The 56566-nt window shown below is 46.2% G+C and carries 58 protein-coding genes, 1 tRNA gene, 1 other RNA gene and 1 pseudogene (1 of these 61 running past the window's edge); 46 read left to right on the plus strand and 15 right to left on the minus strand.

Features of this window, described 5'->3' with window-relative positions:
- Window positions 1–1016 (plus strand): annotated as a pseudogene (locus DESLBE_RS26860) (hypothetical protein); the annotation flags it as partial.
- Window positions 1013–1279, plus strand: coding sequence for an EscU/YscU/HrcU family type III secretion system export apparatus switch protein (locus DESLBE_RS01525; RefSeq protein WP_005811967.1), 267 nt, complete (start codon window positions 1013–1015; stop codon window positions 1277–1279). The pseudogene DESLBE_RS26860 and the gene DESLBE_RS01525, both read left to right, overlap by 4 nt.
- A 122-nt stretch (window positions 1280–1401) precedes the next feature.
- On the opposite strand, the gene DESLBE_RS01530 is transcribed toward DESLBE_RS01525, so the two are convergent.
- Window positions 1402–1716 carry a hypothetical protein gene (locus DESLBE_RS01530; RefSeq protein ID WP_005811969.1) on the minus strand — a complete coding sequence of 105 codons (315 nt, stop codon included), beginning with the start codon at window positions 1714–1716 and terminating at the stop codon, window positions 1402–1404.
- A 228-nt stretch (window positions 1717–1944) separates the two neighbouring features.
- On the opposite strand from DESLBE_RS01530, the gene DESLBE_RS01535 reads away from it, so the two are divergent.
- On the plus strand, window positions 1945–2208 hold the full coding sequence (locus DESLBE_RS01535) for an antibiotic biosynthesis monooxygenase (protein ID WP_144674915.1): 264 nt from the start codon (window positions 1945–1947) through the stop codon (window positions 2206–2208).
- 150 nt (window positions 2209–2358) lie between these two features.
- Complete coding sequence (locus tag DESLBE_RS01540; RefSeq protein ID WP_144674916.1) at window positions 2359–3057, plus strand: hypothetical protein; 699 nt, start codon at window positions 2359–2361, stop codon at window positions 3055–3057.
- Window positions 3058–3119: 62 nt separating this feature from the next.
- Here DESLBE_RS01540 and DESLBE_RS01545 read toward each other — a convergent pair whose 3' ends face one another.
- Window positions 3120–3854, minus strand: a complete 735-nt coding sequence (locus tag DESLBE_RS01545) for a hypothetical protein (RefSeq protein WP_144674917.1) — start codon at window positions 3852–3854, stop codon at window positions 3120–3122.
- 137 nt (window positions 3855–3991) lie between these two features.
- Here DESLBE_RS01545 and DESLBE_RS01550 point away from each other — a divergent pair, with 137 nt between their 5' ends.
- The 6 genes from DESLBE_RS01550 (at window position 3992) to DESLBE_RS01570 (ending at window position 9885) form a co-directional block, all read left to right on the plus strand.
- Window positions 3992–6781 carry a helicase C-terminal domain-containing protein gene (locus DESLBE_RS01550; protein ID WP_144674918.1) on the plus strand — a complete coding sequence of 930 codons (2790 nt, stop codon included), beginning with the start codon at window positions 3992–3994 and terminating at the stop codon, window positions 6779–6781.
- A 150-nt stretch (window positions 6782–6931) separates the two neighbouring features.
- On the plus strand, window positions 6932–7459 hold the full coding sequence (gene pssA / locus DESLBE_RS01555; RefSeq protein ID WP_011459914.1) for a CDP-diacylglycerol--serine O-phosphatidyltransferase: 528 nt from the start codon (window positions 6932–6934) through the stop codon (window positions 7457–7459).
- 150 nt (window positions 7460–7609) lie between these two features.
- Window positions 7610–7960: a recombinase gene (locus DESLBE_RS01560; protein WP_144674919.1), complete on the plus strand. Its 351-nt coding sequence runs from the start codon at window positions 7610–7612 to the stop codon at window positions 7958–7960.
- A gap of 205 nt (window positions 7961–8165) precedes the next feature.
- Window positions 8166–8624: a hypothetical protein gene (locus tag DESLBE_RS01565; RefSeq protein WP_005811984.1), complete on the plus strand. Its 459-nt coding sequence runs from the start codon at window positions 8166–8168 to the stop codon at window positions 8622–8624.
- Between the two features lie 209 nt (window positions 8625–8833).
- Entirely contained in the window at window positions 8834–8980 is a 147-nt protein-coding gene (locus DESLBE_RS26440; protein WP_005811986.1) for a hypothetical protein, read from the plus strand.
- Between the two features lie 20 nt (window positions 8981–9000).
- On the plus strand, window positions 9001–9885 hold the full coding sequence (locus DESLBE_RS01570) for a DUF1858 domain-containing protein (RefSeq protein ID WP_011459913.1): 885 nt from the start codon (window positions 9001–9003) through the stop codon (window positions 9883–9885).
- 86 nt (window positions 9886–9971) lie between these two features.
- Here DESLBE_RS01570 and DESLBE_RS01575 read toward each other — a convergent pair whose 3' ends face one another.
- Window positions 9972–10157, minus strand: coding sequence for a ferredoxin (locus tag DESLBE_RS01575; protein ID WP_144674920.1), 186 nt, complete (start codon window positions 10155–10157; stop codon window positions 9972–9974).
- 90 nt (window positions 10158–10247) lie between these two features.
- Between DESLBE_RS01575 and DESLBE_RS01580 the strand changes: the two genes are divergently transcribed.
- The 11 genes from DESLBE_RS01580 (at window position 10248) to DESLBE_RS01630 (ending at window position 20974) form a co-directional block, all read left to right on the plus strand.
- Window positions 10248–10748, plus strand: coding sequence for a GNAT family N-acetyltransferase (locus tag DESLBE_RS01580; RefSeq protein ID WP_144674921.1), 501 nt, complete (start codon window positions 10248–10250; stop codon window positions 10746–10748).
- Between the two features lie 318 nt (window positions 10749–11066).
- Window positions 11067–11861, plus strand: coding sequence for a sporulation transcription factor Spo0A (spo0A, locus tag DESLBE_RS01585; RefSeq protein ID WP_015944338.1), 795 nt, complete (start codon window positions 11067–11069; stop codon window positions 11859–11861).
- A 430-nt stretch (window positions 11862–12291) separates the two neighbouring features.
- On the plus strand, window positions 12292–13209 hold the full coding sequence (locus tag DESLBE_RS01590) for an ABC transporter permease (protein ID WP_005811999.1): 918 nt from the start codon (window positions 12292–12294) through the stop codon (window positions 13207–13209).
- 12 nt (window positions 13210–13221) lie between these two features.
- On the plus strand, window positions 13222–14265 hold the full coding sequence (locus DESLBE_RS01595; RefSeq protein ID WP_144674922.1) for an ABC transporter permease: 1044 nt from the start codon (window positions 13222–13224) through the stop codon (window positions 14263–14265).
- A gap of 15 nt (window positions 14266–14280) precedes the next feature.
- A complete protein-coding gene (locus tag DESLBE_RS01600) occupies window positions 14281–15288 on the plus strand; it encodes an ABC transporter ATP-binding protein (RefSeq protein ID WP_144674923.1) in 1008 nt (335 codons plus the stop codon).
- Window positions 15281–16264: an ABC transporter ATP-binding protein gene (locus DESLBE_RS01605; RefSeq protein WP_144674924.1), complete on the plus strand. Its 984-nt coding sequence runs from the start codon at window positions 15281–15283 to the stop codon at window positions 16262–16264. The genes DESLBE_RS01600 and DESLBE_RS01605 overlap by 8 nt, the downstream gene beginning before the upstream one ends.
- A gap of 80 nt (window positions 16265–16344) precedes the next feature.
- Window positions 16345–17982 carry a peptide ABC transporter substrate-binding protein gene (locus DESLBE_RS01610; RefSeq protein ID WP_144674925.1) on the plus strand — a complete coding sequence of 546 codons (1638 nt, stop codon included), beginning with the start codon at window positions 16345–16347 and terminating at the stop codon, window positions 17980–17982.
- A 99-nt stretch (window positions 17983–18081) separates the two neighbouring features.
- Complete coding sequence (locus tag DESLBE_RS01615; RefSeq protein WP_144674926.1) at window positions 18082–18759, plus strand: thymidylate kinase; 678 nt, start codon at window positions 18082–18084, stop codon at window positions 18757–18759.
- A 78-nt stretch (window positions 18760–18837) separates the two neighbouring features.
- Window positions 18838–18913 (plus strand) — tRNA-Arg (locus tag DESLBE_RS01620).
- Window positions 18914–19079: 166 nt separating this feature from the next.
- Complete coding sequence (locus DESLBE_RS01625; protein ID WP_144674927.1) at window positions 19080–19967, plus strand: YitT family protein; 888 nt, start codon at window positions 19080–19082, stop codon at window positions 19965–19967.
- A complete protein-coding gene (locus DESLBE_RS01630; protein WP_144674928.1) occupies window positions 19952–20974 on the plus strand; it encodes a hypothetical protein in 1023 nt (340 codons plus the stop codon). Before DESLBE_RS01625 ends, DESLBE_RS01630 begins: the two co-directional genes overlap by 16 nt.
- A gap of 25 nt (window positions 20975–20999) precedes the next feature.
- On the opposite strand, the gene DESLBE_RS01635 is transcribed toward DESLBE_RS01630, so the two are convergent.
- Both DESLBE_RS01635 and DESLBE_RS01640 read right to left on the minus strand, forming a co-directional pair.
- Entirely contained in the window at window positions 21000–21791 is a 792-nt protein-coding gene (locus DESLBE_RS01635; protein WP_005812013.1) for a polysaccharide deacetylase family protein, read from the minus strand.
- Between the two features lie 142 nt (window positions 21792–21933).
- Complete coding sequence (locus DESLBE_RS01640; protein ID WP_015944334.1) at window positions 21934–22185, minus strand: hypothetical protein; 252 nt, start codon at window positions 22183–22185, stop codon at window positions 21934–21936.
- Window positions 22186–22317: 132 nt separating this feature from the next.
- On the opposite strand from DESLBE_RS01640, the gene DESLBE_RS01645 reads away from it, so the two are divergent.
- From DESLBE_RS01645 to DESLBE_RS01685, 8 genes are all read left to right on the plus strand, one after another.
- Window positions 22318–23589, plus strand: a complete 1272-nt coding sequence (locus DESLBE_RS01645) for a DUF2225 domain-containing protein (RefSeq protein ID WP_172625347.1) — start codon at window positions 22318–22320, stop codon at window positions 23587–23589.
- A gap of 85 nt (window positions 23590–23674) precedes the next feature.
- Window positions 23675–24202: a hypothetical protein gene (locus tag DESLBE_RS01650; RefSeq protein WP_144674930.1), complete on the plus strand. Its 528-nt coding sequence runs from the start codon at window positions 23675–23677 to the stop codon at window positions 24200–24202.
- 4 nt (window positions 24203–24206) lie between these two features.
- Complete coding sequence (cobO, locus tag DESLBE_RS01655) at window positions 24207–24740, plus strand: cob(I)yrinic acid a,c-diamide adenosyltransferase (protein WP_005812021.1); 534 nt, start codon at window positions 24207–24209, stop codon at window positions 24738–24740.
- 147 nt (window positions 24741–24887) lie between these two features.
- Window positions 24888–25100 carry a hypothetical protein gene (locus DESLBE_RS01660; RefSeq protein WP_015944332.1) on the plus strand — a complete coding sequence of 71 codons (213 nt, stop codon included), beginning with the start codon at window positions 24888–24890 and terminating at the stop codon, window positions 25098–25100.
- A 207-nt stretch (window positions 25101–25307) separates the two neighbouring features.
- Window positions 25308–27209 (plus strand): PrkA family serine protein kinase, encoded by a 1902-nt coding sequence (locus DESLBE_RS01665; protein ID WP_005812023.1) that lies wholly within the window; start codon window positions 25308–25310, stop codon window positions 27207–27209.
- 12 nt (window positions 27210–27221) lie between these two features.
- Window positions 27222–28352: a sporulation protein YhbH gene (gene yhbH / locus DESLBE_RS01670; protein WP_005812024.1), complete on the plus strand. Its 1131-nt coding sequence runs from the start codon at window positions 27222–27224 to the stop codon at window positions 28350–28352.
- 46 nt (window positions 28353–28398) lie between these two features.
- Complete coding sequence (locus DESLBE_RS01675; RefSeq protein WP_026183812.1) at window positions 28399–29781, plus strand: SpoVR family protein; 1383 nt, start codon at window positions 28399–28401, stop codon at window positions 29779–29781.
- Between the two features lie 659 nt (window positions 29782–30440).
- On the plus strand, window positions 30441–31058 hold the full coding sequence (locus tag DESLBE_RS01685) for a DedA family protein (protein ID WP_015944329.1): 618 nt from the start codon (window positions 30441–30443) through the stop codon (window positions 31056–31058).
- Between the two features lie 7 nt (window positions 31059–31065).
- On the opposite strand, the gene DESLBE_RS01690 is transcribed toward DESLBE_RS01685, so the two are convergent.
- From DESLBE_RS01690 to DESLBE_RS01705, 4 genes are read right to left on the minus strand one after another with little or no spacing between them, the layout of a single operon-like run.
- The gene (locus DESLBE_RS01690) at window positions 31066–31503 is read right to left on the minus strand and encodes a Fur family transcriptional regulator (protein ID WP_005812030.1); all 438 of its coding nucleotides are present in this window, start codon (window positions 31501–31503) and stop codon (window positions 31066–31068) included.
- Window positions 31504–31509: 6 nt separating this feature from the next.
- Window positions 31510–32367 (minus strand): metal ABC transporter permease, encoded by an 858-nt coding sequence (locus DESLBE_RS01695; RefSeq protein WP_018211538.1) that lies wholly within the window; start codon window positions 32365–32367, stop codon window positions 31510–31512.
- Window positions 32351–33106 carry an ABC transporter ATP-binding protein gene (locus DESLBE_RS01700; RefSeq protein ID WP_005812032.1) on the minus strand — a complete coding sequence of 252 codons (756 nt, stop codon included), beginning with the start codon at window positions 33104–33106 and terminating at the stop codon, window positions 32351–32353. The genes DESLBE_RS01695 and DESLBE_RS01700 overlap by 17 nt, the downstream gene beginning before the upstream one ends.
- 60 nt (window positions 33107–33166) lie before the next feature.
- Window positions 33167–34153, minus strand: a complete 987-nt coding sequence (locus DESLBE_RS01705; RefSeq protein WP_005812034.1) for a metal ABC transporter substrate-binding protein — start codon at window positions 34151–34153, stop codon at window positions 33167–33169.
- Window positions 34154–34307: 154 nt separating this feature from the next.
- Between DESLBE_RS01705 and DESLBE_RS01710 the strand changes: the two genes are divergently transcribed.
- From DESLBE_RS01710 to DESLBE_RS01730, 5 genes are all read left to right on the plus strand, one after another.
- Entirely contained in the window at window positions 34308–34817 is a 510-nt protein-coding gene (locus DESLBE_RS01710; RefSeq protein WP_026198805.1) for a peptidylprolyl isomerase, read from the plus strand.
- Window positions 34818–34932: 115 nt separating this feature from the next.
- A complete protein-coding gene (locus DESLBE_RS01715) occupies window positions 34933–35922 on the plus strand; it encodes a DnaA/Hda family protein (protein ID WP_144674931.1) in 990 nt (329 codons plus the stop codon).
- 12 nt (window positions 35923–35934) lie between these two features.
- A complete protein-coding gene (pfkA, locus tag DESLBE_RS01720) occupies window positions 35935–36906 on the plus strand; it encodes a 6-phosphofructokinase (protein ID WP_015944325.1) in 972 nt (323 codons plus the stop codon).
- Window positions 36907–36978: 72 nt separating this feature from the next.
- Window positions 36979–39093: a cell division FtsA domain-containing protein gene (locus tag DESLBE_RS01725; RefSeq protein WP_144674932.1), complete on the plus strand. Its 2115-nt coding sequence runs from the start codon at window positions 36979–36981 to the stop codon at window positions 39091–39093.
- Window positions 39094–39315: 222 nt separating this feature from the next.
- Complete coding sequence (locus DESLBE_RS01730) at window positions 39316–39516, plus strand: hypothetical protein (protein ID WP_015944323.1); 201 nt, start codon at window positions 39316–39318, stop codon at window positions 39514–39516.
- 94 nt (window positions 39517–39610) lie between these two features.
- Here DESLBE_RS01730 and DESLBE_RS01735 read toward each other — a convergent pair whose 3' ends face one another.
- Complete coding sequence (locus DESLBE_RS01735; protein WP_015944322.1) at window positions 39611–40069, minus strand: formylmethanofuran dehydrogenase subunit E family protein; 459 nt, start codon at window positions 40067–40069, stop codon at window positions 39611–39613.
- A 114-nt stretch (window positions 40070–40183) separates the two neighbouring features.
- On the minus strand, window positions 40184–40552 hold the full coding sequence (locus tag DESLBE_RS01740) for a TIGR04086 family membrane protein (RefSeq protein WP_005812046.1): 369 nt from the start codon (window positions 40550–40552) through the stop codon (window positions 40184–40186).
- A gap of 227 nt (window positions 40553–40779) precedes the next feature.
- Between DESLBE_RS01740 and DESLBE_RS01745 the strand changes: the two genes are divergently transcribed.
- The 4 genes from DESLBE_RS01745 to DESLBE_RS01765 all read left to right on the plus strand — a co-directional run bounded on the left by DESLBE_RS01745 (window position 40780) and on the right by DESLBE_RS01765 (window position 43782).
- Entirely contained in the window at window positions 40780–41973 is a 1194-nt protein-coding gene (locus tag DESLBE_RS01745; protein ID WP_011459365.1) for an IS256-like element ISDha1 family transposase, read from the plus strand.
- A gap of 338 nt (window positions 41974–42311) precedes the next feature.
- Window positions 42312–42794: an IclR family transcriptional regulator gene (locus DESLBE_RS01755; protein WP_144674933.1), complete on the plus strand. Its 483-nt coding sequence runs from the start codon at window positions 42312–42314 to the stop codon at window positions 42792–42794.
- Window positions 42795–42845: 51 nt separating this feature from the next.
- Window positions 42846–43024: non-coding RNA, 6S RNA (gene ssrS, locus DESLBE_RS01760), on the plus strand.
- Between the two features lie 104 nt (window positions 43025–43128).
- Window positions 43129–43782 carry a histidine phosphatase family protein gene (locus DESLBE_RS01765; RefSeq protein ID WP_005812049.1) on the plus strand — a complete coding sequence of 218 codons (654 nt, stop codon included), beginning with the start codon at window positions 43129–43131 and terminating at the stop codon, window positions 43780–43782.
- 127 nt (window positions 43783–43909) lie between these two features.
- Here the strand turns inward: DESLBE_RS01765 and DESLBE_RS01770 are convergent, their stop codons facing one another.
- Complete coding sequence (locus DESLBE_RS01770) at window positions 43910–44464, minus strand: hypothetical protein (protein ID WP_144674934.1); 555 nt, start codon at window positions 44462–44464, stop codon at window positions 43910–43912.
- Between the two features lie 208 nt (window positions 44465–44672).
- The gene (locus tag DESLBE_RS01775) at window positions 44673–45722 is read right to left on the minus strand and encodes a phospholipase D-like domain-containing protein (protein WP_243131212.1); all 1050 of its coding nucleotides are present in this window, start codon (window positions 45720–45722) and stop codon (window positions 44673–44675) included.
- Between the two features lie 157 nt (window positions 45723–45879).
- Between DESLBE_RS01775 and DESLBE_RS01780 the strand changes: the two genes are divergently transcribed.
- Together DESLBE_RS01780 and DESLBE_RS01785 are read left to right on the plus strand one after the other, a co-directional pair.
- Window positions 45880–48207 carry a M28 family peptidase gene (locus DESLBE_RS01780; RefSeq protein WP_144674936.1) on the plus strand — a complete coding sequence of 776 codons (2328 nt, stop codon included), beginning with the start codon at window positions 45880–45882 and terminating at the stop codon, window positions 48205–48207.
- Window positions 48208–48269: 62 nt separating this feature from the next.
- The gene (locus tag DESLBE_RS01785; RefSeq protein WP_005812057.1) at window positions 48270–48512 is read left to right on the plus strand and encodes a YkuS family protein; all 243 of its coding nucleotides are present in this window, start codon (window positions 48270–48272) and stop codon (window positions 48510–48512) included.
- Between the two features lie 151 nt (window positions 48513–48663).
- Here DESLBE_RS01785 and DESLBE_RS01790 read toward each other — a convergent pair whose 3' ends face one another.
- A complete protein-coding gene (locus tag DESLBE_RS01790; protein ID WP_144674937.1) occupies window positions 48664–50487 on the minus strand; it encodes an FAD-dependent oxidoreductase in 1824 nt (607 codons plus the stop codon).
- A gap of 393 nt (window positions 50488–50880) precedes the next feature.
- Here DESLBE_RS01790 and DESLBE_RS01795 point away from each other — a divergent pair, with 393 nt between their 5' ends.
- The 6 genes from DESLBE_RS01795 (at window position 50881) to surE (ending at window position 56492) form a co-directional block, all read left to right on the plus strand.
- Window positions 50881–52818: a sigma-54 dependent transcriptional regulator gene (locus DESLBE_RS01795; protein WP_144674938.1), complete on the plus strand. Its 1938-nt coding sequence runs from the start codon at window positions 50881–50883 to the stop codon at window positions 52816–52818.
- 154 nt (window positions 52819–52972) lie between these two features.
- The gene (locus tag DESLBE_RS01800) at window positions 52973–53437 is read left to right on the plus strand and encodes a Fur family transcriptional regulator (protein WP_005812063.1); all 465 of its coding nucleotides are present in this window, start codon (window positions 52973–52975) and stop codon (window positions 53435–53437) included.
- Window positions 53438–53603: 166 nt separating this feature from the next.
- On the plus strand, window positions 53604–54755 hold the full coding sequence (locus DESLBE_RS01805) for a tetratricopeptide repeat protein (RefSeq protein ID WP_035248919.1): 1152 nt from the start codon (window positions 53604–53606) through the stop codon (window positions 54753–54755).
- Window positions 54756–54948: 193 nt separating this feature from the next.
- Entirely contained in the window at window positions 54949–55506 is a 558-nt protein-coding gene (gene folE / locus DESLBE_RS01810) for a GTP cyclohydrolase I FolE (RefSeq protein WP_014794265.1), read from the plus strand.
- Between the two features lie 44 nt (window positions 55507–55550).
- Window positions 55551–55724 (plus strand): YpmA family protein, encoded by a 174-nt coding sequence (locus tag DESLBE_RS01815; RefSeq protein WP_011459899.1) that lies wholly within the window; start codon window positions 55551–55553, stop codon window positions 55722–55724.
- 12 nt (window positions 55725–55736) lie between these two features.
- Complete coding sequence (surE, locus tag DESLBE_RS01820; protein ID WP_018211559.1) at window positions 55737–56492, plus strand: 5'/3'-nucleotidase SurE; 756 nt, start codon at window positions 55737–55739, stop codon at window positions 56490–56492.
- 47 nt (window positions 56493–56539) lie between these two features.
- Here surE and DESLBE_RS01825 read toward each other — a convergent pair whose 3' ends face one another.
- Window positions 56540–56566, minus strand: partial view of an alpha/beta-type small acid-soluble spore protein gene (locus tag DESLBE_RS01825; protein WP_005812072.1) — the end only. The gene runs 198 nt beyond the window's last position; 27 of the gene's 225 nt are visible here — the last part of the coding sequence; the start codon falls outside the window, past its right edge; it ends in the stop codon at window positions 56540–56542.

Genomic DNA, 56566 nt, shown 5'->3' on the forward strand with positions numbered 1-56566 from the left:
CGGCACCCGGTGATGGAAAGAGTACACCGGCACCCGGCGATGGGAAGGGTGCGCCGGTACCCAGTGATGGCAAGGGTACACCAGTACCCAGTGATGGGAAGGGTACGCCGGTACCCAGTGATGGAAAAGGCACACCTATACTCAGCGATGGGAAGGGCGCGCCGGTAGCCAACGATGGGAAGGGCGCACCAGTGCTTAGTGATGGAAAGAGTTCCCCCGTACTCAATGAGGCAAAGGTCGTACAGTTAAGCGAAGGTAAAAACCTGAATGCCCCAGGTGGTGTTCAAAATGATTCTGATGCTGAGAGAATAGGCCTTACAAGCAAAGAACTCATTGCTTCCTTTGTAAACAACACTGTCCCACAATGGTCCAGTTTAAGCAAAGATGGTTTTATGCAGCTCTTTCTCCTCTTTCGGGGGCTGGGTTTAGACTATGAGCGCAGGCTTAAGAATTTAGATAGCTCTAAGGATCCTGAAAAGAGCAATTTACAGGCGGAGCTTAAGAGGAGTCTTAAAGGAATTCTTCTCTCCTTACTTACAAGAGGTGGTGGCAATGGTGATGAGAAATCTCTTGCCACTAATCTTCTTGATCGCTTAACCGGACAGCAGATCCTCTTGCAGGGTGGGAATTCCGAAGCTCCCTTTTATCTTATGGAAATCCCTCTTCAATCTGAAGGAGAACTCTATAATCAGACCTTAGCCATTAAGGCCTCTCGGAAAGGTAACAAACTTGACTTGGATCATTGCCGCCTGGCCCTTCGTGCCGAGACCCCCACTTTAGGTGAACTGGGCTTGGAAGGATGGATCTATGAAGCTCAACTAACCCTTAAGGTGTTTAGCGATAATCCGGAGCGTTTGCAGTCTTTGGTCGAAGAAAATTTTGCCCACACCCGTGAAATTTTTAATCAGATGGGAATGAGCCTGCATCCTATCACGGTGGGACCGCTTGAGACAGCCGATGAATTCCATCGTTTTCTTAAAGGGGAACTGCGTGAGGGGGTGGATTATCAAGTATGAGAGAGAAAGCCGCTGCTCTGGCCTATGATCAAAGCGGTGCACCTAAAGTGGTTGCTAAAGGCACTGGAGAAGTTGCTCGCAAAATTATTGAACAAGCCATTGAATATGGAATCCCCATCCAAAAGGATGAGGTTCTTGTGGAAACCCTCATGAGAGTAGAATATGGGGAAGAAATTCCTCCACAACTCTACCAAGTTGTGGCTGAGCTTTTAGCGTTTGTTTACCGTCTGGATAAACTTGCCAACGATCGTACAAAAAGTTGAGGAAGATGCGTATAAGGGCATACAATCAGTTCGTAATTCTGATTGTATGCCCTTATATTCATGAGTTAAAAATTAGCATAATCTTTTGGAAAAGACAAAAAACGATATAATGCAACAATTGATTAGGCATCGACCTGCTGTTTTTTAAGGTTTAATTGCCGCTTGGCCAAGACGGCAGCCACTTGCTCCGTATCTCCAAGTTGGACTCCGTTAAGACGCCACTCCCGGAATATCTGCCAAAATTGCTGTTCGGAAATACGGCGGGTATAGCGCTCAGATTCATCATCATATGGCCAAAAAACATCAACCCAAAGGGTTCCCCGATTGGTAAGTACGAGTACAAAATGATTCAATTCGGGGATGGGGGACTCAGTATTGCGCATGAGGATATGGGATCGACCGTTCGGGAAGTCTGTTTTTAAATAAACTAACTTCATCAGGATCCTCCTTGTCACACATTGATGCGATTCACAATTCAAGTATAGCACTTTAAGAAGCAAAAAACGATGACTGTAAGAATTTTCTTCATCATGATCGAAAAGCCTTGCAGTATAGTCTATGTAAGACACGGAAAAAAAGTGAAGCGTTCATAATTATTGCATGATTGATGAAGGGTTGGGATAAAATAAAAAACAAATAAATGGTTGTTCAGGGGAGGTACCAGCATGCTTACTATCGTTCATACTTTTGATGCACCCGATCGTGACCGGTTATTATCGGATATTCGCAGCGGTCTGGACACGTTAGAGCAGGTGGGCGGATTTAAATACGCCAGCATCAACGAACAAACCAATTCCAATGAGATTATGGTGATGACCAAATGGGATGATCTCAACGCATACGAAAATTGGGCGTCCGGAGTTGGCGAAAACAAAGCCTTTAAGCAGGCTACCCCGCAGATGTTTGATGTCATTGATGAGAGATATTAAAAGAATGATGTAAGCAAAAGGTTGAAGGCAGAAAAGGAGATAGAGCAGGATCTCCTTTTCTTATACCTATCAGGGACGATAGAGTCTTATCCTCACAGGGCTAGAAAGCACAAAAATTTTGTAGTGAATTATTAAAAAATTTAAAATATTGTGAGGATTTTTCTTTACGATTTGTGTATAATAGGGATAGACTCAAGAGAGAAACTATGGAGGTGTTTAGATTTGAGGGTAGCTTTAGTGGTCAATCCTGTAAAAGAATGCCAAAGCTGTACACAGCGTGATGAGCGGGAAGTATCTGCCCATATTCTTGCCTACCAAATCGCTCACCAGCTTCTGTCAAGTGTACCGGGACAAATTCAAGTGGATGGAAGTCGGCTGATTGTTAATCTCCAGGCACACGACCCCCTCCATTTTGATTTGCGCTCGGGATCTTTATATACAAAAAACTTGAATATACCCCTTGAACAACGGTACCGCAAGGAAAAAGGCCTTGAGGAATTAGCAAGACAAATAAAGGAAGAGATTCAAATCACTCCCTTTGATACGGAACATCACGTTGACCCTTTGATGACGTTAATTGTCAAGCTCATTGAAATTTACCATGCTCGATGCGGGCTTCATATTTCGTCAGTGCAATGTCAGGAAAATAAAACGATCTGGGAAGTCAGATTACATGAAGATGGCCCTAGCGGCTGGATACAAAGTGACGGGGTGCTGCGGAATCGTTTCGGTGAAGAAATGAACCTGTCAGAGTGGATGCATTTGCGACCAGAAAAATTAGCCATGTATGTCTTTGGTTTCAATCGATTCTGCCGCCATTTTCCCAGTCCGGTTAAAGCCAACCCTTGATAAGTGATTTAAATGATCTATAAAGACAACAAGAAGCCGCTGTTAAGCGAGCTTCTTGTTTTTCAGTGGGCCAAATGAGTTTTAACCTGGGCGTTGCCAGGTATTTGTTCGGTTTTCTGCTGCATCCTTAAATATTCTTCAAAAGCGGATTGGAGATTCGGATTAGCAATTCCTTGCAGGATGATGCTTTGGTTCAATAGGACCCGACTGGGATGATTACCTATGACCTCAATCTGAATAGACGATATATGTAGAGTCTTGAGCTCATTATCAATGAGAAGCTCAAAGGGCTTTACCTCAGGAAAGGTTGCTTCCAAAAGGACGGTCCCGGTAGGTTCGCCGGGCAGGCTGCCTGGAGTTTCATCTGCAGCTCCGCCATCGCTGACATTTGGGGTAGCTTGGCCATCCTCTTTGCTCGCGGGCGGGTCCTTTGCCGGTTCTAAGGCATCGGCAGTAATAGTGGCTCTTTCTTCAGATAGAACAAGAGCGTCTTCCGACTGTTGAGGTGGGGCTGATGCGAGGTCACCTTGGGCCAAGGCTTCACCGGGCTCTGCTTCAGGAATGGAATGGAGATCGCTTAAAACAAAGGAGGCTTCGAGGAGAAGTTTTTGCATGACAGCGATATTCGAATTCCAGGTTAATTCTATGGGTGTTCTTTGTATAGTATCCTCTGCAGAAACGGAGACGATGCTGTAAGTGCCCTCTTTAGTTAAAAAAGGTCTATCGGCGCAGCCGCTCAAAATAAAGAGCAGCAGAATAAGGCACATCAGTGAAGATATCCTGCGCAACTTAATCAAGTTTATTTCCTCCTGAACACTGCATTAATGTCAATTACTATTAATTCGCTTTAAAAAAGCTAAACCCTTTTTTTGAAGTCCTGCATTGATTCCCTGGGCAAATATGTGTAAAATGACTTTCAGAAAGGGGCTCACTAATGATTAAAGGAAAAATAGTAGTTATTGATATTGAAACCACCGGATTTGATATCTATAACGATGAAATCATAGAATTTGCTGCCCTGTGCATTGAAGAGGGGGAGGAAGCGGAGGCTTTCAGCGTTTTAATCTCACCCCGGAGGCAAGTTCCGGAGCGGATTTTACGACTGACGGGTATCTCTCCGGAGGAACTAAAGCAAGCCGGTTCCCTTCAGGCTTATCGTGATAAAATTCTGGATCTCTTCCAGGATGCCATTATCGTGGGGCATAATGTGGAGTTTGATTTAGGGTTTCTCGAGCAGGCCTTAACTATTCATTTTGAAAACACTCTCTGGGATACATTGGAGATTGCCCGCATCCTTTACCCGAATATGCCCAAATATAAACTGGGCGACTTAACCAAGAGTCTCGGTTTGACGCCCCTGGAAAAGGCCCACCGGGCATTATTTGACGCCCGGGCCGCTTGGGAGCTGCTGCAAGCCTGCTGGGAAAAAGGGTTGACTTTGGATTTGGGTTTCTATCAAAGAGCCCTTGCCCTTGCCGGTAATGCACGGGTGGCCGGCTTTTTGCGGGAATTAGAGAAAACTGTCAAGCGAAAATTTCCTGAACGCCTGATTCGAACCGACTTAGTGCTTTATGAGCAGGATTCAGGCCTTTTTGAAGATTTAGAGGAGGAAGAAGCTTTCTCAGAAGACGTGGGATGGATCGAATCCTGCTTTTCTTCAGGGGGCATTCTGGAAAATAAGCTTAAAAGCTATGAAAGCCGTCTTGGCCAGCTGCAGATGGCCAAAGCCGTGGGTGAGTCCTTGACAGGCTCGACCCATATCGTCATCGAAGCTGGAACGGGTACAGGGAAATCCTATGCCTATTTAATTCCCGGTCTGTGGTGGTCTAAAAAAACAGGCAAAAAAGTTGTGGTAGCTACGCATACCATTCCTTTACAGGAGCAGATTTTCAAAAAAGATCTTCCTCTGCTTGCTCAGGTCCTGCCCTTTTCTTTCCGTGGAGCCTTATTAAAAGGAAAATCAAATTATATATGCTTGAAAAGATGGTCTTTTACCCTGGGCGTCACTGCGGAATTAGCTCCAGGTGAACGGCTGGCGCTGCTCAGCGTTATGGTGTGGCTTAGGGAAACAACCACCGGGGATTGGCAGGAGGTCTCCCAAATTCCCAGCCTGAACAAGCTATGGGGGAGCCTGAATTGCGAGGAAGAGAGCTGCATCCCTGGAAAATGCTCTCACGCCAATCGCTGTTATATGCTGCAGTCCCGTAAACGCGCCGAAGAGGCCGACTTGATCATCGTTAATCACTCTCTCCTCTTTTCGGATATCAAAACAGAGAAGAATATCCTGCCCGAATACCATGAATTGATCATAGACGAGGCCCACCATCTCCATCAAGCGGCTTTGGAGCAATTAGGCAATGAGATCAGCCTGGAACAGATTTCCCGGGTCCTGAATTTGCTCAGCCGTTCTATGGCAGGCAGTTTCTACGGGAATGTCAAAGCAAGGGCTCAAGTCTGGGAACGCCTTCTTTCCGTGGCTCTTTGGGAGCGTTTTCGCGGCTATCTTGAGAAACTACCGGAAGCCTGTGATGAACTCTATCAACAGTCTGAAGAGCTTTTTGCCACCTTTGCCCAAATAGTGGGAAATGAACTTTCCTATCGCTTAACGGTTCACTGTCACCAGGAAAGCTGGTGGCCAACTGTCGCCGTGCAAATCGAAAATTTATTAGGGCGGCTTAAGATCATAACGGATTTATTGAAAGCCATGCTTAATCTTCTGGATGCTCAGGATGATGAGGACTCGGCAGCTCTTGCCCATGAGATTTCAGGGCGAATAAGAAATCTTGAAGAGATGCGAGAGTGTTTCGTTCTTGCTCAGCAAGTGGATCAGCCCACCCGGGTCAGCTGGCTGGAACAAAGCAATCGAATTCTGCTGAAAACCTCGCCGGTGGATGTGAGCAACCTTCTTAAGGAGAAACTGTTTGCACCCCTGGACTGCGCTGTTTTGACCTCTGCGACCATCAGCATTGCCAATTCCTTTCACCACTTTTTGCGGGAAATTGGCTTAGATGAAAGTACGCCGTCTTTATTGGTGGATTCTCCTTTCGATTATGATCGTCAGATGCAGCTGCTGGTCGTAAAGGACTTAGTGGATGTGGAGCAAAGTGATTTGTTCAATACAGAGGAAGTGGCGCTTTTTATATCTGAGGTAACTGAGCGTATGCAGGGGAGAACCCTGGTGCTTTTTACCTCCCATCGCTTTTTGCGGGAGATTCACTTGCCTTTGAGCCGCTACCTGGGAGGCTCAGGAATTGAACTGCTGGCTCAAGGTATAGACGGAGGACGTCAGGCCATTCTCGAAGCATTTCTCAACAACTCCAGGAGTGTTTTGTTGGGGGCCAGTAGTTTCTGGGAAGGTATTGATATCCCTGGAGATGCCTTGTCCTGTGTTATTCTCGTAAAATTACCTTTTGGCCCGCCTAATCGCCCGCTTATTGCAGCACGGTCGGAGTATCTTGAAGCACAAGGGAGAAATCCTTTCTACGAGTTTCTTCTTCCCGAGGCTGTACTTCGGTTTAAACAAGGCTTTGGCCGCTTAATCCGCTCTAAGTCGGATCGAGGGCTGGTGATTCTATGCGATGGCCGGGTCATTCATAAGCGCTATGGGAGACATTTCTTGAGTTCCCTGCCGGTCAAAACTCATATTCGAACCAGCAGGTCGCAAATTCTCGACAAAATTGATCTGTGGTTTGACGAGGAATATCAAAAGGAACTGCTTTTATAATTTGTGAAAAGATGATACACTTAAGCATAATTGCAGTCAAGCTTCCTGGGCCTTACCAAGGTGCATGGATGAGATGTAAGATGTTCTCCCATCAGCTGGAGATAAGATGAAGCAAAGTCAGGTTAGTAAATGTTGGGAGAGTGACGTTGTGTGAGTGGCAAACCCATTAAGATGGATATGATTCCCAGTTTCTTTACCTTAGGGAATTTATTTTTTGGATTTCTGTCCTTGCTCTGGACGATGAATGGCGGATATAAAATGGCTGCCGGGTTTATTCTTTTATCTGTGCTTATGGATAGTATGGATGGCAAGGTAGCCCGTAAACTCTCCGTGAGTTCAGATTTCGGCAAAGAGCTGGATTCTTTATGCGATGTGGTCTCCTTTGGCGTGGCGCCGGCGATTTTAACCTATCAGCTCGTGCTGGCCACCCATATGGGAGTTTGGGGCATGCTTCTTGCTGCCGCTTTTGCTTTATGCGGAGCAGTCCGCTTGGCACGGTTTAATGTTCTCAATATCAGCACCCATTTTTTGGGCGTGCCGATTACCTTTGCCGGCGGGCTGATGGCCTTAATGGTCCTTTTTTACAGAAATCTGCCTTGGTTGGTTTTTCCTGTGGCTCTGGCAGTGTTGGCCGTTCTCATGGTCTCCACGTTCAAAGTTCCTAAGCTGGGGAAATAACAGGTTTTAATGTCCGTACAGCCAATGACAAAGTGTTTGATCTTATGCGGGTACAGAGTATTGCTCTGTATCCTTTTTTTCACCTTTTTCACCCATTCAAGGATTTTTGCATATAGTATGGCACGGAAACACTTGTATGGAGGGAAGAGCATGGATAATCAACAAGTGAATTGGGCCAATGTGGGATTAAGAATGGTGCAGGGATTAACAACCGTTATTGATGCTATTCGGCAGCTCGACGCCCAAGAGGCTTCTTTAGTTATGAAACTGCTGGGAAAAACCTGTATGAGGACTATGAAAGAAGGGGTCGGTCATCAATTTGGGATCGCATTAGTAGAGACCAGTGCCCAATTAGCTATGAGTGAGAAACTCGTTGTTGAGGATGTCTTAAAAATCATCAGCTCTATTATAGGACGGCTTTATTTCACAGCCAGCAGCGAAGAGGAAAAATTACTGGTTGCTCAATTGGAAGACGCAGTGAGAAATTACCAAATTATTTGAGTCCCATCAGGTGGCCTATTGCATAAAGTAATAAAGAAGGAAAGAGGTGATCTGAATGAAGGTTTACTATGTCCGTCTGCCTGAGTTCGTACTCAGCTTCCTCCGCAAGGTATTTAATTAGTCAAATAAAAATTACTTAAGACATGACATGAAAGAGAGTTCCCTCCTATAGAATAGAGTAGGAAGACAAGCAAGGAGGGAAAACATGGCTAGAAGTCGTTATGTCTGGATCATGGGAATTACACTCGTTTGTTTACTGGGGATTGTTGCCTGGAAATCTCCTCAATCTGTTATGGTGTCTCTGACCCAACCCCACTATGCGGATTCGCCTCAGGCAGCTGTACAGCGTTTTTGGGGTTATCTGGACACGAGACAACTGGAGCTGGCAGAACAGCTGCTCATGGCTAAGGAACTCAATCCACTGGGGCAGCAGGAATTTGAATTATGGAAGGCTCAGGTTAAAAATAACCCCCTAATCAGCCTGAAGAAGATGGAATTAGCAGATTCTCCCCAGCCCAACAGCGTTTTGGTCAATGTAGAATGGACCTCGCCGGCCAAGGAAAAAATCGTGCAGACTTATGTAATGGAAACCCAAGCCACCTCTGAAGGTTGGAAAATCATTCAAATTCAAAAGCTGGATGTTCAGTCCCTAGCTCTTCAATAACTTACGCGCCTTGGAGCGCGTTTTTTTATTGTCAGAAAGCATAAATTTGCGTTAGATACTTTCTAAGTATATTTCCCTTCAGAATGGTTTAAACTGAGATGTAAATCCTGAGCGTGTTCCAAAAAACACACTTAGGAGTGCTGTAGGTCACATCAGCAGGAATAAATTTTTGTTAGACTTAAGCCATCATTATAAAGGGGGATATGAACATGGCCGATACGAAAAAAGAAAACATTGAGCGGGAATGCTCACATTGCGGAACAACCAGTGAGCTTACACCTGTTATAACTTATGTACATCAAGGGGATGAAAAGCACGTTTGTGTGCATTGTCTGCCTATGTTAATTCATGGCTAAAGGATATCGAGGTGTTTAAAATGAAATTTACATTAGAAATGAAACTCAAGGACATCATGGCCGCCAACCCTAAAACGGTTGAAGCAATGCAGGAATTAGGGTTGCATTGTCTGGGGTGTCCTTTTTCGGTAAATGAAACCCTGCTTAATGCTGCTCAAATGCACAAGCTCGACCCTGAAAAGCTTCTGGAGGCTGTTAATTCAGTGGAGCAAGGGGAGATGTCTGAAGCTGCCAAAGCTAAAGCTCAACCCAAGGGTGCCATTCTGCAAATGGATAAAAAGACCTTCGCTATTGCCCCCCATATTCCGGCAGGGGTAGCTACCCCCGAAATATTGCGGAAAATTGCTGATGTAGCGGAAAAATACAATGCCGCCGCAATTAAGGTGACTTCCGCCCAACGGATTGCTATCGTTGGCTTGAAGCCGGAAGTTATCCCGGCTGCCTGGGATGATTTGGGGATGGATCCCGGACATGCTATAGGACTATGTGTCCGCAGTGTAAAAGTATGCCCTGGTATGACTTTCTGCAAGCGTGGTCTCCAGGAAACCCTGGGTATCGGAATGGAAGTGGATAAGCGCTACCATGGTATGTCCCTGCCTGCAAAGTTTAAAATCGGGATTGCCGGCTGCCCCAATAAATGTACGGATTCCATGAATGTGGATCTGGGAATCATGGGAACCAGCAAAGGATACCATGTCTATGTGGGCGGAAATGGCGGCGTCAAACCCCGCCGGGGAGATTTGCTTCTGGAGAATCTCCAATCCGATCAGCTCATTCCCGTCATTGATGCAGTGATGGAGTATTTTAAAGAGAATGCCAAGCCTCAGGAGCGCCTGGGCCGGCTTATTGATCGCGTAGGCCTGGAAGGGTTGCAAGAAGCTGCTCAAGACGTTGTGAATGCCTAAAACAGACCACAGATAAATAAATATGAGCAAAATACCAGGGGGGCGTATCGAAGTGATACGCCCCCCTGTGATAGTATAGAGTAGTATTAGTCAAGGTGGATGGCATCTGTGGGGCAACCATCCGCAGCTTCCTGGGCAGATTCCTCCAGTTCACTGGGAACGGGGTTTACATACGCTTCAGCAAGCCCCTCGTCATTCATGCGAAATATTTCGGGGCAAATGGATACACAAGCACCACAACCAATACAGTTTTCATCTACTGATGCAGTCATTATTAAATAGACCTCCTTTGCTAAACTCAACACTCAATGTTCCCTTATTTTGGAGATGTTATACATATTACGGAAGGATGAGAAAGAAAAATGGCATCACAATTTATCCTGCGCCAAGCCCAAGTTAAGGATTTGGAACGAATCAATGAAATATATAATTGGGCTGTCCTCAATACGGTAGCAACCTTTGATCTGGAAGAGCGCTCCTTGGCGGCGGCAGAGGTCTGGTTTGATAATCATCAAGACCCTTATTATCCTGTCTATGTGGTGGAAACCCGGGGGCAGGTTACAGGGTGGGGGAGTCTGTCGCCTTTTCATCCACGGGCGGCCTATAAACAAAGCGGAGAGTTTTCCATCTACATCGCTCCTGAGTGGACCGGTCAATCCATGGGAGATGCACTGCTGAAAGTTCTTTGTCAGGAGGCGAAAAAATTAGGCTACCATACTCTATTAGGCCGTATTACTTCGACCAATGAAAAGAGTATTTCCTTAGCTAAAAAGCATGGTTTTTGGGAAGCCGGGAAGTATCATGAAGTGGGGACGAAGTTTGGGCAATGTTTGGATGTCATGATCATGCAGATCATTTTTTAATAAGTATCTTTTTGGCAATCTCAACGCAGGGGATTTTATATGAATTTTCTAGCATATTCGTGAATAATCATGGGGGACTGACCCTTCTGGGGAAAAATGGAATAAAATAACGAGATTTAATTTACATTAATATCCAGAAAACCCCCTATTATAAGGACTTTAAGAATAATCGGTTAATTATGCGGTTTACTTATTTTTTACGATTTCGACATCCCAGCTAACGTATAATAAGGTCACCGGCAGAAGACAAGAGAGAATTGACATTATAGCAAGATAATAGGGACCGGAAAATTACCATAAGGCAGGATGATAAAGAAAATGGGAAGAAAAATCAAAATTGTCGTCGCTGACGATAACCGTAATTTGTGCCAAATGTTACAGGATTTTCTCCAAAGTCAGGATGACCTCGAGGTGATAGGGATAGCGTACAATGGAGTCGAGGCTTGGGATCTGATTCAATCTCAGGAACCGGATCTTGTCATCATCGATTTGGTTATGCCGAGTCTGGACGGGTTAGGTGTTTTGGAAAGAATAAACGGACGGACGACGGCTTCACGGCCCAAGGTTATCATGCTTACCGCCTTTGGTCAGGAATCCTTAACCCATCAGGCCATGATACTTGGCGTAGATTATTTTATTTTGAAGCCTTTTGATCTGGAGATTCTGGGCAAGAGGATCCGTAGTCTGACCCAAAGCGCACCCTCCTCATCGACTCCGATGACTTCAGCAGTGAATGCTGTGACCAACGCAGGCACAAGTGTTAATTTAGGGGCAGAAGTGACGAATATGATGCATCAAATCGGAATTCCAGCTCATGTCAAGGGATACCAGTACATAAGAGATGCGATTCTCATGGTCGTCGAAGATGTGTCTTTATTGGGGGCGGTAACCAAGGAGCTCTATCCGGCCATTGCCAAGAAATATGATACTGCACCCAGCCGTGTGGAGCGGGGGATTCGGCATGCCATCGAATTAGCATGGGAACGGGGACATACAGAGACGCTAAAACGCATTTTCGGATATTCCATGAATATTGAACGACAAAAACCAACCAATTCAGAATTTGTTGCCCTCCTTGCCGACAAATTGAGGGTTATGAGTAAAGTGAGTTAAATTCAGCAAAGCTTTTCTATCCGAAGCACTCCTATTCAATCATTGATAGGGGTGCTTTTTTTCCAACCCTCTCAAGGCTTACATGGCTTTCGACAAAGCTCTTCTTGCCATAATGGTGGTGCCAATAATTGGATGATCTGCAAGAACTCATCGCTTTTTGGTGAAGAATGCCCATCGCTAAGAGAGCTCTCAGACTTGTTCCGGTCGTAGATAGTGTCGTTCTTCAATGTTTTTTAAAAACTGTCCTTGCTTTAGTATAAGCCTGAGCGAAGGTTTTTTGCTTTCCTATGCTAATTGACAAAGTCCACTGCGATTGTTAAAATTGAAACGCGTCTGTGTTGAAATTATATGAAAATTGGGGTTTAGATGTTGTGAGCAAAAACTGGTGACCGGGTTCAGATTTATGAAAAGAGCGAGGGAGTATTAGTGAATGATTAAATACGTTATTAAGCGAATTATTCTGGCAGTGATGACGATCTTTGTGGTTGCAACCATAACTTTTTTTCTAATGAACATGGTGCCCGGTGGTCCATTTGTTGCAGAAAAGTCCATTAGTGCGCAAGCTCAGGCCGCACTTCATGAGAAATTCGGGTTGGACAAGCCGCTGATTGTACAATACAAAAATTATATGCTGAGTGCTGCTCAGGGCGACTTTGGCCTGAGTTTAAAACAACGCGGCCGCACTGTCAGCGATATTATTGTCAGCAAGTTTCCGGTATCAGCCAAGCTGGGCGGTATCGCAGTGCTTGTAGCTCTATCGATTGGAATTCCTCTGGGAAGCATTGCTGCTCTCAACCGCGGTAAATGGCTCGACGACCTGATCATCGTCATCGCTACCTGCGGCATTGCCTTTCCCAGTTTTGTTATCTGTACCGTAGGTATGTATGTGTTCGGTGTCTACTTAGGGGTATTGCCGACCATGGGTCTCACAACACCGGCTCATTATATCCTTCCCGTATTTGCCCTTTCCTTCTATCCGACAGCCTATATTACACGACTGATGCGCTCGTCCATGCTTGATGTGATTGGTCAGGATTACATGCGGACAGCTCGTGCCAAAGGTCTTTCTCAGATGAAGAGCCTTTTCAAGCATGCTTTGCGCAACGCCATCCTGCCTGTCATCACTTATGTAGGCCCTATGCTGGCCTTTACTCTGACCGGCAGTTTCATCGTGGAGAAGATTTTCGTCATTCCCGGTTTAGGCGGTCAATTCGTCAGCTCCATCGTCAACCGTGATTACACCGTAATTATGGGCACCACAATTTTCTTGGCGACGCTTGTTATTACCATTAATGCACTGATCGATATTCTTTATAAATTTATTGATCCGCGTATCCAACTCAAGTAGGGAGGGCAGAAAATGACAGGAAAAAATCCGCTTAGCTTACAATTAAAGGTTGAAGATTTTCTGCCTGCAACCGATGCAGAAAAGCAAAGTCTCACCCAAATGCGCCCCGGTGTCAGCTTTTGGAAGGATGCCATGCGGCGGCTCAGAAAAAATAAGGTGGCTATGATCAGCCTTACAGTCATTCTGGTCGTTATGTTTTTTTCTTTTATCGTGCCCAGCTTCTATCCTTATAAATATGAGCAGCAGATTAAGGGCTCTGAATATCTCAAACCCATGACCTACTCCACTCAGGAACAACTGCGCATTGATGCCGGAGAAAAAGTGTTCCCCCATATTCTGGGAACGGATAATTTGGGCCGCGATTATGCTGTCCGCGTGATGGTGGGCAGCCGCATCTCCTTAATGGTTGGATTGATCGCGTCCGCTATTATTTTGGTCATTGGTTCGACTTACGGTGCTGTGTCCGGCTTCTTTGGGGGCTGGGTAGATCTTATGATGATGCGTATCGTCGATATTATCTATACCGTGCCGGATATTCTTCTGATTGTTCTGATCTCTTTTGCTATCCGGGATCCCTTGGGCATCCTGGCGACGAAGCCCGGTTTTGGATGGATTCAGACGGTGGGGCCCAATCTGATCAGTATTTTTCTGGTGTTTGCCCTGCTGTATTGGGTGGGTATGGCGCGGATTGTCCGCAGCCAGGTCCTGGCTCTTAAGCAAAATGAATATGTAACCGCGGCCAGAGCTTTGGGTGCCGGTACAGGCCGCATCATCCGCAAACATCTTCTCACCAACTGTATCGGGACTTTGATTGTTACCACCACGCTGCAGATTCCATCCTCTATTTTTACGGAGAGTTTTCTGAGCTTCCTCGGCTTGGGGGTTGCTGTTCCTTTGCCTTCTTTAGGTTCTCTGGCCAGTGATGCCCTCAACGGCCTGAACAGTTATCCTTATCTGTTGATGGCGCCGGCTTTGCTGATCAGCCTGATCATTCTTAGTTTTAACCTATTAGGCGATGGCTTGCGTGACGCATTCGACCCTAAGATGAAGAGTTAAGGAAGGAGAAACATAATGAATGAGTATTTAGTTGATATACGCAACGAGAGGCTCTCCTTCTTTACCCCTGCAGGTGAGGTAAAAGCACTCAATGATGTGTCCCTGCATGTTCGTGAGGGCGAAGTATTGGGGGTTGTAGGGGAGAGCGGTTCCGGAAAATCGGTTACCTCATACAGTCTCATGGGCCTGACGGCTCATCCTGGCCGCCTGATCGGCGGTGATCTTTATTTCAACGGACATCATATTAATAAAATGACGGAACGGGAACTCCGTGAGATCAGGGGAAATGAGGTATCGATCATTTTCCAGGATCCGATGACCAGTCTCAATCCGGTCTATACCATCGGCAACCAGATCCGGGAGGTCATTCTTCTCCATACCAAGAAGACCAAGAAAGAGGCCAACGAGCGTGCCCGGGAGCTATTGCAGTTAGTAGGCATTAACGAACCGGAAAAACGCTTAAAGCAATATCCTCATGAATTATCCGGCGGCATGCGTCAGCGGGTGATGATTGCCATCGCTTTGGCCTGTGAGCCCAAGCTGTTGATCGCTGATGAACCGACCACCGCTTTGGATGTGACGATTCAAGCCCAGATCATCGAACTGATGATCAATCTGAAGGAAAAAATGGGAATGTCCATTATTCTGATTACCCACGACCTGGGTGTTGTGGCCGGTATGTGTGACCGTATTGCCGTTATGTATGCCGGTAAGGTGATTGAATCCGGCACTGCGGATGAAATTTTCTATCAGCCATCTCATGAATATACCAAAGGCTTGCTGCAGAGCGTGCCGAATATCAATGATCGGGAACACAAGCAATTGGTGCCGATTGAAGGTTTACCGGTGGACATGCTCAATCCGCCGGCGGGTTGCCCGTTTGCTCCCCGCTGTCGTTCATGTATGAAAATTTGCCTGAGCACTATGCCGGTCTATACCAAGCTTAGCGAAGAACATTACAGTGCGTGTTGGCTTCTGGACAAAGCAAAATTCAAGGGACAGTCGGAGGTTCAACATGATTGATAATAATAATAAATTGCTGGAAATACAGCACTTAAAGCAATATTTTCCGGTGAAAAGTGAAAAACTGCTTGAGAAAAAAGTTGTCAAAGCTGTGGACGATGTGTCCTTCTCTATCAATAAAGGTGAAACCCTGGGTCTTGTCGGAGAGTCAGGCTGCGGCAAGACGACCACAGGACGGACTTTGCTGCGGCTGCATGAACCCACCGGGGGTAAAATCTTCTACGCAGGAAAAGATATTACTCGTGTGAATATGCTGCCTTACCGGCGGAAGATGCAGATTGTGTTTCAGGATCCCTATGCCAGTCTTAACCCGCGCATGACTGTAGGGGACATTGTAGGGGAGGCCATCGATATTCATCGTTTGGCAGCCAATGCTCAGGAACGCCGGGACCGTATCGTGGAGCTTTTAAGCCTGGTGGGCCTGAATACAGAACATGCCAACCGCTATCCCCATGAATTTTCCGGCGGACAACGCCAAAGGGTGGGCATCGCCCGTGCTCTGGCTGTAAATCCTGAGTTTATCGTCTGTGACGAACCTATTTCGGCGCTGGACGTATCCATTCAGGCTCAGGTAGTCAATATGTTTGAAGAACTTCAGCAGCGTATGGGATTGACTTATCTGTTTATTTCTCATAATTTGAGCGTTGTCAAGCATATATCTAACCGTATCGGCGTGATGTATCTGGGAAAGCTGGTGGAGCTGGCCGACAGTTATGAACTGACCTTTCACAGCGTCCATCCTTATACCCGCAGTTTGATATCGGCGATTCCGATTGCCGACCCCAAGGTTTCCCGCAGCACTCAACGCATCGTGCTGGAGGGCGATGTTCCCAGCCCCGTCAATCCCCCCTCCGGCTGCCGTTTCCGTACCCGGTGCGTTTACGCCGACCAGCGGTGTGCCGCCGAGGAACCGGAATGGCGCGAGGTCTCGGCCGGTCACTTTGCCGCCTGCCATCATCTGGACCGGGTGCAATGATTCCGTCCTTTAAATTATTTACCGTGCCCATGTCACGGTGAATGATAAATATCCAAAAGAAAAAGGAGGAAAAGAATGTCATGAAAAGAAAAAGTACCCTAATACTGGTCGTCACCATGATTCTGGCTCTGACGATTACCGCTTGCGGTAACCCGTCCGCCCCTGCCCAAGCTGACGGCGACAAAAAACCAAAACAGCTTGTGGCCCAGATTGGCCCTAACCCCGAGACCCTCGATCCCGCACTGAACAGTGCCGTGGATGGTGGCAACATGCTTCTGTTTGCCTTTGATTGCCTGCTCAATGTGGACAAAGACAACAAGATCATTCCTGGCGCCGCTGAGAAGTGGGAGACCAGTGAAGATGGTCTGACCTGGACCTTCTATCTCCGTGAAGGACTGAAGTGGTCTGATGGATCACCTCTGACTGCCAAGGACTTTGTCTACAGCTGGAAACGGGTAGCCGATCCTGCTACTGCTGCTCCTTACGGTGAAACCGTACTGGGCATGGTCAAAGGATTTGACGAAGCTGCCGCCGGCAATCCCGATGCCCTGGCTGTTTCCGCACCTGATGACACCACTTTTGTAGTTGAGCTGGCCAACCCCTGTGCCTACTTCGATAAGCTGGCCGCTTTCGCAACTTTGAGCCCTGTACAACAGGCTACCATTGAAGCCAACGGCGATGCCTGGGCAACCAAGCCCGAAGCCTATATCGGCAACGGCCCCTTCCAAATCTCTGAATGGGTACCCAGCTCCTATATCCTCTTCACCAAAAATCCTAATTACCGCGATCCGGACTCCATCAAGCTGGATTCCATCAAACTCCTCCTGATCGAGGATTCTAATGCTTCTTACGCCGCTTACAAGACCGGCGAAGCCATGATGATCAAGGATGTGCCCACTGCGGAGATTCCTTCTCTTCAAGGTAAGGATGACTTCTATATTGAGCCCCTTCTCGGCACCTATTATCTTGATTTAAACAATACCTTGCCCCAGTTTTCTGACCCCCGCGTTCGTATGGCTTTAAGCCTGGCCATCGACCGCAAATATGTGGCTGATACCCTGATGCAAGGAACCTATACCCCTGCCTCCAATTTCATCGGCACAGGCGTAGCCGACTGGGATGGCAGCAGCTTCATGGACAATGCCAACGGCGGCAAACCTTATATTAATATCGATGATCATGAAGGCAACCTGGCCAAAGCTAAGGAGCTCCTGGCTGAGGCAGGTTATCCCGAAGGTAAAGGATTCCCGGCTATCACCTATTCCACCAACGATTCCGCTTATCACAAAGTGGTTGCGCAATACCTCCAGCAGGCCTGGAAGGAATTGGGCCTTACAGTGAATGTAGAAATCGTTGAGTGGGCCAGCTTCACTCCTCAGCGTCGTGCCGGTGATTATCAAACCAGCCGTGACGGATGGCTGTTTGACTACAATGATGCTTCCAATATGCTGGATCTGATGTACAGCACCAATGGCAACAACAATGCTAAATATAAGAGCGCTGAATATGATGCGCTGATGGCTAGAGCTGCTGCAGAAGTAGATCCCGAAAAACGTTCCGGTTACTTGCATCAGGCGGAAGATCACATGATGGCTGATGCTGCTGTCGTACCGGTGGCTTATTACAACGAGTTCTATCTGCAAAGCCCCAAAATTACAGGTTCCTGGCACTCTCCCTATGGCTACTGGTACTTCCAGTACGCTGACATTGTCGAGTAAAGAACTCTGGTTTTAATCATATTCCAAAATGCAGGGGCCGCCGATTTCCGGCGGCCCTTCGGCTAAGGTGTCAAATGACTGGGAGGATGGAGTAAGAGTATGGGTAAACTCATTATTATTGAAGGTGGAGATGGGAGCGGCAAGGCGACCCAGACCCGGAAGCTATGGCGGCGCCTCGCAGATGAAGGGTTGCAAGTAAAAAAAGTAGAGTTCCCCAATTATTCCAGTCCCTCCTCATCTCTGGTCACCATGTATTTGGGAGGAGAATTCGGCACGGACCCTAATGGGGTAAATCCTTATGCAGCATCTACATTCTATGCTGTGGATCGCTATGCCTCTTACAAAACCCTCTGGGGGGATTTTTACAGCCGGGGGGGGATCATTCTCTCCGATCGATATACCACCTCTAATATGATCCACCAAGCTGTTAAAATCAAAGACCCCGCCGGCTGGGCAAGCTATCTTGATTGGCTGAAAGATTTCGAATATCGCTTAATGGGTCTGCCTGAACCGGACCTGGTTATTTATCTCAATATGCCCCCTGACCTGAGTATCCGGTTTATTGCCGGCCGTGCAGACAAATCCTCGGTTACCAGTCAGGACATTCATGAGAAAAATAAGGGTTATCTTAAGGAGTCTTATGACAATGCCCAAAAAGTCCGGGTGCGGGAAAACTGGCTGACCATAGATTGTGTATCTGAAGGCAGGCTGAAGTCTATTGAGGAAATACACGAGGAAATCTATGCAGTCACCCAAAAGGCCATAGTGTTAAAGTAATTTGTTTTTTTAGACTTTCAAGTTATGTCTTGACAAAGCCAGGTACTTTTAGTAAAGTGATATAGCGGTTGTTTTCGAGCGCTCGTAGCTCAGGGGATAGAGTGACGGTTTCCGAGGCCGGAGGTCGCAGGTTCAAATCCTGCCGGGCGCACCATATGTTACAATGACGTCGCAAGGGATTGCGGCGTTTTTTCATTGCATAACCCAGGAGTATAATCAAAGGGGATTCTTCTCACTATAAGATGAGCATCGCAGCGATTGCCATCAATGTTTTGAATACATAAGATATATTGCTTTAACAATCAAGGAAGAAAAGCGTCATGAGGGGTGGGATTTTTTTGAGCTGGAGAGAAGATTATCTTCGGGTGACGTGGGTTCACTTGAAAAGAATTGTGGCCATCATCATGGGAGCGGTGATCGTAGCCGCCAGTATCAACTCCATGATCATCCCCAATAAGATAGCGGACGGAGGAGTCACGGGGATCGCGATTATTGTTTATTATTTGTTCAATTTACCTGTCAGTAAGGTCGTGATTCTCTTAAATATCCCCTTGTTTCTCGTCGGGTGGAAAATGGTTGGACGAGTTTTTTTGGTGTATAGCATCATCGGCGTTGCAGCCTTTTCCTTAGCTTTAGAAGTAACTATGGCAATTCCTAATCCTACCGCTGATCCTTTGTTGGCTTGTATCTTTGCCGGTGTTGTCAGTGGCATTGGCATGGGCATTATTTTCCGCAGCCGCGGCTCCTTGGGCGGAACAGATATTTTGGCTGTGTTTTTCAGCCGCACCACCTCCTTTAGTGTCGGACAGGTTCTGATGGGCATTGACGCTTTGATCTTTATAGCGGCCGCTGTCTTTCTGGGCCCGGAGCGGGCCATGTATGCGATGATTTATATGTTTATAGCCACCAAAGTTATCGACATGGTCCAGGAGGGTCTGAACCCCTCTAAAAGCGTTCTGGTTGTCACTGGAGACCCCCATGGCATCGCTCAGGATATTATGGAGAAGCTGGATCGGGGAGTTACGCTTTTTCAGGCCAAAGGGGCTTACTCCAAAGAAGATAAAGAAGTGGTCTATTGTGTCATCAGCCGGACGGAAATGTCTCAGATCAAAGAAATTATCCGCACTCGCGATCCTAAGGCATTTTTGTCGATTTCCGATGTTCCGGAAGTGGTAGGGGAGGGCTTTTCTACATGGAAAGGACATTAAAGAGGAAGAAAATACCTCAGCGCAACAAGAGAAAGAAGCGGGTTCTGCAAATCCTGCTATCTGGAATACTGATCTTGCTCCTCCTTTTGGCCGGTTTGCCCTATTTCCAACATGTCGGCGCCTACCGGGGTGCGGTAGACCGCTATGATTTTGCCGCTCTCACTCAGGAGCTGGCTTGGATAGAAAAAAATGCAGCTTGGTTAAAAAAGCTCCCCTTCATTGCCGAAGGGGAACTATGGCTAAAGCTCAATCAGGGTGAGTATGAGGCAATAGAGCCGGAATTAGTGCGCCATGAAGATGATGGTCATCGCTTCTGGCTGTTTCAGCTTTATTTATTAAAAGATAGGCCCGACGAGGCTGAGAAGGTCATTGCCGTCCTTCACAATCCTGCTCTTCAGAAGCTGGCCCAGGGAATGCTCTGGGGGAATGGCGAAGAACATGAGAAGGCGGTCAATACGTTATTAAGCATCAGTGAGGGGGACCTGAACTCAGAGGACCGGGTATTGAAAAACATTGCCTTGTCCAGAAGTTATCTGGCCTTGGGAAAACTGGAACAGGCTCAGAAATCATGGCAAATGGCGGCAGAGATATCCTCAACACATCCTTTGGTTTCGGAGACAGAGTATGACTTAGCTCTTTTCACAGGTCAATGGGGGAAAGCCAAGGAATTAAGCAGCCAGAGTTCGCCAGTCCAGGCCACCTCATATGGAGAGCAGGTATTAGTGAAAAAAGCCCTGCTGGCCCTTGTGATCGGGGATCGAGAGGGTTATGAGAATACCCTGAAAGCGTTGGAGACCAAAGAAAACGGGGAAGCTTGCATCCAGTATTTAACGGGGGTTAAAGCCTATGAACGGGGTGAATTTGCTCAGGCGGCAGAGCATTTAGATGGGGCAATTCAAATGGGATTACCGGGTTTCATAAAAAAGGATGCCGCTCAGGCCCTGGCACAGGCCAAGGAGCGTATTGAAGCTGAAGGGGCGTTGCAAGCCATAACGGGCAAGCTCTAACCCGTCAGAGGCTATTCAGAGTGGTTTAAGAGGACCCTGTTTGCTCCAGTGGCGGGAGATTGCTTTCCGGCGGCCAGGTTTTGGTAGCGCTTTTCAGCAATTGGCTGACAGGGACCAGTTGATAGTTTTTGGCTCTCAGCTGATCGATCACCACCGGCAGGGCTTTAATCGTGTCCGGAGCGGAGTCTGAGGCATGGAAGAGGATGATATCCCCCGGCCCTGCACCATGCCCGTTAGGAAGACCATTCAGCACATTATGGATAACCGCTTCCGGTCCGGGACGTTTCCAATCCAGGGAATCCACACTCCATTGAATGACTTGATAGCCGAGCCGTTGTGAGACACTGATCAGTTTATTATCATAAGCCCCGTTAGGTGGTCTCAGCAAGGAGATTTTCTGACCGGTAATCTGTTGAAGAACTTCGTGGGCACTCATAATTTCACGCTCAATCTCTCCCGGGCTTAACGTGTTTAAATCAATATGCCGATTGCCATGGGAAGCAATTTCGTGACCGTCCGCCACCATGCGTTTTACCAGATCTTCATGTTTGGCAGCCCAGGGGCTGGATAAAAAGAAGGTGGCCTTGACGCCTTTTTCCTGCAAAATATCCAGAATCGGTTCCGGGGTTTTTTCTCCCCAGCTGATATCAAAAGTCAGGCCAATTTCACTGGTAGTAACTTCCGCTGAGTAAATGGGCTTGAGCTTGCTGGAAAAGACTGCTATAACATTTTCACGATAAGCAAGGACTACGAATAAGAGGATAGCCCAGAGCATAGCATTGCGCAAAGCCGGTCGTTTAAAGACAATAAATTTCATGAATTATCCCTCCCTCTTCAAAAGATATTCAAAGTCCGAACGGAACATGTGAAGAGAGGCTGTACTAATTCATCGAGATTATTCAGTGATAAAGAAAAAAGCACCAGCCGGTGCTTTTAATAGTTTAATGTATGAACATTTCTTAACGGCTGAATCGTGTCCCCAGGATAAATCTCAGGAGATCATAGCCAAACAGGAGCTTAAGAAAAAGATGAAGGACCAGGATACTGGTGACAAAATAAACGGCAATACGAATGACCACAAAAGCGATGGAGAAAAACCAACCAAAAACATGACTCAGGAGTATCGCCGAAAAATAAAGGGCAAGGATCAAAAGAATAATTTTCAGGACAATAACCCAATTGGAAGACGGAGCAGGACGATAAGCGTTCATAACAACACCTCCTACGTAATTTAGATTAACATATTTCGACCTTACTGTCTAGATTGTTAAACAATTCGCCTATAGGCTTGTTTTCGCGCCAAAAAGCACCTTTCTGCATATGATGACTATGATACGGAGGGGATGCTGATGAACGATAACAGCTTGGAATTTTGGCGAACCCTAATGGAAAAAGGCACGGCCTATTTGGGCCAAACAGATTATGTGAAAGCGGAAGATTATTTCAAGAGAGCAGTGCGGATCGCCCACCATCTCGATGTACCCTTAGTAAAGGCTTTTTCCTTACGTTTACTGGCGACGGTTCAAGTGAAGCAAGGCAAGACAGAAATCGCGGAGAAAGGATTCCGGGAAGCTCTGCAAATCTGTGAAAAGGTCAATAACTATAAAGGAATGTCCGAAGCTTTAGCCGGTTTAGCCAGTGTGGCCGTGGAAAAAAACAATTTTGAAAACGCCCTGCATTTCTATCGCCGGGCTATTGAAGTATATCCTCTTGAGTCGCCGCCCCTTCGTTTGGCCATGTTGTACAGTGATTTGGGTCAGGCTTATTCGGCCCTGGAACGTTGGCAGGAAGCTCAGGATACTTACAGGAAAGCCATGAGTTTGTGTCACAAGTTTAATTATCCCAAAGGGGAAGGGGAGTTAAGCATCCTCATTGGTGAAGTTCATTATCGATTGGAGGATAAAGACCAGGCCATACTATGTATACAACATTCCTGTAAAGTCTTCGCCGGAAGCAAAGAAGAAGTATCGCTGATCAACAGCCTGCAATACTACGCTTTTATGATGTTTGAACTGCAGAGACTTGAAGAAGCATTAACAGCACTGCAAAGGGCGGTTGTGCTGCAGATGAGAAATAATTTATGGGAAGACGTCAGTGAGTCGGTCTATTTTATGGCAAAAGTTCTGCAAGGCTTAGGAGACCTGGATGAGGCTCAATACTACCTTGAGCTATCCATAAAATGCTGCCCCGATCATGAGCTCAGCCTGGCCCTGCGTTTACAAAGCATAGGGAGGCTTATGGTCAGAAAGGAAGAGTACGGCCAGGCTAAAAAGTACTTTTTGGAATCTGCCGCCATTTTTGAGGTTCTGGGAGACGATCTCCGCTTAGGTGAGTGTTATGAATATTTGGCCTTTCTTCTTGACGCCTTGGGAGAAGAGGAAGAAAGTGAATACTACCGGAAAGAGTCCAAACGGATGATTGCCGGTTATCATGCCCATTCCTTGAATGCAGTGCAGCGGTTAGCCGAATATTATGAGCGCCGCAAGCAATATCTGGATGCCTTGCAATGTTATTGGCAATCCATAGAGATTGCCCGGGACATCGGGTATGAGACCATGGATTTGGAACGGGCGGTACAAAGAGTTTCCCGCAAGGTTCGTCAGAAGAAACATTGATAAATTGTGCCGGAATACTAGGAAAGATTCCATTTTTCGGTTAGAATATGGATATAGCCAAGAGAAGGATATGTGAGGGATTGCTGTGAAATTAGAAGACATGCTCCTTTTGGAAAGCTTGGAAGATATCCATCAGGTGATCGAACAGTCGCTGAAGAAGATTTCTAAAGTCCGCTCCGTTCATGTCCATCATTTCGAAGAATGGGCAGAGGAAGTCAGGAACCATCGGAGAATATTCGAAGAAATTTCTATTCCGGCCCGGTTGATCATTGAACATCTCATCCATTGCCGCCATAAATCAGGGCAAGTATCATTGGAAACGGGCCAAATGTCCCTGGCTTTTTCAAGCATTGGCAGTATTAAAGTTGAACAGTTCGGAATCATTAAAATAAAATGCGGGGAACTGGAGACCTCGTGGCGGGACAGCAACACCAGCTATTATTTTTATCCAGACAAAGTGGAACTGCGGGCTGCCGATGAGAAATCAGCGATGAAGATACTTTTTACCTATGCTTTCACTCAGCAGATCGTCGAGAAGTTTCCGGAACTTATTCACTGCCCCAATGTGGCGTATATTCACCCCCAATTGGAACAATGGTCAAGGCAGGTGTAAACTTATGGCTAATCTGGAAAAGGGTTTAATTCAGATTTATACCGGTAATAATAAAGGCAAGACAACAGCTGCCTTAGGCTTGACTCTGAGAGCGGTGGGGCATGGCTATCATGTTTTTATCCTTCAGTTTATGAAGGGCCGTCAGGATTATGGGGAATTGCAGGGATTGAAACGTCTGGAGCCGGAATGCCGACTTGAGCAATACGGCTCACCGGGATGGGTCTTTAAAGGACAAGCCGAGGAAAATGATCGCCGCGAGGCCCGGGCAGGTTTGGAGCGAGCCCGGGAGATCATGCTGTCCGGGGAATGGGATATCGTCATCCTTGATGAAATCATCAATGCCATCTGGTTTGAACTGATTCCCGAAGAGGAGGTCATAGAACTACTGGCTCAGAAACCTGAGCAGGTAGAGATTATCATGACAGGCCGCAATGCATCACCTCAACTGATAGAGAAAGCTCATCTTGTCACAGAGATGGTGGACATTAAGCATCCTTATGAGCTGGGGATCCAAGCCCGCAAAGGGATAGAGTATTAAAGGACAGTTTTTATTTTATTTTATTCTATTTGATTAATTATCGGAAATTTGAGAAAATTACCTATAATTATGACTAGATTTAAAATAAAAACTATGGTAGAATAAGAGCAAGAAATTACTTTCACATAAAACGGAGGTGTAAGTCATATGTATGCAGCAAAATATGAATCCATTAAGACGGGCATCCCGGATCGCTTACCAAAGTTTAAACGTGGCGACCGCGTGTTAACCTATAATTCAAAAATGGGAACCGTGGTACGCTTGGAAAAAGATGAACTCGGTGAGTATTTCGTGGTTCAATTAGACGTCTTTTCTGGAGAATATGCTTATGACGCCAAAGATTTGACAAGATTGCAGTAGTAATATAAATTCCTTGCATAAGTTTGTAATAAGTTTGTGATTAACGCTTGTGGAGCTGAAAAGCCGCAGGCGTTTTTATTTTGCCCTTTGAACCTTTGCTAAGGTTTCGCCAGGGGAGGAGAAAACTAATGTCTCTTCTTTTTAATTAAGGCATATATTTAGATTAAGCCTTGTAAGGTATGATGTATAGCGAAAAGGAGGACTACGATGGAAGTAATACAATGGCTTAAAAATTATCGGGATAGAGAAGCCGCCTTGGCATGGAACGGAACCTTTACGGAATATCTGTTAAAGATCGTTGAGAACCCCAAGCTTGCCATGCACGCCCATGCACGGATCTATGAGATGATTCGTAAAGCAGGGATTAAAGAAGAAAATGATCATAAGAATTATGCATTCTTTAATAAAGAACTCTTTGGCATGGAGAAAACCTTGGAGCGTCTGGTAGAAGAGTATTTTCATTCGGCAGCGAAACGACTGGATGTCAGAAAACGGATTCTTCTGCTCATGGGTCCTGTCAGTGGGGGCAAGTCCACCATTGTAACCTTGCTGAAAAAGGGCCTGGAGGACTATACCAGGACGGAGGAGGGCGCCGTTTACGCTATTGATGGCTGCCCCATGCATGAGGATCCTCTCCATTTGCTTCCGCAAGTCCTGCGGGAAGAATTCGAACAGCAATACGGAATTCGTATCGAAGGCAATCTTTGTCCGGTCTGCCGGCTGAGAGTGGAAGAAGAGTTCCAGGGCCGTGTAGAGGATGTGCCGATCAAGCGGATCATTTTCTCCGAAGAACAGCGGGTAGGCATCGGAACCTTCACACCCTCTGATCCTAAGTCCCAGGACATCGCAGATTTGACGGGAAGCATCGATTTCTCCACCATCACCGAATACGGCTCAGAATCGGATCCCCGAGCCTATCGTTTCGACGGTGAATTGAATAAGGCCAATAGAGGTCTTATGGAGTTTCAGGAGATGCTGAAAAGTGATGAAAAATTTCTCTGGAACCTGCTCAGCCTGTCTCAGGAAGGGAATTTTAAAGCAGGGCGGTTTGCCTTGATTTCCGCTGACGAGCTGATTATCGCCCATACCAATGAAAACGAATATAAATCCTTTGTGGCCAATAAAAAGAACGAGGCGCTCCAATCCCGGATCATCGTGATTCCAGTTCCCTATAACCTGAAAATCAGTTCTGAGGTTAAAATCTATGAAAAGTTGATCCAGCAAAGCGATCTTAAGGGGATTCATTTGGCTCCTCACAGCCTCTGGACGGCTTCGGTCTTCAGCATCATCTCCCGGCTGAAGCCCTCCAAAAAGCAAGGTATGGATCTGGTCAAGAAAATGCGTCTCTACGATGGGGAAGATGTGGAAGGGTTTAATCAGAAGGATATTAAAGATATTATGACTGAGGGTGAAGAGCAGGGTGAAGGGATGAGCGGCGTTGATCCCCGCTACGTTATTAATCGTATCTCAACAGCTCTCATCCGCGATCACAAATCCTGCATCAATGCCTTGGATATTTTACGAGCACTTAAGGATGGCCTTTCCCAACATACTTCCATCACCAAAGAGGAAAGAGAAAACCTGGTCAATCTCATCGCGGTCGCCCGCAAGGAATATGATGAAGTAGCCAAAAAAGAAGTCCAAAAAGCCTTTGTTTACGCCTATGAAGAATCGGCTAAATCCTTACTCAATAACTACCTGGATAACGTAGAAGCCTATTGTAACTCCAGCAAGCTTTACGACCCCATTACGGGAGAGGAGCTAGAGCCGGACGAGCAGCTCATGCGCAGTATCGAAGAGCAGATTGGGGTATCGGAGAACGCCAAGAAGGCTTTTCGGGAAGAAATACTGATCCGCATTTCCATCTATGCCCGCAAAAACAAGGCTTTTCAATACACTTCTCATGAGCGGTTAAGAGAGGCTATTGAGAAGAAGTTATTTGCCGATCTTAAAGATGTGATTAAGGTGACGACTTCAGTATCCCATCCGGACCAGGAGCAATTGCGCCGCATTAATGAAGTGACGGATCGCCTGATTCAGCTTCATGGGTACTGCCCCATTTGTGCCAATGAAATCGTCAAATATGTCGGCTCCCTCCTCAATCGTTAAGGAGGATGAACCATGAGTGATGATATTATTGTCAGCCGGGAGGATTGGGGCTTACATCGCAAAGGCTATCTGGATCAAAACCGGCACAAAGAGAAAGTTCAGGAAGCGATCAAAAAGCAGCTTGGGGATTTAATCGTTGATGAAAGCATCATCCTCAGTGATGGCAAAAAGGCTACCAAAATTCCCATGCGCTCCTTAGAAGAATTTCGCTTTCGTTTTGATTACAACAAGAAAAAGCACACAGGCCAAGGAAGCAAAAGAATGCAGGATGGCGATATCCTGGCTCGGGAAAGCCAGCGCAAACAAGGGGCCGGTAAAGGTCCGGGTGCCGGAGATGAGCCGGGAGTCGATATTTATGAGGCTGAAGTCACCTATGAGGATCTGGCTACACTTCTTTTTGAGGAATTGCAGCTTCCTAATTTGGATGATAAAAAACGCCCCTTGATTGCTCACGATAAACCGGAATTTAAAGATATTCGCAAAAAAGGCCTGATGGCCAATATTGATAAAAAACGCACTCTTATCGAAAGCATCAAAAGGCAGGCCTTGGCCGGCAAGGATCAAGACCTCAAAATACTTCCTGAGGATTTGCGCTTTAAGACCTGGGAAACTCATCCTAACTATGAAACCAATGCCGTTATCCTGGCTATGATGGATACCTCAGGGTCCATGGGTCAGTTTGAAAAATATATATCACGAACCTTCTTTTTCTGGATGGTGCGTTTCTTAAGGGAAAAGTATGAAAATGTGGAAATGCGCTTTTTGGCCCATCACACTGAAGCGAAAGAAGTCACAGAAGAGGAGTTTTTTACCCGGGGAGAAAGCGGTGGAACTCGTTGTTCCTCCGTCTATCAACTGGCTTTAGAAATCATCCGGCGGGATTATCCTCCTGCCCACTATAATATTTATCCGGTTCATTTTACTGATGGCGATAATATTGGCTCAGACAACACCCGGTCCTTGAATCTGATGCAAAAGCTTGTGGACGTGAGTCAGGTAGTTGGCTATGGGGAGATTCTCAGAACCCACTACTCCAGCACCCTCATGTCCTCTCTAAAGCGTATTACGGATCCCAAGCTCCGCTTTGTCACGATTCGCGATCGCCAAGAGGTTTATGAAGCGCTGAAAACGGTATTTTCTTAGCCGTGCTGGCACTGGCAGAGGATGAAAAAAGTCAGGAGAGGTGTCTATGGACTATGAGGTGACAGAACTTAGCTATTATGCTCAAGAAATTGCCAAGGTGGCCAGAGGCCTGGGGCTTGACTTTTATCCAGTGCATTTTGAGGTCTGCCCGGCTGAAGCGATTTATTCTTTCGGGGCTTATGGGATGCCGGTGCGTTTCACACATTGGAGCTTTGGCAAGGCTTTCTATCGTATGAAAATGCAGTATGATTTGAATCTCACCCGAATCTACGAACTCGTCATCAACTCGAACCCATCTTATGCGTTTCTGTTGGAAGGGAATCGCTTAATCCAGAACAAGCTGGTCATAGGCCATGTCTATGCTCATGTGGATTTTTTTAAGCATAACCGCTATTTCCGACGAACCCCTCAGGACATGGTGCTGCGCATGGAAGCTCATGCCCGGCGCATGCGGGACTACGAACTGGAGCATGGCCGGGATAAGGTGGAAAAAACCTTAGATGCGGTATTAGCCATCCAAGAGCATGTGGATTTCAGAGCCCATTTAGGGCCTCAAAAAAGCTCTGCCGAAAACTCCAACAAAAAAGGCGGAGCGCAAAAGAAAATTTCCGTCCACCTAACTGAATATGCAGATCTTTGGGATAGAGAAACTGATGATGAAGCTGAGGAAAGATTACCGGAAGAAGACCTGCTGCTTTATTTGATGACTCACTCTTCAAGCCTGGAAGATTGGCAGCGGGATATATTGAGTATGATCCGTGAAGAATCCCTATACTTTTATCCCCAGATCGAAACAAAAATCATCAATGAAGGGTGGGCCACCTTTTGGCATTCACGAATTATGAGAGAACTGGACCTCACTGACGCCGAGGCGGTGGATTTTGCGGTAATGCACAGTCAAGTCGTACAGCCTGCAAAGCTGCAGCTCAATCCCTATTACTTAGGCGTTAAGATATGGGACCATCTTGCTGAGCATTATGACTGGGAAACTTTGTTTGAAATACGGGAGATGGAGAATGACATTTCCTTTGTGCGCAATTATCTCAATCAAGAATTGGTTGAGGAACTCAACCTCTTTAATTATCGTAAGGTAGGTGCCCACTGGCAAGTCATGGATACCGCCTGGGAGAAGGTGCGCGATAACCTGGTTAAGCAGCTGGTCCATGGCGGCCATCCCCGTATTCTAGTCATGGATGGGGATTACGAGGGAAAAGGCGGGCTCTATCTTGTTCATGGTCATGAGGGACTGGATTTGGACATTGTTTATCTGGAAAGAACTTTGCAGCTGCTGCAGACATTGTGGGGTAAAGGTGTTTATCTGGAAACTGTGGTGGATGGCAAAAAGATTCTTTTCGAATGCACGAGCAGCGGTATTTCCCGGAAGAGCATGGCAAAAGTTCAGGATAGGCAGAAGGAGGAAAGGGACTGAAACTGTTCATGTCGGTTGTATCTGCAGCAGAAGGATAAAAGGTCTTGGCTCGGGTCGCGTAGCTTTACGCACAACGCGTACTCCATAGCTCCGGCGCTGGTCAACTCGCTTTCTTAACAGCTACGCCAAACCTCAGGGTAATACCTGATGTGAACCGTGGCTCCGCTATGTTAAGAAAGCCTCGTTCACCTGACCGCCCCTCCGCTAAATCCGTCCGCTTTTGTACGTAAAGCTACTGCTTGCGGGCCCCCTTTGGGCCGCCGACCCTGCCGCCCCCAGCGGCGTCGGTAAAGACGGAAAAAACAGCTTGGGTCGCGACTCATCTCGCAAAGCCTGCATGCAAACACCTGCAAAGCGGCCCAAGGATTTTGCTTTACGGAAGAGAGCGAATTTAAGCGAGCGGAAACAAAACTTCGCGAAAAGCCCGCAGCGGAGAAAGGTTGGAAACAGGACGTTTCCAACCGGCTATGAGGCAGGAGCCGATTTAGCCGGGAACCTTTCGGAGCGGAGGGATTTGAGCGGTAGTTTTGTCCGCACAGCTTATGGAGCGACCGCTGTAAAGCAAAATCCTGGAGAAATTCCCCAGGACTTTTGCGCAAAACAGCTTCAGAGGCATGACCCTAAAGAAAGCTCTACCTACGGAGAAAGGAGGACCCCTCTTGTTAGAACAATTGCTGACCACACTGGGAGAGTTCGTCGTCGAATTGATCTCCAGCCTGGGCTACTTTGGCGTCTTTCTGGCCATGGCCATCGAAAGTGCCTGTATCCCTCTCCCCAGTGAAATCATTCTCCCCTTTACGGGATATATGGTCTACATAGGTCATTTTGACTTTTGGACGGCTACTTTAGCGGCAACCTTAGGCAATCTTTTTGGCGGTCTCGTCGCCTATTATGTGGGTGTCCGGGGAGGCCGGCCTTTTATTCAGCGTTATGGACATTATTTTTTTATCAAGGAAAAGGAATTGCAGTGGACTGAGCGTTTATTCAGCCGGCATGGGGAAATTACCGTCTTAGTGGGACGTCTGCTGCCCGTGATACGAACCTTCATATCCCTGCCCGCCGGTATAGCAAAAATGAGTGCCGTGAAAATGGCCATCTATACAGTACTGGGGGCACTGCCCTGGTGTATGTTCTTAATCATCGTCGGAGAAAAGCTGGGCGCTAACTGGAACTCACTTAAGCCATTATTCCACCGCCTGGATCTAGTGATTGGTGTGCTCATCCTGGCAGGCATAGGTTATTTCTTTTTTAAGCGCAAGGGCCGCAAAAGGCGGTAAAAAGGTTCTATTCTTTGCGGCAAAACGGGCATACTCCAAAAAATCTGAGCCAATGCTCCTCGATTTGATACCCGCTGTCTTGCTCAAGCTTCCCGGCGATGTTGGAGATGGGGCATTCCCCTATCCATTCTTCAGTACGACCGCATTGGGAACAGATCAGCTGGTGTGAATGATGGTGATGAGATGCCAAGCTTTCCAGACGATATTTTTCGCCGCCGGCACTGAATTCTTCAGATCTCAGTAGACCTAAGCTTTTGAGCAAACTAAGCACACGATAGATGGAGGCGACACCAATAGGAACATTTTCCTGCTGAAGAAGGTTATGAATATCGTAAGCACCTAAAAATTCAGAATGGCTGGTTAAGATGCGGATAACTTTTTTACGTGGGTCAGTAAGGCGATAGCCCTTTTCTTGAATGAGTTGGATGATCTCATTGTAGTCCATTTGTGTTCACCCTTTCTCAGAGGTCTTTACACGGCCAAAACTGCGGCCTAGGCTGACTCGTTTGGGCGAACAGAGAAAGCTCAGTAAAAAGATTACGGCTGCTGTCAGAGCGATACTGGCGCCGGAAGCCACATTTAAATAATAAGAGAGATAAAGGCCGAGGATGGCGCTGATTAATCCAAAAAATACAGAGAGCAGAACTAATTTCTTCAGGGAATGAGTCCACTGAAAAGCCGACGCGGCAGGTATAGTCAGCAGTGCGGTGACAAGAATAATGCCAACGGTTTGAGAGGCCACCACTACGGTCACAGCGATCATGGCCAGCATGGCATAATGCAGGCGTGCACGGGGCAACCCTGTCACTTCGGCCATTTCCGGATCAAAGGCATAATAAACGAACTCTTTGTAGAATACCGCAAGAATGGCAAGAATCACACATGTTGAACCAACAATGATCATCAAGTCCAAAGAACCGATGGATAATACCGAACCGAAAAGATAGCCGGTCAAATTGCTTGAATAGAATTTTAAGGAGCTGATTAATGCTACCCCTAAAGCCATGGAAGTGGAAAAGAGAATGCCAATGGCTGTGTCCAGGCTGACTTTGGCTTTCTCATGAAGCGCACCAATAAATAAGGCAAGACCTATGGTATAGATATTGCCGGCGATGTATAAATTCCAGCCCAGGAGATAGCCGATAGCTAACCCCGCTAAAGAACCATGTGCTAAACCTTCGCCGATAAAGGCCAGACGTCTTAAGATCACAAAGGTTCCTACGACTGCCGTAAGCACTGCCACAGCAATGGTGCCGATGAGGGCCCGCTGCATAAAAGCATATTGCAAAGGCTCAATAAGTAGATGCATATGGAATATTCCCTCCCAGCTGATTTCCCATGAAAGTGCGCTCCAGAATATGCGGGACCAAAACCTCCTGAGGAGGACCAAAAGCGATAACCGTTTGATTGAGGCAAATTATCAAATCAAAATGATGATACTCCAAGGCCGCTAAATCATGGGTAGTGGTAAGGATAGTTATGCCATCGCCGTGGAGGTCCTCAATCAGGCGAAAAATGCTTTGCTGAGAAGGGATATCCAACCCTGTGGCCGGCTCGTCCAATAGCAACAGACGGGATTCCGTGGCCAGGGCCCGGGCGATCAGGACTCTTTGCTGCTGGCCTCCGGAAAGCTGGCCAATCGGGCGATCCTTCAGATTCAACATATTAACTTTGCTTAGGGCTTGCTCCACCAGATGATGATCCTCGGCTCGGGGACGATTAAACCAACCTAACCGTCCGGTCCGGCCTAACAGAACCACTTCATAGACCGAAATCGGAAAATCTTTATCCATGGTTTTCAACTGTGGGACATAGCCTAACTGCATTTTGCGCCGCCATTCCCGAGTCGGCGGCTGTCCAAAAACCTTAACGCTTCCTTTAGTGGCCTGATTCAGGCCGACAATGCTTTTAATCAAGGTGGACTTTCCAGAGCCATTAGGGCCGATGATGCCGACGCAGGACCCGCTGGCAATGCGCAGATTGATATCCCACAAAATATCCCGTTGGGGAAGTGAATAGGAAAAGGAATCAAACTCAACGGCCAACATTGTAAAACCTTCTTCCTGATGTAGGGTGGCTTAGGCTGATGTGGAATGACTAAGGTGAAATTACTTAAGCGCTGTGACAATGGCTGTGGTGTTGTGCTTCATGATCCCGATATAGCTGTCGGTTTCCGGCGTAACGCCAAGAGTATCATTATACAGATCTTCCACGACCTTAATCCCGGTTTCTTGGGCCAGTTGCAGAACAAGCTTGGTATTGAAACCCACTTCACCAAAGATAGCCTTGACCTGATGCTCTTTAATCAATTCGATGAGCTGAGCATAATCCTTTGCCGAAGGTTCAGACTCATCTCCGTGAACCACCGGCCGCAGGACAGTGAGTCCGTACCGCTCTGTATAATAGACCCAGGCATCATGGTAGACGATCAAATCCCGGTTCTCCTGGGGAATCGTAAGAATTTGTTCCTGTATCCACTGATCTAATGCTTCCAGTTCCCGCAGGTAGTTTTCGGCATTGGTTTTAAAAATCTCCTGATCCTGGGGATAGGTCTCAATCAAGGCATCACGAATAGATTTTACATAATGTTGGGCATTTTTTACATCCAGCCAAAGGTGAGGGTTTCCCTGGGAATGGTCATGGCCATCACCTTCTCTATGGACTTCAGCTTCGTCGTGAGCACTCTCTTCCTCATGGTCACTATCATGGTCATCAATGCCCAGTATCTCTAATCCATCGGCCAGAATCACCGTGCGCAGATCCTTATTCTGAGAATTAGTGATGAGCTTTTCTAAATAAGTTTCCTGGCCGACCCCGTTGGCGAAGAAGAGCTTGGCCCCGGTCACCTGGCGTACCGCCTCGGGCGTAGGTTCGTAAGTATGGGGATCGCTCCCGGTCGGAACCAAACTGATCACCTGGATGCTCTCTCCACCTACATTTTTAATCAGATCGGCCAGAGGGGAAATGCTGGTAATGACGACCTTCTGATTCATGGTGCTGACAGGTTTTTCAGCAGAGCATCCTGTTGCCAAGAAGACAAGGGAAGCTATCAGGAATAGTTTTAGCCAATGGGAATGTTTAACGAACGAACGCATAGGTTCCTCCTTATTGATATAATATTTCAATAAGAAAGTGTACTTGAAAATACAGGGGATGTCAAATTATCCTTTAAAGAAAATGTAGAAGTGGTAAATGAGGCGAAAAATGGTTATAATCAGGAAGGAAGTGATTTTTTTAGGAGGATGCACAGTGAGTGAACACGATTTAAATGACAAAAAACCGGTGGTAACTATTGAAATGGAAAGCGGCAACACCATTAAAATTGAGCTGTACCCTGATGTTGCACCGGAAACAGTGAAGAATTTTGTCTCCTTAGTGGAAAAAGGCTTTTATGACGGAATCATCTTCCATCGGGTTATTCCCGGCTTTATGATTCAGGGAGGAGATCCTCAGGGCACTGGTATGGGTGGCTGCGGTTATAGCATTAATGGGGAATTTACTGCCAATGGCTTTCCCAATAATCTAAAACATGAGCGTGGAGTTATTTCTATGGCGCGTACAGCCAATCCCAATTCAGCCGGGTCCCAATTTTTCCTTATGCACGCTGACTCACCTCACTTAGATGGTCAATATGCTTCCTTTGGTCGGATCATTGAGGGCATTGAGGAAGTGGATCGCATTGCCAATGTCAAGCGGGACTATCGGGATAAACCTGTAGAAGACCAGCAAATGAAGAAAGTTACGGTGGAATTTATTTAAAGAGAACTACATAAGCATGACATGGAAAAGGAGAGGGAATACCCCCTCTTTTTCCTTCTGTAAAATGTTCTTGCCGCGGCGATGCAGACATCCTGAGGAGTAGGAGGAGAAAAAGATGTGGCTCTCATCAGAATTTAATCGGATGGCAGAAAAAACCTTCAAGGCCTATGAGCCTGATGATGCCTTTTTTTCCACGTTGCTTTACGGACCTGAGGGGGTCGGGAAATCAACCCTTCTTGTGAAGTGCTGCCAACGGCTAAAGGAGAAGAAAACTATCCTTTATATAGATGCCCAGGACTTTGTCAAGAATTATGCTTTTGCGGCACAAGAAGGAACCCTGTCGCAATTTCGCCTGCGGCTTCGTACCCCTGGGGTATTGATCATGGATCATATAGAAGTGTTAAAAGGAAAGACCCGCAGCATTGAAGAATTCTATCATACTTATGAAGCTCTTTTTCAAAGGAATGGCCGTATCATCTGTGGTTTCCGCGGGGACCCCTCCCAGTTGGGGTTTCTTGGTGAGAAACTCAGCTCACGTTTGCGGGGAGGCCTGGTTGTTCCTATTTTGCAGCCCACTCCGGAGGATATGCTGAACTACCTGCGGCAGATGGCTTATGGTAAATTCTTGATTGTAGAGGATTTGGTTTTAGAATTAATGGCTGAGGAGGCCGCTAATTTTCCAAAAGCTCAAAGCCTTATGAATGGCTTCATCCAATTTGCCAATCGGACGGACAGTGCCCTCGACCATGGCGCTTTATTGCTTTATCTCCAGGAACGCAGATACCAAGAGGGACTCCGCCCTTCTCCACAAAATATTATTCAGAAAGTGGCCGAGCTGACCGGGGTTGCCGCGGCAGCTATTTATAGCACCACTCGAACGCCGGAGGTTCGGCAAGCCCGACAGTTAGCAATTTACGGGATACGCAGCCTTAGCCGGCTTTCTTATCCGGAAATCGGCGCTTCCTTGAATAAATCCCATAGCAGCATCATGAAATCTTATCAGCAGTTTCAGCAAGCTGTCCAAAAGAACCCTGAGCTAAGGGAAATGCTTGAGTCATTAGTGAAGTACTTTAATTCCCCGGACGATGAAAACACAGAAAGATGAGGAGGAAGAACGATGACCAATACCGTCAGGAAGATCGCTGTTCTCACCAGCGGGGGGGATGCGCCGGGAATGAATGCGGCCATTCGGGCAGTGGTTCGTAAGGGAATTTATCATGGACTTGAGGTTTTTGGGATTCGCAAGGGGTATGAAGGCCTGATTCATGGGGAGTTCATAACCATGCATCTGGGAGCAGTAGCGGATATCATTCATAGGGGCGGTACCATGCTCATGACCGCGCGTTCCCAGGAGATGCTCACCCCGGAGGGACAAAAAAACGCCGCGGCTCAATTGCGTTATCGCGGCATCGATGCGCTGATTGTGATCGGGGGAGACGGTTCTTTTCGGGGAGCACAGACCTTGTCTGCTCAAGGAATAGCCATCGTCGGTATACCGGGTACCATTGATAACGATATTACCGGCACGGATTTAACCATCGGATTTGATACAGCTGTCAATAATGTGGTTCAAGCAGTCAGCAAAATCCGGGATACGGCAACATCCCATGATCGAACCTTTTTAGTAGAAGTCATGGGACGGGATTGCGGCAACATCGCCTTGCAATCCGGCGTAGCCTGCGGTGCAGAATCCATCCTTGTGCCGGAAATCGAACCGGATCTGGATGATATTGTCGCGAAATTGGAACGCGGCCACCAGCGGGGCAAACATCACAGTATCATTATGGTGGCAGAAGGGGCTATGAGTGCTTGGAATCTGGGGGAAGAACTCCGTCAGAGAACCGGCTTTGAAACCCGGGTCACCATCTTAGGCCATATCCAAAGGGGCGGCAATCCAAGTGCCCTCGATGTGGTCCTGGCCTCGCAAATGGGCGGAAAAGCAGTGGAGATACTCTGCGCCGGGGAAACCGATCGGATGACAGCCTGTGTCAACCAGGAAATCCAATCCCTGCCTTTGGAGGTGGCTTATGGTGAGCGCAAACCCTTCAACAAAGTTCTCTATGATCTGGCCAATCAATTGGCTATCTGAGCAAAAGAAATCAGCGGTCTATAGAGGAAATCAGGAAGCGCAGGTAGAATTCTTGCCTTTGAGGTGATCAACGTGGAACAAGTATTTGCATTGGATATAGGAACACGTTTGGTAATGGGGCTCATTATGGAAAAAGCTCCCGGTGGTTATCATATTATAGCCAGGGCCCAAACAGAGCATCGTCAGCGGGCCATGTACGACGGGCAGATTCATGACATAGAAGAAGTCGCTCAAGCGGTGCAACGGGTCAAGGAGGAGCTTGAAGAGAAGATTAAGGGCAAATTGCACTATGTTTCGGTGGCGGCGGCCGGCCGGGCTTTGAAGACGGCTGTGGCCACTGCCCAGAAGTCTGAACTCATCCCCATGATTTGGGAACGAGAAGATATTTTTGCTTTGGAGATGGAAGCTGTTCAACAAGCATTGCGGGAGATCCAAGCCGAAGATGAGATCATCCCCTACCATTGTGTTGGCTACAGCACCATTGAATCCCTCCTGGAAGGTCAAAATCTCTCCAGTCTCAGCGGGCAAAGAGGGAAAGAGGCTCAGGTTAAGGTGATCGCCACTTTCTTGCCGCGAACGGTGATCGATGGCTTAACCCGGGTGATTTCCAAAGTAGGGCTGGAAATGCGGGAGCTGACCTTGGAGCCTATTGCGGCAGGAAGAGCAGCTATACCGCCGGATATGCGGCGTATGAACCTGGCCCTGGTGGATGTGGGAGCGGGAACTTCAGATATAGCCTTAACCAAGTCCGGTTCCTTTTTTGCCTATGGCATGGTGCCCATGGCTGGGGATGAGATTACGGAGAGAATTTGCCAGCATTTTTTAGTGGACTTTCAAACGGGGGAAAAAATCAAGCGCAGTTTAAACACCAAGACCAAAGTGACCTTTACGGATTTTCTGGGTATGAAAACGACGGTCAATAAGGAAGAGGTTCTGGAGCAGATCCAACCGGTCGTCCTTGAACTGGCTCAAAAGCTGGCGGATGAAATTCTGCGCCTGAACCAAGGAAATCCTCACGCCATTATTCTGATCGGGGGGGGAAGTCAGACACCATTATTGGCAGAAGTTTTATCCGATCTTCTTGAATTGCCCAGAAACAGGGTAGGGATTCAGGTTCGCGAGCGAATCCAAGGGGTATCGGGTGAAAAATCCCTCAAAGGGCCGGATGCCATTACCCCTATAGGGATTGGCATTTCCACGATAGAAGGGGAAGGGCTGCAGTATTTTTCCGTTCATGTCAATGATCTCACTGTGCAGATCTTTGAGTTGCAATTAGCCACAGTATCCGATGCTTTGCTGGCGGCTGGAATTACGCCGAGGCTCCTTGTAGGCAGGCCGGGGTCAGCTTTAACTGTTGAGCTGAATGGAGACATTAAAGTCAGCAAGGGGCAATTCAGTAAACCTGCTCAGTTTTTCCTGAACGGGGAAGAAGTGAAATTAGACCATGAATTAAAACCAGGCGATAAAATTCAATTCAGACCGGCACAGGATGGGGAGAATGCCCAAGCAACCTTTGCCGACTTGGTTCCAGCCATTCCAGAAAAGAAGATCAAAGTGAATGGTGAATCCGTGGTGTTTACCGCCCAAATCTTCTGCAACGGTCGTCCTGTGACAAGAGACGGGGATGTTCCGGATGGGGCGAAGATCACTGTGTTCCAAAATCAGACCCTTAAGGATTTGCTGCATTTTTTAAATGATAAACAGTATAGTTTATCTGAGATTCGGTATAAAATAAACGGAGAAGAAAAGGTTATCCCTATTCATAAAGAATTTTACATTAATCAGCAAAAAGTTGCTCTTGAGCGCATGCTCAAGGATGGAGATGATCTTGTTATCCTGGTCAAAGAAGTCTATATCAAGGATTTGCAGCTCAAACCCACTCCCATGGTGTTTTACGTTAATGGGCAAGAGGTTGAATATCCTCCGCAAATTTTCCGTATACTCTCTCGGGGCCGGGTTCTCTCAGATCAGGAAAAAGTAGTAGATGGTATGGAACTCAGCGTTGAGGGGTATGATACCATGCCTTTGCTTTCAGAATTACTGCCCTATGTTAATATTCCTCAGGATGTTCCTGCTAACGCCCGCCTATCTCTAAAAAGAAATAATCAAGAAGCCGAGTTTACTACTCCTCTTATACCGGGGGATCGGATCGAGATTCATTGGGAACAAGTTGCAAGTGCCCTATAAACAATAAAAAAGCGCAAAAAAAACCCCCTCATCTTTCTGATGGGGGAAGGGGCTATTGCCCGGGTGGAAAAGGGTAGAGGAGTGTTTGAACTTAGTATAACTAACTGCCAGGCTATTGTCAGTAAAAAAACCTTCAACGGTCTGTAATTTTCGGTGAATGGTTGATTTTCTACTCTTGACATTCTGGCGTTAGACCATAAAATGATAGTGGAGGTGTCATTTATGTTATTTCAATGGATTATGGGCATAGTTGCTCTGGCTGCTCTCATTATTTTCTTACTTTCTGACAAATGGACCAGTAAATCAAGACATTCAAGTTACTATGAACAAGTGAAAAAGCCGCAAGGTAAAGAACCCCGGCTCGCTAATCTGCCTGATGCATCGAAGCATGATAAGTTTTATTCCAAGTTGAATGCTCGTTAAGCGCAAGGAAAAGAAGAGGCTGTTGCAAAATGAACGGTACGTTCGTTAAGCAACAGCCTCTTTCCTTAAGCTATTTTCACTTGAGTTATTTTACTTAAACTATTTTACTCAGTTGTCCCGGAATTTTGTCATAATGGCAAAAAGCTGATTCCTCTAAGGTAAGCACGTATTGGACTCCTTCCAAGACCTTATTCTGTCTTTCCCGGGGGCTTAGATCAGGGTGCCGCAATGTCTCCAGGTGGTCAAGAACAGCTGGGGAAACAGTAAATTGATGAATGTCCTGAGTGCCTGTAAAGTGGAATTGATACATATAACGGTGAGTCTCTTCGATGATCAGAGCATGCCGTCCAATGGTGGCTTTATTCAAGACCTGTATGGCATCCAGGGCACAGGATTGGGTATAGGCCTTGACAAGGCATTCCGAGTCAGGAGCGGGGCGTATTCCCATCTCCCTTTGCGCCAACTGGGCGATCCGATAACCGAGAGCTATATCTGGACAAGTATGTCCATGAAAGTCTATGACAAGTTCCCAAGGGGTTTTTTCTACGCACATAAAAATTCCCTCCCGATTGCTTTTGTTAGTCTTACTTTTATTCTAACGCTAAAAGGAGGGATTTGAAAGTCAATTATGGTAATTCTCAAAAAAGACTGTTCACAAAGAGGAGTTCTATCCCCGGGCTACAACTCCGATGATTCCGCCTGCTGCGCCGGCTGCCAGGATGATGATGGACTTCTCGCCAAAATTCAGCCAGGATGGTGTGTCAGGACTTAAGACAGTGAATAAGAGGAGCAATAGCAGTAGAAAGCCGGCTCCGATACTAATGCCGTAAAACAATCCCTTCATACCGGCACGATAGGTTGTGATGGCCGCTGCCAAAAACACACTCATGCCCAGAATGATGTTATAGACCAGGGACGATTCTTGAAGCGGGGTTAAGGTGAGTACTAAACCAAGAATTAAGGAAATCAACAGGGCAATCCCGGCTGCAAGCAAAATGCCTTTGAAAACTAATCCGAAGTGAAAGGATTTGGGCATATCTCATACCTCCTTCGACTAATAGAATCTATGCATTAACTGGATAGAGTATGCGAAGGAATAAAATAGGACCTAATTGTGAAAAAGAATAAATAATCTACTGATATAATTGGATTTTTCTAGAAAAGGATAGAGTACAATTAAGTTCGCAAAAGTAAAAAAGGAAAAGCCATCGGTAACTCCGAAAAGGTAAGTGCTGAAGCAAACCAAAAAGGAGTTGTTAACCGATGGCTTACCCAAATTCTACCGTACCTTTTGAAAAAATGCTAATGAAATTTGTAACCGAAGAAGATCCCATGCAGGCTATGTTAAAATGGCTCTGCGAAAGGCTGATGGAAGCAGAAGTGGATGCAAAGCTAGGTGCTGAAAAATCAGAACGGTCTACTGAACGTCAAGGGTATCGATCAGGCTATCGCGTTCGCCGTTTCGATACCCGGATGGGGACACTGTATTTAATGGTACCCAAACTGCGAAATGGCGGCTATATCCCTTTCTTTGTGGAAGGTAAGAAACGTTCTGAATTGGCCTTGATGAATGTGATTCAAGAAGCCTATGTTAATGGCGTATCCACCCGTAAAATAGAGAAACTCACTAAGTCCTTAGGCATTGACTCCATGTCACGAAGTCAGGTATCAAGCATCGCTAAAGAACTGAACGAACAGGTTGAAGCCTTTCGTAATCGAAGTCTCGATAAAGTCTATCCCGTACTCTGGGTGGATGCTCTCTATGAGAAAATCCGAGATGATCGAAGGGTCAAAAATATGGCAGTGCTGATTGTAACGGGTATTGATCTAGAAGGCAAACGAGATATTCTGGCCGTAGAGCCCATGCCAGAAGAGTCCACAGCAACCTACACCAGTCTCTTCGAAAAGTTAAAGTCACGAGGACTAGAGAAAGTCTGGCTGGTTGTCTCAGATGCCCATAAAGGGTTAGTTAAAGCTGTTCAAGAGTCCTTTATCGGGTGTTCCTGGCAACGCTGTAAAGTGCATTTTATGCGGAACATCCTCGCTCATATATCCGGTCGAGATAAGCAAGCGTTTGCTAATAAACTAAAGCAAATCTGGCTTCAACCAGACTATAGCAGTGCAAAGAAATACGCTAATTCTCTGATGGATGAGTTTGAGGCCAAATATCCTGAAGCCATTAAAACTCTGGAAGAAGGGTTGGAAGACTCACTACAGTTTTTCAGCTTTGCAGAGATTGATTCAAGAAAGATCGCGTCAACCAACCTGCTGGAAAGACTCAACCGAGAAGTACGTAGAAGAACCCGGGTGGTTGGGATATTCCCAAGTATGGATTCCTATATTCGGCTAGTAACCAGCTACCTTATTGAGTATAGCGAAGACTGGTGCAGTGGCCGATCCTATATCAATCCAAAAATCATCACTTCGATTGAGCAGGAACGTTCAAAAGCTGCGTAAGCCTTAATCATTAATTCAGAAAAGCATGACGCTCGGCGCTAGCCAAGCAAACTCTCTTTGATTTAGGGTTACTCTTTGGGGTGAAAGAGACTTTGCCGTCTTCAAGCGTTTTGGTAGGGTGCACGTGTCAATGGGATGATGCCGAGCATATCCTCGGCCTGACGGCCTCCGGTATCCCTCGCATCACCCTTGACACTCTTCCCAACTTACGCTTTTACATAAAACATTTAGCCTTAAGGGGTTCTGATGGTTTTTGCGAACATTTCTTGACACTATCTAGAAAAGGGGTTATAATAAGATAAGAATTATCGGTATTATTAGGCAGGGGAGATGGTTTCTTGGCCTTAAGAGACAAAACTAACCAAAGATTTAAGGAGTTTTTCGAAAAACAGTCCAAAAGAAATGATGGAAAAGAATTTGAAATCTCCTTTGCGGAAATTCAACGGGAGACCGGAGCGGCGAGCAGCACTATGAAACGGGCCATTGAGGCTTTAACTGAGGAAGGCTGGCTTGGGGTAAAACCAGGTCGCAATACTCGCTATGGACTGTTCAAGCTATTGCAAGGGGAAGCTGAAACGGCTGAGGCATTACCTGGAGCACCAGAGCCCGACCCGCCAATGTACGAGTCTACCAGTGATTTCTCTCCTGCTCCAGCCAGCGATTCGGGCAACGGTTCCTCTGCCCTGGCAAGTGAGTCAAGAGTACAGGAATTGGAACATCTTATCGATGGTCTGCGCCGTAGATTAAGAGCGCAGGAAATGACGATCGCACTGCTTCAGGATCGTATGGCAGAAATAGAAGACAAGCTGTTTAAAAGATAAATTTCCAACTCTTTCATGATGTTTTTTAAAGTATTAGTGATATAATAAATGTGAATCCTGCGTTGTTCGTAGAATATCTTGGTTTTGATCCTATTTATGACAAGGGAACTGATATGATGAGCCCAGTACATCAGGCCCCACTTGTAGGGGAAGGTGGAAGCGTTTATCTAGGTGCCCACCTGCGAGAGCAGGGTCAGAAACCTGGAGTTTTACGGCAAGGCGGGGATGGTAGGGAGTTTCCCTACCATTGTTTTATTTTTGAGGCTGATTATGTCATAATAGTCTTAGACTTAATTAAAAAATTCTTTAAATAAAAATTCATAAGGGGGGCAAAATGGTCAAACTAATCTTTACCCGGCATGGCGAAACCCTTTGGAATATTGAAGGCCGCGTCCAAGGAGCTATGGATTCTCCGCTTACAGAAAAGGGGATTCTCCAGGCTCGCAAGGTGGGGCAGCGCTTGCGCAAAGAAGGGATCACCCGTATTTATTCCAGCGACTTGCCCCGTGCCCGGGCCACGGCCGATGAAATCCGCAAGGCAGTTGGCATAGAAGAAATTCTCCTCGATCCGGCCTTGCGGGAATTATCCTTCGGAGAATGGGAGGGTAAGAATTGGTGGGATTTGCGGCAGCTTCATCCAGAGCTTTTTTCCCTTTGGGACACCGGACCTCACCAGGTACAGATTCCTGGAGCAGAAAGCATGTGGGAGGTCTCCGAACGGGCTTGGCAGTTTGTGCAAGAGCTGCCCCGGCTTCATGACGGTGAAACTCTCTGTGTCGTCACCCATGGCATGACCCTGCAGCTCATTGTTAAGAAAGCTCTGGGGATCCCGGTGGAGCAATGGAACGATGTTCCCTGGCAGCATAATACGGCAGTGAATATTTTTGAGTTTTACGAAGATGGCCGCATTCACCCCATTCTACTTGCCGATCACACCCATTTGGATGATGATATTAAGCCGGCCAGCGGTTTTACCTCAAAAAAATAGCCAGAGTAGTCTCTGGCCACTGAAGAACTTGTAGTTTTGATAGAGCATTCCTAAAGAGCTTATAAAAATACGACCCTCGCCCCGATGTTTTAGGGGGAGGGTCGTATTTCTGTTTCATTTCATAATACTATCTTTTCGGAGTATCCGGTGAAAACGGTTCCGGTCCCCAATGATTGTCTTTGGGCCAATAATACGCTGCACTTCCAGCAAGCGTTTCTGGCATTACGAGCCAATATTCTGGTATTTCTGTCAATTCAAACTTGATTCCGTCACTGTCTGTTAAAAGTCCAAGCTCCTTTGCATTTACATCCATATATCTTAACAAAATCTTGGCGTATAGCTTACGGTCTTCAAGAGATAGACTATTGAAGCCTTCTTGAGTGATATGTACAGGAGCATCAACAAACTTCTGCAACTCAGGGTTTATTGAAACAGTATTTGCCCCGGCTACCCCTTGATAAGAATTATTTTTAGTAACCGCATACATTTCCTTCAGTTCTTCCAGACTGGTAAAAGGTATGCTTTCGTTTACAACTGGGTTGTCAGCCGTTTCCACTGGCTGTGGTGTCTGTTGGTCAACGGAATCTTGCGGAGCCTGGGGCGGGTTAGCATTTGCGGAACAACCGGCAAGCAAAACAACGATAGCGGTAGCAGCGACAAGACTTGTCCATTTCTGCATCATGTTTTCTCCTCATATTAGTCAATTTTACATGGGTATTGAAGCGCGAACACTTTATGTATAACTCTCTTTAGCTATAACTATGATGAGATCAAGAGGTAAATTCAATCCGTTTTTTCTGGTAATTTCTTCTGGAAAAAAGGTGCGGCTTCCTCAATTTTTGAGGAAGCCGTATGTATCTGTGAATTCTCATCAGATCCTGGTGAGTTTTTCAGCCCGGCTCCTGCCCGGGAGGCGTGGGTGAGCTATTCAACCAGTCCTGGTCAAATTTCACGATGAGCTCCTGGCTGGCTGTGGGGGAGGGAACCAAAATGGCGACTTCGTGGTTCATCACAAAGGCCTTATAACCCCATCCGGAACTGCTAAAGATAAACGTCTGGCGATCGAAAATCCCTACATTAATCTCAAGAGGAGGATGGGCGGACGAATCATAATACCGAATCTGAACACCGGCAGCTTGGAGACTTTCGATATCACCCTGGTAACTCTTCGGCATAATACCGGAGTCCACGATGAGTTTAATGTCCACCCCTTTGGCCGCGGCATCGACCAAGGCTTGGAGAATATCTGAATCGGTCACATGGGAAACAATGATCCAAATATTCGTAGTGCTCTTTTGAATTTGGTCAAGAAGTTTCTGTTTTATATTGGTATTGGCTAGAACGGAGATATTATCTTCAACTAATTCAGTGGTTTTAGGGATATCCAGGGATAGGGTTGTCGTAAAAATCCAATCCCGATTAAACACGGTGCTGGCCAGTTTCCAGGCGGAACGCTCAGATAAATGAACGGCTAGATTATGAGAATTAAACCCTTTCTCAGTCCATGGGAAAGAATAGACCATAGCCTCTCTTAAATCCACGATCAGGAATTTAGCTTCATTGGTCTGTCCTTTTTGAGCAGGGTAATACTGTACGGAGATATTGTTGCTTTTAAATTCATTGAGAGTGGTTTTATTGGGAGTTTCAAACTGGTCAAGCAATATTCTTATTTCGATACCGCTGGCAGCTTTTTGGATGATCAGGGCCTTAAGTTCCGGATCGGAAAAGATCTTTTGCTCTACATAGATGGATTTCTGGGCTGAGGTGATCAGCTCTTTAGTTTTTTCCCGTGCGGCCTTACCGTCAAAATACAGGGCTTCAGCAGAAAGGTTGGATAGAGGGACCTCTTCCTCTTTTACAAACAGGCTCTTTATATCTAGTGAGCATCCTGTAAGGAAAAGGCAAAGAATTAGAATAAGCGGGAGAAACCGTTTCCTCATAAGCTCTTCGACTCCTATGTACACATTATTTCATTGGCTCCAGACTTTTCTTCTATTATAACATAAAGAGCTCTGTTCCAAAAATCTGGTTGGCATAGATTTTTATTTTTTTACATAGACATTCACAAGCACAGAAATGTAAAGGGGCAGGATCTTGATGAGAAAAAATAAACACGGGTTTCTCTTAGTGGTCATAATCCTGTTTGTATTTTGTTCACTGAATTTACCTCAGCCGCTGACGCCTATGGCTTACAATAGCGCCCCAGCCTCGGGGAAGGTGTCCAAAGACTTCTCGGCAGATAAAGCCTATGAACATATTCTGCATTTATCGGAAAAGATCGGTCCCCGGCCGGCCGGAAGTCCTAATGAAACCAAAGCGGCTCAATATCTGTACTATATGCTGGAACAATATGGATGGAAGGTGCGGGAGCAGCCCTTCAGCAAGATTGTGGGCAATGCCAATCCTCTTAAACCCGAGCATAAAATTCAAGTGATCAACAGTCAGAACATTATCGCTGAATTACCAGGGGCCTCACCGGAAACCATTCTTCTGGGGGCTCATTATGACAGCGCCGATGTTTCAACTCCCGGAGCTATTGATAACGCTTCCGGGGTGGGCGTGCTGTTGGAAATAGCCCGTATCTTAGGTCAGGAAAAGCATCAGAAGAGCTACCAAATCGTATTTTTTGGAGCAGAAGAAAATGGTTTGGTAGGTTCACAGTATTTCACTGCTCAAAGCGATTTATCGGCGATCCAGTGGATGTTGAATTTGGACATGGTGGGCACTCCACTGGAGATTGATATCGCCGGCAAGACATCAGCACCCCCGGAATTGGTAGATAAGGTTGTAACGCTTGCCCGTCAGGAACAAATTCCTTTCCATATCAGCCGGGATTTTGCAGTGATGACCAGAGAAGGTTCACAGGGAGGGGCCAGCGATTTCAGCCCTTTCCTGGATCAAAGCATACCTGCTCTTGGTCTGGGCATTGCCGGCCGCGCGGAGGGGTACTATCATCGGCCTGAGGATCGGATTGAGCGGGTCACTTTACAAAGCCTGGATACTGTGGGCAAGTTCATTCCTAAGCTTATCGAGTCTGTGGAAGTGACGGGTAGCGGTCAGAAAACCTGGGATTCCTATTATTTGCCGTTCCAGCTGGGATCCTTCGTCGTGATCATACCGACTTTAGGGCTGAGGATACTTTTTATCCTCACTATCTTCTTTACAGTATTCTCTGTTTCCCGGAGTTTCCGTGACCAGGAACCCTTTATTCAAGGCAATCTCAAGGAGTATGTGCTGATCGGCGTAGGTATTCCCGGTGCTGCTTTTCTAGCGAGTTTCTTAAGTGGCGCCGGCGAAGCGTTATGGCAATTACTCAAAGGCAGAGTCTATTTATGGCAGGCCTATCCCGGAGTATTCTTAACGCTGAGGGTTATTCTGGTGTTATGCGCACTGCTGATCTTTTTGAAACTTTTAAGAAGCTTACCCCAGCCCAAAGGAGGCAAACTTTATTGGCTGATTGGCGTCTTGACCTTAACCCTGCTCACCATTATTTTAGGGCTTTATCGAATTGATTTAGCCTTCCCCTTTCTTTTCTGGCTGCTTTGTTTTAATCTATTTCTTTATTATCCAAGCATCATCTTATTGTTTATAGGGCCTTATTTTATCTATAAGACCCATTGGGAGCTCTTAAATTCTCAACAATGGCCCAGCTTTTATGAAACCATTCATCTCTACCCAGTAGTATTTATCGTCCTCTATGGACTACTCTTTATCCCAGTTCTTTTAGGGGCCTTATATATCTTAGAAAAAGGAAAAAGACCTTGGGAGCAAATGCTCAAGCGGCTGCTTATTCCCGCTCTGTTGGTAGGTGTTGGCTGTGTTCTCGGAACGGGCTTGATTCCAAATTATAGTAGAGCCAACCCTCAGCCGATCACTGTTCAAAAAGTCTGGACGGAATCGGAAGGGGTTATACTCAGAGTATCCAGTACCGACACCCTCCCCAAGAGTCTCCTTAAAGAGCTTGATTCCCAGGAGACCAAGATTGGGGAAGACAAAAAAGTGCTTGAGTTGCCGATACCCTCTGAAAAAGCCCCCTTGCAGGCCAATGTCTCCGTCACCGACACCGGCGAGCGTCTCCTCAACTTCAAAATGGCTATGAAATATGGGCGGGATCCCTACTTAGTAAGAATAAAACTGGAAAGTAAAAAGCCTTTTAAAATCCAGGAGATGGATGACTTCGTTCCCATTGCCAAGTTGCCCAAAAAGATTGCTTTGGAAGGTAAGGAGCGCGATGGCAGCTACGCTCTGCTTCTGGAGCGTACACCGCCTCATCAAGGGACAATACAGTGGAAAATTGCTGCCGAAGGTATCGTGAAATGCAGTATAGAAGTGGTGTTTGCCGATCAAACCCCACGGTACAGCATCAATTTGCCTCATATCTCTCCTGACTATAAAGAAGTCTATCAAGATGTTTTTGAATTCTAACTGCCAAATTTCGTCAGCATAGATTACAGAAGTCAAGGCAGAATAATGGTGAGGAGGTTGATATGATGTACAAAAAGATTGCTGTAGAAAACGGCCTTACCAATGTCGTTCAAGAATTACATACGGCGGGATTTCATACGATGCCCTTAGAGGAGGAGCCATTAAGGAATATAAGTGCAGTTGTTGTCAAAGGGGATGGGACTGATATTTTGGCGGAGGAAGCCCAGTTTCATGTGCCTGTGGTTCATGCTTCAGGACGGAGCGCTGAAGAAATCGTAGAAATTCTCAGAGACCGATTATCCTAATAGCCCATTGGTGGGTGGTTTTATTAAAAACAGAGTTCAATCTGGAGATGTCTTGACTAATAAGTAATTCTAAAATTAAGAAGGAAAGCCGCGGGCTTTCCTTCTTAATTTGTGCACCTGACATGGGAGTTATCGATATGGTGTATATAAACTAGCCCTTGGCTGCGCTTTTGCCGGCGATATAGCCTTGGGTAATAACGCGGCCCAGTCCGTGAACCGACAGTCCGGAAGAGGCTTCGCCACCGCAGAACAGACCGGGAATGGGTTGGCCCCACAAATCCATGACCTGTTGATCGCCGTTGACTCTGAGGCCGGTCAGTGTGTCATGGAGGCAGGGAGTAGCCCAGGCCGCATAGAAGGGACCGGCGGCGATTTTGTGATCGAGAGCTTTTTTGCCGTAGTCATCATCTTTCTTAGCATCGACAAAGCCGTTGTATCTGGCAACTGTTTCCGCCAGTACCTTCGGGTCCATTTTGATATCTTCGTAATACTTGTTTACAATCTTTCCGGCCAGCTCTTCGATGGTGTCGGCCACAAAGAAACGTCCGTCATCAATATCGACATAGGGAGGCTCAACTGTTAATTTGCGGCGGGCCACAGCTTCTGAATCAAAGATGGCCCAGATAGGTCCGCCGATACGGCGTGCATCCGTGGGGGAAGAGCCATCGATAATAACACTTCCCAGGGCAGCTGCAAAATAATCAAAACTGTTGGCAGTAGCATCCTCCTCATTCCAGAACCGCTTGCCTAGCGCATTGACCAGAATGGCATCCTCGAAGGTGCGGTATTCGATACCTGTTGCTCTGATCAGAGGAAAGATAACGCTTGTAGGACGCGTAGCCGCAGCGGAGTTCCGATAGCCATATTGGCAGGCGAGAAAAGCCGGCTGGGTAATGGCCGAGCCAACCTCCCGGGACTGATTGGCGAGAGTTCCAAGGGCTGCACCGATGGCCATCGCCGCAATTTCCCCGCTGGCATCTTGAAAGGAGAAGGGATCTCCGGCAACGCCGTCGTATTCTATAGTAAGGCGAGGGTCGAACATGGTACGGAAATTTACATTGCTGGTATGTCCGCCGGTAGCGATGACAATACCCTTCTTGGCCTTAATTCTGACGTTTGCTTTGGTGGTTTCGATATTGCCGTTGGGATACGCGTTTTTCAAAGGTGTGCTCTCCCCTGGCAGAGTGGTGGGATTATAGCTGCATTCAACTCCGATGGCCCGGCCTGTAAGTTCACCTTCCCTGATAATTTTATCCATGTGGTAGCTCATTAAGAATTGGCCGCCTTTTTCCCGTAAGGTTTTTTCCAGAGGCCGGACAACGCCGATGCCCCGTCTCAGGGGGCCATCTTTCGGGCCGGTATTGCTCAGATAATTCACCCAGCCCATGGTCTCAACGTCGGTTACGAGATCACGGGGGACGCTTTCCGGGCTGGTGCCGCCTTCAAGATAGCTCTTACCTTTGGTAGGAGGTGTATCCAGAACCAAGACCCCATTAGCCAGAATAAATTCAAAAGCTTCAGGCATAGAGTTGGCGGTCGCTCGAACAACATCGCGGTCATTGTAGCGGGAAACCTGGGTAAGATCGGTCGTATGATCCGTGTAATATTGATCAGGACTATCGTCAATTCCATGCTTTTTCTGTACGCTTGTGCCGGCCCCGCTGTGCAGGTTGCCGCCGCTGACTGCACAATGGCCGCCGATATCGAAACTGGCTTCAACGACTATGACCGAGGCTCCATCCGCCTGAGCTTTGACAGCGGCGGGCAGGCCGGCTCCCCCGGCCCCGATGACGACAACGTCTGCTTCATAATCCCATTGCGGTTCAGAAGTGGACGGAGCGGGAGTATTGGCAGTATTGGTGGGTGTCGAGCAACCGGCTAAAAGAGTGGAACCGACGACAGCGCTGCCTGCCAGTATTCCGGTATTGCGCAAAAAGTCTCTTCTGGAAATACCTTTTTTATCTTTCTGAGTCATCTTAACCTACCTCCTTTGAATCTTTAAAATCAGGAATGTATTCGTTAATTAAATCACAATGAGTGAAGCACCTCCTTTGCTCTAACGCTCAGGATTGAAGAGTGAAGATGAATAAAACTTGTATTACATACTAAATTGGTTGCAATATTTGTGCCAATAGGGTTAAAGGAACGGGAACCCGGGATTTCCCAAGGCTTCGCTAAGCAATGAACGGTAAAATAGGACCTTGATTTTAGAATTTAAGTGAGAAAAAAAGTCCAATAGCGCTTGTGATAGTTCTAATTGTCACATATTTTAAATAATAGAATTCTATAGTGATGCTTTTGCAGGAAGGCGCATTTCTTAATCGACTCAAAATAATAGTCCTGGATAAGGTGAAAGAGGAGGAAATTTATGGAGATGAATGATTTTGTACAAATGATTCAGTCCGGTAAGATCAACTCCCAGTATTTTGCTAAGGTAGGCCATGAAAGGAATCGTTTTCTGGAAGGAAAAGAAGTGGATACAACAGTTGTGCCCCGCGAGTTTATCGATTCTTGGCAAAGATGCCGGGCCTATGGACTCGCTCCTTATACCTTGGATTATCGGGACGTGGATAGTGCCCAGAAAAAAGAGTTGTTTCAGACCATGGTAAGAAAATATGAATTCTTTTTGAAAAATGTTTTTAATATTTTTGATTTGAATGGCTATATATTTAAATTGCAGACCAAAGAGGGAATCAGTCAATTTTTAGGCAAATCCACCCTGACCTTTATGGATTGTTCCGAAGAAAAAGGAGGAACGACCAGTTCCTGTGTTTGCCTGCATGAGGATAAGCCCATCATTATTTTTCAGCCTTTTTATTATCGCCAGGCTTACATTAAACATTTTTTTGGTGAACTCCACGGAGCATCGGCTCCCATTCATAATGAACAAAATAAAGTGATCGGCGCTTTGAGTTTGCTTGCCCATAAGCCGGAACTTAGTGTTCAGGCCTATCATTTGATTTCTCAGATCGCTAAACTGCATGACAATCTGTATTTACCGATTATGCTTGGGTACGAAAATCAAATAGGGCAAATCATCAATTGTCTTCCTCAGGGAGTCGCCTTGATTTCAGAAAAGAATATCATCAAATTCTATAATGAAAAAATAGCGGACTTGTTGGAGATAAACGGAAGGAAACACCCCGAACATGACCTGAAGAAACGTTTATCAAAACTTGGTAAATCCAAAGGGGTAGATCTCGAACAAAGCTCTTATGAAATAAAAGATGACCTCACTAACCAGACGTTGAAGCTGGTTCAATTAGTAGAAAAAAGTGAATCGGGAAGACCGCTGAGTAAAATTGAAAGAAACAATGATCTATTTACATTCCAACAAATTAAAGGCAGCAGCCCTTCCATTCAGAAAGCGAAGGATACGGCCGAAAAAATTGCCGATACCCTTGTACCGGTGATGATTTACGGTGAAAGCGGAACTGGGAAGGAAATGTTTGCCCAAGCAATTCATAGTGAGAGCAACCGTGCCGGCAGTCCATTCGTGGCCATAAACTGCGGAGCCATTCCGGGAGAATTGGTGGAAAGTGAGCTTTTTGGCTATGAGGGAGGCTCCTTTACCGGAGCTCTGAAGGATGGCAAGATTGGCAAGATCGAAGCAGCTTCCGGGGGCACTTTGTTCCTGGATGAGATTGAAAGTATGCCGTTGAAAGATCAAATAAAGCTCTTAAGAGTGCTTTCCGCCGGCAAAGTTCAAAAAGTCGGAAGCACTACTGAGATTTCCGTGGATATTCGTTTAATCTCCGCGACGAAAACAGATCTCTTGATGCAGGCTGATGAAGGGCTATTTCGCGAGGATTTGTTTTATCGCATCAGTACCTTTGTGATTAATCTTCCCGCTTTAAGGGAAAGGAAGGAAGACATTCTTTTGTTGGCAGAGGAATTCAGCCGCAGATTACAAAAAAAATACGACAAATCTTCTGTCTCAATGGATCAAGGGTTCATTAATGCCCTGACAGCCTATAAATGGCGGGGGAATGTGCGGGAGCTGGAGCATGCCATGGAACATGCCTTCATCATGCTGGGCAGGGGAGCAACCCTTCTGCCGGAGCATTTGTCGGTAAAGATACAAGAAGCTTATCAAAGCAGGATCACCGAAGAAGTTATCGACGAAACACTGGAAGAGGAGAACGAGCATAAATTTGGATTACTTGCTTTGGCTGAACAAAAAATGATTGAACGTGTGCTGGACTCTGTCAATGGGAATATCAGTGCTGCTGCAGAACGTCTGGGAATCAACCGCAGGACAATTCATAGGAAACTACAGCGTAAGGAAAGTTCTACGACTTTTTAATCAAGACTATTGCTAATTATGCTTTCCTTTTTTCAATTCTGGGTGTATAGTTTAAAAGAATATCGTTAAGTTAAGACTAATATGGTAATTTGTGTCTAGGCAAAATTCCGAGGATACACTATAATTTGAAGAGAAGACAGGACGGGGGGAGACTATGGCAGCAAAACAAGAAGAGTGGAAAGATGAGTATCAGAAAATATGTGAGCTTTTGCGTCATCATTCTTACAAATTGACCCCTCAAAGGCAAACGATTTTAAAAGCATTTTTAGAGAATGAGGATCAGCACCTGAGTGCGGAAGATACCTTTATGATGGTTAAGCATAACTACCCTGATATTGGACTGGCTACGGTTTACCGCACTCTGGACCTTCTGGCGGAATTAGGCATTCTCCAAAAAAATGATTTTGGCGATGGGCGAAGCCGGTATGAGTTTAACCGTAAAGATGAGCATCACCACCACCATTTGATTTGTATCAAATGCGGAAATGTCTCAGAGTTTGATGGTGACTTGCTGGAGTCTTTAGAAGCTGAGATAGAAAAACGCAATGGCTATCAAGTAGTTGACCATGATCTGAAATTTTATGGATATTGCAATAAATGCAAAAGCACGTTGGACTGACGTGCTTTTTTGCTGATCTTAACGATAAATCATTGCCAATGCCGGATTTGAAGGGAAATGACCAATTTCCAAGCACTATTTGACGGATGATTTATGGAATGAGGGGAAGGAAAAATATACCAGTTGCTCGAAATGTACTCAAAACGAGGTAAAGGAGCGACGCCTTATGTTTCCTCTTTCAACAGCAAAAAAAGCGACAAGTGACTATTCATGGCTTTCACGACTCAAGAACTCTACCTGGATATTTGCCAATAAAGACAGTGATTCCTTGGAACATTGTTTAATACGTTTGCAGCAAGACTCGGACAAGCCTCTCGTGGAAACCGTTAAGCAGGCTATCGACTTTCAAGCCTATCAGGAAGCGCGTGATTATTTGGAGCGCATCTGGGGAAGATATCCTGGCAAGGAAGGAGAAATTCAATACTTAATGGCTCGCTGCTATTTTGGTCAAGGTTTAATTCAGGAGGCATTAATATGCCTGGACAAAGCCTTAATCCATGGACCGGAAAGCACTGAATATCTGGAACTGCAGGCTGATTGCCTCATGGAAAAAGAGGATTGGCGCGGGGCAGTGGATGCCTTGAATAAAGCCATCTGGGCTAATCCCAAAAAAGTGGAGAATATTTACCGTTTGGGAACCATTTATTCCTACCACAACGAACCTCACGAGGCTTTGCGTTGTTTCCAGGGATGTTGTGAGCTGAAACCCCACAACTCTTTGTATTGGGAGATGAAAGGTGAGATCCATCTTCAACTGGAACAGATGTCACAGGCTATCATTAGCTTTGAAAAAGCTCTTCGTTATGAATATAATCCGGATCTCAAAGCTCGCTTAGCTTATTGCTACACTCAAATCAATGAACATCAAAAAGCAATCCGCCTTTATCGCCAGGTATTAAAGCATGACCCAGCTCATTACGATTCCCTGTGTAATCTTGCGGCCATCTATCAAAATAAAGGTGAATCCATGGAAGCGCTCAAACTGCAGGAGCGGGCCTATGGTTTGTGTCAAAATGATCCCGTGCTACTGAATAATATGGCTTATACTCTGGTTCACCTGGGAAGGACAAGGAAAGCAACAGAATACTATCAAGAAGCTCTTAAATTAGCCCAAGCCAATCCGGTCATCCTCTATAATCTAGCGGTATGCCATACCCAGAAAGGGAATTGGGATCAAGGCATTGAGATACTCTACCGACTATTGAATATCGATCCGGATCATTCTGAGGGATGGGCACTCCTGGGCAATATTTATGACCATCTCACGGATCATGAATCAGCTGTAGATTGTTATAATAAAGCTTTACAATTAGCGTAAACTATAAGGCGTAAAGCCTTTTTTCTTTTTTAAATGAAAAACATTGTCTTTTACTTTACCATTTTTTAAAGTTTTGTTATGATTTGCTAGGAAGAAGCTGAGTCGATCTGGTATAATGTATGGCAAGCACCTATCAATAGAGAGATAATTCTGATTATTAGTCCTTGTGGGAGGAGTAGTGGAGAATTTGGGCATGGATTTAGAAAAAATAGAGGAAGCAGTGACCATGATTCTGGAAGCCATTGGAGAAGATCCAAGGCGGGAAGGATTATTGGATACCCCGAAACGAGTGGCCAGGATGTATCAGGAGGTTTTTGCCGGACTTCATGAAGACCCCAGTCAGCATTTAAAAGTGCAGTTTTCTGAAGATCATGAGGAGATGATCATTGTTAAGGATATTCCGGTTTATTCCATGTGTGAGCATCATCTGGTTCCTTTTTACGGGAAAGCCCATGTAGCTTATATACCACGTAAAGGCAAAGTGACAGGTTTATCAAAAATTGCCCGGGTTGTGGAAGGGTATGCGAAACGTCCTCAACTTCAAGAACGATTAACAGGACAGATTGCCGATTCGGTGATGAGCATGCTCAATGCCCGAGGAGTCCTTGTGGTGATCGAAGCTGAACATATGTGCATGACCATGCGGGGAGTCAAAAAGCCGGGCTCCATGACCTTAACCTCTGCAGTCCGCGGGATATTTAAAACCAATGAAATCACTCGCTCAGAAGGGTTTGCGTTGATTAAGCAATGATTGATCACTATGGAAACGAAGGAACCAAATAAAGGATGAGAGTTATGGATCAAAAAACGGGAAAAATAGAGCTCATAGGTACTCAAAAGCTTAAGATCAATCCAGAATTATATAAAGTGGTGGATTTCCTTAATAAAAATCTTAAAGAGCATAATCTGATGTTCGGCCTTAGCAAAAAAGAAAATACCATGACCATGGCAATCTATGAAGTTGAGTAATTGGAGTGAACAATGCATATTCTATTGACAAATGATGACGGATATTTTGCCCCTGGGCTGCAAACCCTCTATACAACCTTAGCTGAAGCAGGATACGATGTCTCCATTGTGGCACCGGATAGTCAAAAATCGGCAACAGGCCATTCGATCACTTTGTTTGAACCTTTGTTTATTACGAAGCACTCGTTAGATCGCGGCACCGGCTATGCGGTCAGTGGGAAACCGGCCGACTGTGTTAAATTGGCGATACAAGGCAGTATTATTCCCAAACCTGATTTAGTCATCTCCGGAATTAATAACGGCCCCAATTTGGGGACCGATGTCTTTTATTCGGGGACAGTATCCGCAGCTATGGAAGGGGTGCTTTTGGGAGTCCCCGCCATAGCAGTATCCTTAGCTTCCTTTTCTGCCGTCGACTATAAGCCGGCCGCCCAATTTGTGGCCCTATCGTTGCCGAAACTCCGCCTGGGGCCGGGATTAATCAATATCAATATTCCACCCTTGCCGGAGAAGGAGTGGAAAGGTGTCCGTGTCACGAAGCTGGGCAAAGCAGTCTATGAGAATGTCTTCGAACATCGGCAAGCTCCCTATGGCCGTGACTACTACTGGCAGGCAGGCACCGTATCACCGGAAGTCGACCAGGAAACGGACCTCTATGCTGTGCAGGAAGGCTATGTATCCATAACGCCCATGCACAGTGATTTAACCGATTATATCAAACTTAAGGAATTACGACAGAGCCTATCCCTTGAGAATCCAAATAAATAGGAGTACAGCGCACTGTACTCCTATTTTCCATGGTAGCTGAGGAAGTGTTAAAGAGTGTCGTTCTTTAAGCTTTC

Origin of the sequence: Desulfitobacterium sp. LBE, from assembly GCF_007830365.1 — a bacterium.
GTDB lineage: Bacteria > Bacillota > Desulfitobacteriia > Desulfitobacteriales > Desulfitobacteriaceae > Desulfitobacterium > Desulfitobacterium hafniense.

Excerpts from the sequence above, each read along its gene's own strand:
- DESLBE_RS01525 (WP_005811967.1), top strand. The coding sequence starts at position 1,013 with ATGAGAGAGAAAGCCGCTGCTCTGGCCTATGATCAAAGCGGTGCACCT.
- DESLBE_RS01530 (WP_005811969.1), bottom strand. The coding sequence starts at position 1,716 with ATGAAGTTAGTTTATTTAAAAACAGACTTCCCGAACGGTCGATCCCAT.
- DESLBE_RS01535 (WP_144674915.1), top strand. The coding sequence starts at position 1,945 with ATGCTTACTATCGTTCATACTTTTGATGCACCCGATCGTGACCGGTTA.
- DESLBE_RS01550 (WP_144674918.1), top strand. The coding sequence starts at position 3,992 with ATGATTAAAGGAAAAATAGTAGTTATTGATATTGAAACCACCGGATTT.
- DESLBE_RS01560 (WP_144674919.1), top strand. The coding sequence starts at position 7,610 with ATGGATAATCAACAAGTGAATTGGGCCAATGTGGGATTAAGAATGGTG.
- DESLBE_RS01565 (WP_005811984.1), top strand. The coding sequence starts at position 8,166 with ATGGCTAGAAGTCGTTATGTCTGGATCATGGGAATTACACTCGTTTGT.
- DESLBE_RS26440 (WP_005811986.1), top strand. The coding sequence starts at position 8,834 with ATGGCCGATACGAAAAAAGAAAACATTGAGCGGGAATGCTCACATTGC.
- DESLBE_RS01570 (WP_011459913.1), top strand. The coding sequence starts at position 9,001 with ATGAAATTTACATTAGAAATGAAACTCAAGGACATCATGGCCGCCAAC.
- DESLBE_RS01575 (WP_144674920.1), bottom strand. The coding sequence starts at position 10,157 with ATGACTGCATCAGTAGATGAAAACTGTATTGGTTGTGGTGCTTGTGTA.
- DESLBE_RS01580 (WP_144674921.1), top strand. The coding sequence starts at position 10,248 with ATGGCATCACAATTTATCCTGCGCCAAGCCCAAGTTAAGGATTTGGAA.
- spo0A (WP_015944338.1), top strand. The coding sequence starts at position 11,067 with ATGGGAAGAAAAATCAAAATTGTCGTCGCTGACGATAACCGTAATTTG.
- DESLBE_RS01590 (WP_005811999.1), top strand. The coding sequence starts at position 12,292 with ATGATTAAATACGTTATTAAGCGAATTATTCTGGCAGTGATGACGATC.
- DESLBE_RS01595 (WP_144674922.1), top strand. The coding sequence starts at position 13,222 with ATGACAGGAAAAAATCCGCTTAGCTTACAATTAAAGGTTGAAGATTTT.
- DESLBE_RS01600 (WP_144674923.1), top strand. The coding sequence starts at position 14,281 with ATGAATGAGTATTTAGTTGATATACGCAACGAGAGGCTCTCCTTCTTT.
- DESLBE_RS01605 (WP_144674924.1), top strand. The coding sequence starts at position 15,281 with ATGATTGATAATAATAATAAATTGCTGGAAATACAGCACTTAAAGCAA.
- DESLBE_RS01610 (WP_144674925.1), top strand. The coding sequence starts at position 16,345 with ATGAAAAGAAAAAGTACCCTAATACTGGTCGTCACCATGATTCTGGCT.
- DESLBE_RS01615 (WP_144674926.1), top strand. The coding sequence starts at position 18,082 with ATGGGTAAACTCATTATTATTGAAGGTGGAGATGGGAGCGGCAAGGCG.
- DESLBE_RS01625 (WP_144674927.1), top strand. The coding sequence starts at position 19,080 with ATGAGGGGTGGGATTTTTTTGAGCTGGAGAGAAGATTATCTTCGGGTG.
- DESLBE_RS01630 (WP_144674928.1), top strand. The coding sequence starts at position 19,952 with ATGGAAAGGACATTAAAGAGGAAGAAAATACCTCAGCGCAACAAGAGA.
- DESLBE_RS01635 (WP_005812013.1), bottom strand. The coding sequence starts at position 21,791 with ATGAAATTTATTGTCTTTAAACGACCGGCTTTGCGCAATGCTATGCTC.
- DESLBE_RS01640 (WP_015944334.1), bottom strand. The coding sequence starts at position 22,185 with ATGAACGCTTATCGTCCTGCTCCGTCTTCCAATTGGGTTATTGTCCTG.
- DESLBE_RS01645 (WP_172625347.1), top strand. The coding sequence starts at position 22,318 with ATGCTGATGAACGATAACAGCTTGGAATTTTGGCGAACCCTAATGGAA.
- cobO (WP_005812021.1), top strand. The coding sequence starts at position 24,207 with ATGGCTAATCTGGAAAAGGGTTTAATTCAGATTTATACCGGTAATAAT.
- DESLBE_RS01660 (WP_015944332.1), top strand. The coding sequence starts at position 24,888 with ATGTATGCAGCAAAATATGAATCCATTAAGACGGGCATCCCGGATCGC.
- DESLBE_RS01665 (WP_005812023.1), top strand. The coding sequence starts at position 25,308 with ATGGAAGTAATACAATGGCTTAAAAATTATCGGGATAGAGAAGCCGCC.
- yhbH (WP_005812024.1), top strand. The coding sequence starts at position 27,222 with ATGAGTGATGATATTATTGTCAGCCGGGAGGATTGGGGCTTACATCGC.
- DESLBE_RS01675 (WP_026183812.1), top strand. The coding sequence starts at position 28,399 with ATGGACTATGAGGTGACAGAACTTAGCTATTATGCTCAAGAAATTGCC.
- DESLBE_RS01690 (WP_005812030.1), bottom strand. The coding sequence starts at position 31,503 with ATGGACTACAATGAGATCATCCAACTCATTCAAGAAAAGGGCTATCGC.
- DESLBE_RS01695 (WP_018211538.1), bottom strand. The coding sequence starts at position 32,367 with ATGCATCTACTTATTGAGCCTTTGCAATATGCTTTTATGCAGCGGGCC.
- DESLBE_RS01700 (WP_005812032.1), bottom strand. The coding sequence starts at position 33,106 with ATGTTGGCCGTTGAGTTTGATTCCTTTTCCTATTCACTTCCCCAACGG.
- DESLBE_RS01705 (WP_005812034.1), bottom strand. The coding sequence starts at position 34,153 with ATGCGTTCGTTCGTTAAACATTCCCATTGGCTAAAACTATTCCTGATA.
- DESLBE_RS01715 (WP_144674931.1), top strand. The coding sequence starts at position 34,933 with ATGTGGCTCTCATCAGAATTTAATCGGATGGCAGAAAAAACCTTCAAG.
- pfkA (WP_015944325.1), top strand. The coding sequence starts at position 35,935 with ATGACCAATACCGTCAGGAAGATCGCTGTTCTCACCAGCGGGGGGGAT.
- DESLBE_RS01730 (WP_015944323.1), top strand. The coding sequence starts at position 39,316 with ATGTTATTTCAATGGATTATGGGCATAGTTGCTCTGGCTGCTCTCATT.
- DESLBE_RS01735 (WP_015944322.1), bottom strand. The coding sequence starts at position 40,069 with ATGTGCGTAGAAAAAACCCCTTGGGAACTTGTCATAGACTTTCATGGA.
- DESLBE_RS01740 (WP_005812046.1), bottom strand. The coding sequence starts at position 40,552 with ATGCCCAAATCCTTTCACTTCGGATTAGTTTTCAAAGGCATTTTGCTT.
- DESLBE_RS01745 (WP_011459365.1), top strand. The coding sequence starts at position 40,780 with ATGGCTTACCCAAATTCTACCGTACCTTTTGAAAAAATGCTAATGAAA.
- DESLBE_RS01765 (WP_005812049.1), top strand. The coding sequence starts at position 43,129 with ATGGTCAAACTAATCTTTACCCGGCATGGCGAAACCCTTTGGAATATT.
- DESLBE_RS01770 (WP_144674934.1), bottom strand. The coding sequence starts at position 44,464 with ATGATGCAGAAATGGACAAGTCTTGTCGCTGCTACCGCTATCGTTGTT.
- DESLBE_RS01775 (WP_243131212.1), bottom strand. The coding sequence starts at position 45,722 with ATGAGGAAACGGTTTCTCCCGCTTATTCTAATTCTTTGCCTTTTCCTT.
- DESLBE_RS01780 (WP_144674936.1), top strand. The coding sequence starts at position 45,880 with ATGAGAAAAAATAAACACGGGTTTCTCTTAGTGGTCATAATCCTGTTT.
- DESLBE_RS01785 (WP_005812057.1), top strand. The coding sequence starts at position 48,270 with ATGATGTACAAAAAGATTGCTGTAGAAAACGGCCTTACCAATGTCGTT.
- DESLBE_RS01790 (WP_144674937.1), bottom strand. The coding sequence starts at position 50,487 with ATGACTCAGAAAGATAAAAAAGGTATTTCCAGAAGAGACTTTTTGCGC.
- DESLBE_RS01795 (WP_144674938.1), top strand. The coding sequence starts at position 50,881 with ATGGAGATGAATGATTTTGTACAAATGATTCAGTCCGGTAAGATCAAC.
- DESLBE_RS01800 (WP_005812063.1), top strand. The coding sequence starts at position 52,973 with ATGGCAGCAAAACAAGAAGAGTGGAAAGATGAGTATCAGAAAATATGT.
- DESLBE_RS01805 (WP_035248919.1), top strand. The coding sequence starts at position 53,604 with ATGTTTCCTCTTTCAACAGCAAAAAAAGCGACAAGTGACTATTCATGG.
- folE (WP_014794265.1), top strand. The coding sequence starts at position 54,949 with ATGGATTTAGAAAAAATAGAGGAAGCAGTGACCATGATTCTGGAAGCC.
- DESLBE_RS01815 (WP_011459899.1), top strand. The coding sequence starts at position 55,551 with ATGGATCAAAAAACGGGAAAAATAGAGCTCATAGGTACTCAAAAGCTT.
- surE (WP_018211559.1), top strand. The coding sequence starts at position 55,737 with ATGCATATTCTATTGACAAATGATGACGGATATTTTGCCCCTGGGCTG.